This window comes from Proteus sp. LHD240705, from assembly GCF_047921555.1.
GTDB lineage: Bacteria > Pseudomonadota > Gammaproteobacteria > Enterobacterales > Enterobacteriaceae > Proteus.
In genome coordinates this window covers 57,672-115,342 of the sequence record NZ_JBLRMI010000008.1, presented here as the reverse complement: position 1 = coordinate 115,342, position 57,671 = coordinate 57,672, and the positions used below count along the sequence as shown (strand labels likewise).

The 57,671-nt window shown below is 36.8% G+C and carries 57 protein-coding genes (1 of these 57 only partly in view); 23 read left to right on the top strand and 34 right to left on the bottom strand.

What is annotated here, in order from left to right; genetic code table 11:
• Positions 1–698, top strand: partial view of a DNA topoisomerase (ATP-hydrolyzing) subunit B gene (gyrB, locus tag ACNART_RS14850; RefSeq protein ID WP_416303625.1) — the final stretch only. It extends 1,717 nt beyond the left edge of the window; only the last 698 of its 2,415 coding nucleotides appear in the window; its start codon lies beyond the left edge, outside the window; it ends in the stop codon at positions 696–698.
• Positions 699–772: 74 nt separating this feature from the next.
• On the opposite strand, the gene pepT is transcribed toward gyrB, so the two are convergent.
• From pepT to asd, 3 genes are all read right to left on the bottom strand, one after another.
• Positions 773–2,008, bottom strand: coding sequence for a peptidase T (gene pepT / locus ACNART_RS14845; RefSeq protein WP_232797631.1), 1,236 nt, complete (start codon positions 2,006–2,008; stop codon positions 773–775).
• A gap of 40 nt (positions 2,009–2,048) precedes the next feature.
• Positions 2,049–3,593: an AbgT family transporter gene (locus ACNART_RS14840; protein ID WP_198620297.1), complete on the bottom strand. Its 1,545-nt coding sequence runs from the start codon at positions 3,591–3,593 to the stop codon at positions 2,049–2,051.
• Between the two features lie 461 nt (positions 3,594–4,054).
• The gene (gene asd, locus ACNART_RS14835; protein WP_100157779.1) at positions 4,055–5,161 is read right to left on the bottom strand and encodes an aspartate-semialdehyde dehydrogenase; all 1,107 of its coding nucleotides are present in this window, start codon (positions 5,159–5,161) and stop codon (positions 4,055–4,057) included.
• Between the two features lie 471 nt (positions 5,162–5,632).
• On the opposite strand from asd, the gene ACNART_RS14830 reads away from it, so the two are divergent.
• On the top strand, positions 5,633–6,196 hold the full coding sequence (locus tag ACNART_RS14830) for a class I SAM-dependent methyltransferase (protein WP_198630101.1): 564 nt from the start codon (positions 5,633–5,635) through the stop codon (positions 6,194–6,196).
• A gap of 50 nt (positions 6,197–6,246) precedes the next feature.
• Here the strand turns inward: ACNART_RS14830 and ACNART_RS14825 are convergent, their stop codons facing one another.
• Complete coding sequence (locus ACNART_RS14825; RefSeq protein WP_368927767.1) at positions 6,247–7,734, bottom strand: PLP-dependent aminotransferase family protein; 1,488 nt, start codon at positions 7,732–7,734, stop codon at positions 6,247–6,249.
• 131 nt (positions 7,735–7,865) lie between these two features.
• Here ACNART_RS14825 and ACNART_RS14820 point away from each other — a divergent pair, with 131 nt between their 5' ends.
• Positions 7,866–8,324: a GNAT family N-acetyltransferase gene (locus tag ACNART_RS14820; RefSeq protein ID WP_109373364.1), complete on the top strand. Its 459-nt coding sequence runs from the start codon at positions 7,866–7,868 to the stop codon at positions 8,322–8,324.
• Between the two features lie 94 nt (positions 8,325–8,418).
• On the opposite strand, the gene ACNART_RS14815 is transcribed toward ACNART_RS14820, so the two are convergent.
• Positions 8,419–9,156, bottom strand: a complete 738-nt coding sequence (locus tag ACNART_RS14815; RefSeq protein WP_349443258.1) for a tetratricopeptide repeat protein — start codon at positions 9,154–9,156, stop codon at positions 8,419–8,421.
• A 108-nt stretch (positions 9,157–9,264) separates the two neighbouring features.
• Here ACNART_RS14815 and murQ point away from each other — a divergent pair, with 108 nt between their 5' ends.
• Entirely contained in the window at positions 9,265–10,164 is a 900-nt protein-coding gene (gene murQ, locus ACNART_RS14810; protein WP_416303624.1) for an N-acetylmuramic acid 6-phosphate etherase, read from the top strand.
• A gap of 102 nt (positions 10,165–10,266) precedes the next feature.
• On the opposite strand, the gene ACNART_RS14805 is transcribed toward murQ, so the two are convergent.
• Positions 10,267–11,130 carry a YicC/YloC family endoribonuclease gene (locus ACNART_RS14805; RefSeq protein WP_196533674.1) on the bottom strand — a complete coding sequence of 288 codons (864 nt, stop codon included), beginning with the start codon at positions 11,128–11,130 and terminating at the stop codon, positions 10,267–10,269.
• Between the two features lie 126 nt (positions 11,131–11,256).
• Between ACNART_RS14805 and rph the strand changes: the two genes are divergently transcribed.
• Positions 11,257–11,973 (top strand): ribonuclease PH, encoded by a 717-nt coding sequence (gene rph / locus ACNART_RS14800; protein ID WP_072064701.1) that lies wholly within the window; start codon positions 11,257–11,259, stop codon positions 11,971–11,973.
• Positions 11,974–12,054: 81 nt separating this feature from the next.
• Positions 12,055–12,699, top strand: coding sequence for an orotate phosphoribosyltransferase (pyrE, locus tag ACNART_RS14795; RefSeq protein WP_099073912.1), 645 nt, complete (start codon positions 12,055–12,057; stop codon positions 12,697–12,699).
• A gap of 308 nt (positions 12,700–13,007) precedes the next feature.
• Here the strand turns inward: pyrE and slmA are convergent, their stop codons facing one another.
• From slmA to coaBC, 3 genes are all read right to left on the bottom strand, one after another.
• Positions 13,008–13,610, bottom strand: a complete 603-nt coding sequence (gene slmA, locus ACNART_RS14790) for a nucleoid occlusion factor SlmA (protein ID WP_109373373.1) — start codon at positions 13,608–13,610, stop codon at positions 13,008–13,010.
• A gap of 112 nt (positions 13,611–13,722) precedes the next feature.
• The gene (dut, locus tag ACNART_RS14785) at positions 13,723–14,181 is read right to left on the bottom strand and encodes a dUTP diphosphatase (RefSeq protein WP_006534255.1); all 459 of its coding nucleotides are present in this window, start codon (positions 14,179–14,181) and stop codon (positions 13,723–13,725) included.
• Positions 14,165–15,376, bottom strand: a complete 1,212-nt coding sequence (coaBC, locus tag ACNART_RS14780) for a bifunctional phosphopantothenoylcysteine decarboxylase/phosphopantothenate--cysteine ligase CoaBC (protein WP_198630105.1) — start codon at positions 15,374–15,376, stop codon at positions 14,165–14,167. The genes dut and coaBC overlap by 17 nt, the downstream gene beginning before the upstream one ends.
• A 302-nt stretch (positions 15,377–15,678) precedes the next feature.
• Here coaBC and radC point away from each other — a divergent pair, with 302 nt between their 5' ends.
• The 7 genes from radC to ACNART_RS14745 all read left to right on the top strand — a co-directional run bounded on the left by radC (position 15,679) and on the right by ACNART_RS14745 (position 21,706).
• Positions 15,679–16,350 (top strand): RadC family protein, encoded by a 672-nt coding sequence (radC, locus tag ACNART_RS14775; RefSeq protein ID WP_198620306.1) that lies wholly within the window; start codon positions 15,679–15,681, stop codon positions 16,348–16,350.
• Between the two features lie 247 nt (positions 16,351–16,597).
• Positions 16,598–16,834 carry a 50S ribosomal protein L28 gene (rpmB, locus tag ACNART_RS14770; RefSeq protein WP_036914542.1) on the top strand — a complete coding sequence of 79 codons (237 nt, stop codon included), beginning with the start codon at positions 16,598–16,600 and terminating at the stop codon, positions 16,832–16,834.
• An 11-nt stretch (positions 16,835–16,845) separates the two neighbouring features.
• Positions 16,846–17,013 (top strand): 50S ribosomal protein L33, encoded by a 168-nt coding sequence (gene rpmG / locus ACNART_RS14765; protein WP_006534250.1) that lies wholly within the window; start codon positions 16,846–16,848, stop codon positions 17,011–17,013.
• A gap of 149 nt (positions 17,014–17,162) precedes the next feature.
• Positions 17,163–18,290 carry a glycosyltransferase family 4 protein gene (locus tag ACNART_RS14760; protein WP_198620307.1) on the top strand — a complete coding sequence of 376 codons (1,128 nt, stop codon included), beginning with the start codon at positions 17,163–17,165 and terminating at the stop codon, positions 18,288–18,290.
• A 138-nt stretch (positions 18,291–18,428) separates the two neighbouring features.
• Positions 18,429–19,430 carry a glycosyltransferase family 9 protein gene (locus tag ACNART_RS14755; protein ID WP_198620308.1) on the top strand — a complete coding sequence of 334 codons (1,002 nt, stop codon included), beginning with the start codon at positions 18,429–18,431 and terminating at the stop codon, positions 19,428–19,430.
• Positions 19,431–19,433: 3 nt separating this feature from the next.
• Positions 19,434–20,537: a glycosyltransferase family 4 protein gene (locus ACNART_RS14750; RefSeq protein WP_198620309.1), complete on the top strand. Its 1,104-nt coding sequence runs from the start codon at positions 19,434–19,436 to the stop codon at positions 20,535–20,537.
• A complete protein-coding gene (locus ACNART_RS14745) occupies positions 20,537–21,706 on the top strand; it encodes a glycosyltransferase family 4 protein (protein ID WP_198626439.1) in 1,170 nt (389 codons plus the stop codon). Before ACNART_RS14750 ends, ACNART_RS14745 begins: the two co-directional genes overlap by 1 nt.
• A 1-nt stretch (position 21,707) precedes the next feature.
• Here ACNART_RS14745 and rfaL read toward each other — a convergent pair whose 3' ends face one another.
• A complete protein-coding gene (rfaL, locus tag ACNART_RS14740; RefSeq protein ID WP_368927765.1) occupies positions 21,708–22,970 on the bottom strand; it encodes an O-antigen ligase RfaL in 1,263 nt (420 codons plus the stop codon).
• A gap of 101 nt (positions 22,971–23,071) precedes the next feature.
• Here rfaL and mutM point away from each other — a divergent pair, with 101 nt between their 5' ends.
• The gene (gene mutM / locus ACNART_RS14735) at positions 23,072–23,896 is read left to right on the top strand and encodes a bifunctional DNA-formamidopyrimidine glycosylase/DNA-(apurinic or apyrimidinic site) lyase (protein WP_368927764.1); all 825 of its coding nucleotides are present in this window, start codon (positions 23,072–23,074) and stop codon (positions 23,894–23,896) included.
• On the opposite strand, the gene coaD is transcribed toward mutM, so the two are convergent.
• The 6 genes from coaD to rfaQ form a co-directional block, all read right to left on the bottom strand.
• Complete coding sequence (coaD, locus tag ACNART_RS14730; protein WP_109419621.1) at positions 23,893–24,378, bottom strand: pantetheine-phosphate adenylyltransferase; 486 nt, start codon at positions 24,376–24,378, stop codon at positions 23,893–23,895. The two genes, mutM and coaD, sit on opposite strands and share 4 nt — an antisense overlap.
• Positions 24,368–25,147 carry a glycosyltransferase family 2 protein gene (locus ACNART_RS14725; protein ID WP_349443262.1) on the bottom strand — a complete coding sequence of 260 codons (780 nt, stop codon included), beginning with the start codon at positions 25,145–25,147 and terminating at the stop codon, positions 24,368–24,370. Before ACNART_RS14725 ends, coaD begins: the two co-directional genes overlap by 11 nt.
• On the bottom strand, positions 25,147–26,424 hold the full coding sequence (gene waaA / locus ACNART_RS14720) for a lipid IV(A) 3-deoxy-D-manno-octulosonic acid transferase (protein ID WP_198620314.1): 1,278 nt from the start codon (positions 26,422–26,424) through the stop codon (positions 25,147–25,149). Before waaA ends, ACNART_RS14725 begins: the two co-directional genes overlap by 1 nt.
• 81 nt (positions 26,425–26,505) lie before the next feature.
• On the bottom strand, positions 26,506–27,609 hold the full coding sequence (locus ACNART_RS14715; RefSeq protein ID WP_196533687.1) for a glycosyltransferase: 1,104 nt from the start codon (positions 27,607–27,609) through the stop codon (positions 26,506–26,508).
• Entirely contained in the window at positions 27,606–28,739 is a 1,134-nt protein-coding gene (locus ACNART_RS14710) for a glycosyltransferase family 4 protein (RefSeq protein WP_349443264.1), read from the bottom strand. The genes ACNART_RS14715 and ACNART_RS14710 overlap by 4 nt, the downstream gene beginning before the upstream one ends.
• Positions 28,739–29,806 carry a putative lipopolysaccharide heptosyltransferase III gene (gene rfaQ / locus ACNART_RS14705; RefSeq protein ID WP_198626409.1) on the bottom strand — a complete coding sequence of 356 codons (1,068 nt, stop codon included), beginning with the start codon at positions 29,804–29,806 and terminating at the stop codon, positions 28,739–28,741. Before rfaQ ends, ACNART_RS14710 begins: the two co-directional genes overlap by 1 nt.
• A gap of 159 nt (positions 29,807–29,965) precedes the next feature.
• Between rfaQ and ACNART_RS14700 the strand changes: the two genes are divergently transcribed.
• Together ACNART_RS14700 and ACNART_RS14695 are read left to right on the top strand one after the other, a co-directional pair.
• On the top strand, positions 29,966–30,928 hold the full coding sequence (locus ACNART_RS14700; RefSeq protein ID WP_198630110.1) for a polysaccharide deacetylase family protein: 963 nt from the start codon (positions 29,966–29,968) through the stop codon (positions 30,926–30,928).
• 1 nt (position 30,929) lies between these two features.
• The gene (locus tag ACNART_RS14695) at positions 30,930–32,003 is read left to right on the top strand and encodes a glycosyltransferase family 9 protein (protein ID WP_368927763.1); all 1,074 of its coding nucleotides are present in this window, start codon (positions 30,930–30,932) and stop codon (positions 32,001–32,003) included.
• A gap of 21 nt (positions 32,004–32,024) precedes the next feature.
• Here the strand turns inward: ACNART_RS14695 and rfaC are convergent, their stop codons facing one another.
• From rfaC to rfaD, 3 genes are read right to left on the bottom strand one after another with little or no spacing between them, the layout of a single operon-like run.
• Positions 32,025–32,984 carry a lipopolysaccharide heptosyltransferase RfaC gene (gene rfaC, locus ACNART_RS14690; RefSeq protein WP_198630112.1) on the bottom strand — a complete coding sequence of 320 codons (960 nt, stop codon included), beginning with the start codon at positions 32,982–32,984 and terminating at the stop codon, positions 32,025–32,027.
• On the bottom strand, positions 32,981–34,033 hold the full coding sequence (rfaF, locus tag ACNART_RS14685) for an ADP-heptose--LPS heptosyltransferase RfaF (RefSeq protein WP_198626412.1): 1,053 nt from the start codon (positions 34,031–34,033) through the stop codon (positions 32,981–32,983). Before rfaF ends, rfaC begins: the two co-directional genes overlap by 4 nt.
• Before the next feature lie 9 nt (positions 34,034–34,042).
• A complete protein-coding gene (gene rfaD, locus ACNART_RS14680; protein ID WP_198620321.1) occupies positions 34,043–34,981 on the bottom strand; it encodes an ADP-glyceromanno-heptose 6-epimerase in 939 nt (312 codons plus the stop codon).
• Between the two features lie 270 nt (positions 34,982–35,251).
• Here rfaD and ACNART_RS14675 point away from each other — a divergent pair, with 270 nt between their 5' ends.
• Positions 35,252–36,451, top strand: coding sequence for a glycine C-acetyltransferase (locus ACNART_RS14675; protein WP_368927762.1), 1,200 nt, complete (start codon positions 35,252–35,254; stop codon positions 36,449–36,451).
• A gap of 9 nt (positions 36,452–36,460) precedes the next feature.
• A complete protein-coding gene (gene tdh, locus ACNART_RS14670) occupies positions 36,461–37,486 on the top strand; it encodes an L-threonine 3-dehydrogenase (protein WP_023583402.1) in 1,026 nt (341 codons plus the stop codon).
• Positions 37,487–37,537: 51 nt separating this feature from the next.
• Here the strand turns inward: tdh and ACNART_RS14665 are convergent, their stop codons facing one another.
• From ACNART_RS14665 to rimO, 3 genes are all read right to left on the bottom strand, one after another.
• The gene (locus ACNART_RS14665) at positions 37,538–38,503 is read right to left on the bottom strand and encodes a divergent polysaccharide deacetylase family protein (RefSeq protein ID WP_416303623.1); all 966 of its coding nucleotides are present in this window, start codon (positions 38,501–38,503) and stop codon (positions 37,538–37,540) included.
• Between the two features lie 2 nt (positions 38,504–38,505).
• A complete protein-coding gene (gene envC, locus ACNART_RS14660) occupies positions 38,506–39,798 on the bottom strand; it encodes a murein hydrolase activator EnvC (protein WP_198620325.1) in 1,293 nt (430 codons plus the stop codon).
• A gap of 215 nt (positions 39,799–40,013) precedes the next feature.
• On the bottom strand, positions 40,014–41,342 hold the full coding sequence (gene rimO / locus ACNART_RS14655) for a 30S ribosomal protein S12 methylthiotransferase RimO (RefSeq protein ID WP_099073937.1): 1,329 nt from the start codon (positions 41,340–41,342) through the stop codon (positions 40,014–40,016).
• 359 nt (positions 41,343–41,701) lie between these two features.
• Between rimO and ACNART_RS14650 the strand changes: the two genes are divergently transcribed.
• From ACNART_RS14650 to ACNART_RS14630, 5 genes are all read left to right on the top strand, one after another.
• Positions 41,702–42,139 carry a rhodanese-like domain-containing protein gene (locus ACNART_RS14650; protein ID WP_109373443.1) on the top strand — a complete coding sequence of 146 codons (438 nt, stop codon included), beginning with the start codon at positions 41,702–41,704 and terminating at the stop codon, positions 42,137–42,139.
• Positions 42,140–42,208: 69 nt separating this feature from the next.
• On the top strand, positions 42,209–42,679 hold the full coding sequence (secB, locus tag ACNART_RS14645) for a protein-export chaperone SecB (protein WP_109373394.1): 471 nt from the start codon (positions 42,209–42,211) through the stop codon (positions 42,677–42,679).
• Positions 42,679–43,695, top strand: a complete 1,017-nt coding sequence (gpsA, locus tag ACNART_RS14640) for an NAD(P)H-dependent glycerol-3-phosphate dehydrogenase (protein WP_198620326.1) — start codon at positions 42,679–42,681, stop codon at positions 43,693–43,695. The genes secB and gpsA overlap by 1 nt, the downstream gene beginning before the upstream one ends.
• 93 nt (positions 43,696–43,788) lie before the next feature.
• A complete protein-coding gene (cysE, locus tag ACNART_RS14635; RefSeq protein WP_416303622.1) occupies positions 43,789–44,610 on the top strand; it encodes a serine O-acetyltransferase in 822 nt (273 codons plus the stop codon).
• Positions 44,610–45,170, top strand: a complete 561-nt coding sequence (locus tag ACNART_RS14630; RefSeq protein WP_368927761.1) for a serine acetyltransferase — start codon at positions 44,610–44,612, stop codon at positions 45,168–45,170. The genes cysE and ACNART_RS14630 overlap by 1 nt, the downstream gene beginning before the upstream one ends.
• Before the next feature lie 73 nt (positions 45,171–45,243).
• Here the strand turns inward: ACNART_RS14630 and trmL are convergent, their stop codons facing one another.
• Genes trmL through ACNART_RS14570 form a run of 12 tightly spaced genes read right to left on the bottom strand, consistent with a single transcriptional unit; the run spans position 45,244 to position 57,361 of the window.
• Entirely contained in the window at positions 45,244–45,747 is a 504-nt protein-coding gene (gene trmL / locus ACNART_RS14625) for a tRNA (uridine(34)/cytosine(34)/5-carboxymethylaminomethyluridine(34)-2'-O)-methyltransferase TrmL (protein WP_036933349.1), read from the bottom strand.
• Between the two features lie 11 nt (positions 45,748–45,758).
• Positions 45,759–46,925, bottom strand: coding sequence for a nucleotide sugar dehydrogenase (locus ACNART_RS14620; protein ID WP_368927760.1), 1,167 nt, complete (start codon positions 46,923–46,925; stop codon positions 45,759–45,761).
• A 60-nt stretch (positions 46,926–46,985) separates the two neighbouring features.
• A complete protein-coding gene (locus ACNART_RS14615; RefSeq protein ID WP_196576249.1) occupies positions 46,986–47,387 on the bottom strand; it encodes a WbuC family cupin fold metalloprotein in 402 nt (133 codons plus the stop codon).
• The gene (locus tag ACNART_RS14610; protein ID WP_368927759.1) at positions 47,384–48,610 is read right to left on the bottom strand and encodes a glycosyltransferase family 4 protein; all 1,227 of its coding nucleotides are present in this window, start codon (positions 48,608–48,610) and stop codon (positions 47,384–47,386) included. The genes ACNART_RS14615 and ACNART_RS14610 overlap by 4 nt, the downstream gene beginning before the upstream one ends.
• Entirely contained in the window at positions 48,598–49,725 is a 1,128-nt protein-coding gene (gene wecB / locus ACNART_RS14605; protein ID WP_368927758.1) for a non-hydrolyzing UDP-N-acetylglucosamine 2-epimerase, read from the bottom strand. Before wecB ends, ACNART_RS14610 begins: the two co-directional genes overlap by 13 nt.
• Positions 49,722–50,597, bottom strand: a complete 876-nt coding sequence (locus ACNART_RS14600) for a dTDP-4-dehydrorhamnose reductase family protein (RefSeq protein WP_368927757.1) — start codon at positions 50,595–50,597, stop codon at positions 49,722–49,724. The genes wecB and ACNART_RS14600 overlap by 4 nt, the downstream gene beginning before the upstream one ends.
• Positions 50,598–51,635: a polysaccharide biosynthesis protein gene (locus ACNART_RS14595; RefSeq protein WP_368927756.1), complete on the bottom strand. Its 1,038-nt coding sequence runs from the start codon at positions 51,633–51,635 to the stop codon at positions 50,598–50,600. It lies immediately after the preceding gene.
• A gap of 24 nt (positions 51,636–51,659) precedes the next feature.
• Entirely contained in the window at positions 51,660–52,673 is a 1,014-nt protein-coding gene (locus ACNART_RS14590; protein WP_368927755.1) for a stealth family protein, read from the bottom strand.
• The gene (locus ACNART_RS14585; protein WP_368927754.1) at positions 52,663–53,706 is read right to left on the bottom strand and encodes a glycosyltransferase; all 1,044 of its coding nucleotides are present in this window, start codon (positions 53,704–53,706) and stop codon (positions 52,663–52,665) included. The genes ACNART_RS14590 and ACNART_RS14585 overlap by 11 nt, the downstream gene beginning before the upstream one ends.
• Positions 53,707–54,840: a hypothetical protein gene (locus ACNART_RS14580; RefSeq protein WP_368927753.1), complete on the bottom strand. Its 1,134-nt coding sequence runs from the start codon at positions 54,838–54,840 to the stop codon at positions 53,707–53,709.
• On the bottom strand, positions 54,837–56,102 hold the full coding sequence (locus ACNART_RS14575) for an O-antigen translocase (protein ID WP_368927751.1): 1,266 nt from the start codon (positions 56,100–56,102) through the stop codon (positions 54,837–54,839). Before ACNART_RS14575 ends, ACNART_RS14580 begins: the two co-directional genes overlap by 4 nt.
• A gap of 14 nt (positions 56,103–56,116) precedes the next feature.
• Positions 56,117–57,361 (bottom strand): hypothetical protein, encoded by a 1,245-nt coding sequence (locus ACNART_RS14570; protein ID WP_368927749.1) that lies wholly within the window; start codon positions 57,359–57,361, stop codon positions 56,117–56,119.
• Between the last annotated feature and the right edge of the window lie 310 nt (positions 57,362–57,671).

Sequence of the window (57,671 nt, the reverse complement as noted above, 5' to 3'; positions counted from 1 at the left end):
CCGCAATGCACGGTGAGCAACTTGAAAAATTGGTTGTTGATTACCATGCAGCGCACAAGATTATTCGTCGTATGGAGCGTATCTATCCACTTAGCATGTTAAGCAGCTTGGTGTATCACTCAACGCTGACAGAAGATGCGTTATCTGATAAAGCCAAAGTTGAAGAGTGGATGAGTGGCTTGGTTAACCGCTTAAACGAAGCCGAAGATCAAGGCAGTACTTATAGCTACACCATCGCTCAAAATGATGAAAATCGTCTGTTCGAACCTGTATTACGTATTCGTACTTATGGTGTGGATACAGACTACAAATTGGATTATGACTTTATCCACAGTAGCGAATATCAACGCATTACGCATTTAGGTGACATTATCGGTAACCTAATTGAAGAGGGTGCGTTTATTGAGCGTGGTGAGCGTCGTCAGCCAATTTCAAGCTTTGAAGAAGCACTTGAGTGGTTAACAAAAGAATCACGTCGTGGTCTTGCTGTACAGCGTTATAAAGGTCTTGGTGAAATGAACCCAGAGCAATTATGGGAAACCACCATGAATCCAGATACACGCCGTATGATGCAAGTTACCGTGAAAGATGCGATCGCAACTGATGAATTATTTACCACCTTAATGGGTGATGCAGTTGAACCTCGTCGTGCCTTTATCGAAGAGAATGCGCTGAAAGCGGCAAATATTGATATCTAGTTTTATTCTAAATTAGATAAAAAAAGCGGAGCTGTGAAAACGGCTCCGCTTTTTTGTTGGCTACAACAATCACACTATCCGCGTTGTCCAGCCAAACGGCACAGCATTTCTGTCACTAAATAGCTCTTTTCAAATGAGCTAACAGGTAAAAATTCAAAACGAGAGTGGAAATTCAGTGCACCAGTGAAATAGTTTGGTGTGAGTAATCCTCTTGCTGAAAGCGCAGAGCCATCTGTACCTCCTCGCATTGGGATCACATTAGGTTGAATATTTAATTGTTTTAATGCTTCAAAAATAAGTTCGATAGCAGTGCGATCTTCTCCAATCGAATCACTGATATTGCTATACACATCGACAATCTCATAGTTGATTTGTGCACGAGGATGGCGAGCTTGGATCAAAGCAACAGACTGTTTAATAAACTGTTTACGAGCTTCATAACTTTGTTTATCAAAGTCACGAATAGCCATTTTAATCACTGCATTATCAGGATTGGCTATTAAATCGGTGACATAGAAATAACCTTCTCGATGCTCGGTATGCTCTGGTGTATCAAAGCGGTCAAAACAGCCAATAAAATCATGAGCAACACGAATTGGGTTTAACAATACATTTTTCGCGGACATTGGGTGCGCAGTAACACCTTTTACAGACACTTTAATTGACGCGGCATTGAAGGTTTCATACACCACTTCACCTAATGCACAACAATCAATAGTGTAAGCAAAATCAACGTCAAAGCGAGATAAATCCATCAGTTTAGAACCGCGTAATCCAATTTCTTCATCGGGTACAAACGCGACATAGATATCGCCACAATCAAAATCAGCTTGTTGCAGTTTATCCATTAATTCCATCACAACGGTGATCGCCGCTTTATTATCAGCCCCTAATACACTTGTGCCATCACTGAAAATAATCTCTTCACCGATATAAGGCACAGCTTCAGGGTGTTCTTGAGCTTTAAACCAGATGTCTTTCTCTTGGTTCAAGCAGAGATCTATACCTTCATAACGCAGTGTTTGAGGGTGAATATTGGGTGATATTCCCACATCAACCGTATCAAGATGAGCAACAAAACCCACTTTAGGCGCATTGGGATTATTACCTGGTCTCATCGCATATAAAATGGCATGAGAGTTGATATAAATATCTTTTAATCCATAAGTTTCTAGCTCTTTAGCCAGTAACTTTGCTAGCTCAAGTTGCCCTTGTGTGCTGGGTACCACAGAAGCAGATGCATCACTTTGGCTTTCAACTGCCAGATAACGGAAGAAACGCTGTTCTAACTTTTGACCTAGGGTGTTCATTATAATGTTGTTCCTAATACTGTTATTTTATAAGAATGATTTATGCAGGTTGCCATGTATATCCACTGTCAAAACCAAGAGGGATATCTAATCCCCAAAAGATAAACAGTGTGGTGGTTAATACAATAAGCAAGCCAATAGTAAAGGGGATCATCATTGAGCATAGTGTACCGATACCTGCACCTTTATAGTATTTTTGGCAATACATCAAAATCAGTGGATAGAATGGGAACATTGGTGTGCTCACATTCATTGCAGAATCACTAACACGGAACGCGGCTTGCGTTAATTCAGGTGAAATTCCGACAGCCATTAACATTGGCACTAATACTGGTGCAATCACTGCCCATTTCGATGTTGCTGAGGTGATCATGATATTTAAGATTGCAGTCAGCAATATCACACCCAACACAGTCATACCTGAAGGCATATTAAGCGTGCGCAGTAATTCCGCACCTGATAATGCTAATAGTGTACCTAAATTTGAGTGCTGAAAAGAGTAAAGAAATTGAGCCGCAAAAAAGGCGAAAACGATAAATGGGATCAGTGATTTGGTGATATTTTCCATTGCTTTGACAATATCTTTTGTAGACGCAAAAGACTTTGTCATATAGCCATAAATTAAACCGGGTACAGAAAAGAAGATAAACAGTAAAGGCACCACAATTTGCATAATTGGGGCTTTAGGGCTGGTTAAACTGCCTTCTGGTGAACGTAATGGTGAGGTTTCTGGTAATAACAGTGCAAATAAACCAATTCCCATTAGCACCACTGCCCAACCCGCAAAACGGAATGCCCGTTTTTCTATTGGTGTGATTTCACCTAACTCTGCATCTTTAGTATCAATACTAGAAGAGAAAGGGCAGTTTTTATTTAACCAAGGCTCTACAATTTTTTCAGTGATATACCAACAAGTTAAAATAACGCCAAATGTTCCACCTACGCTAAAAAAGTAGTTACATAAAACGTTAACACTATATCCCGGAGCCATAATTTGTGCTGCTTCTTGAGTAAAGCTTTGCATTATTGGGTCAATAATTGACGGTGTATAACTTGCTGTAAATCCACCCGCCAAACCTGCAAATGAGGCTGCGATACCAGCTAAAGGATGACGACCACTGGCATAGAACATCATCGCAGAGACTGGCATAAGAATAACGTAAGCAGAGTCGGAAGCTAAGTGTGCAACAATACCAACAAAAACAACCGTTGGTGTCAGCATTTTAGGAGAAATAAACGAAAGCATTTTTTTTAGAGCCGTTTTAATAAAACCGCTGCTTTCTGCAATACCAATTCCTAATGTTGCAACAATCGTTATTCCAAGTGGAGGAAAGCTAATGAAATTTTTCACCGCACTTGTCACAAATAATATGATCTCTTCATATTGAAACATATTAATAACGGCGATTTTCTCTTTAGTCACTGGGTGGAAATAATCAAAATGTACAAATGAGAGGAAGAATGAAAATATCCAGCAGATCACTAAGGCGTAAACGAACAACATCGTAACATCAGGCATGATATTACCAATGCGTTCGACTCGGTTTAAAAAACCTTTTTTATTGGGTTGTGTTTGTGTTGTCATATTTATAATGCATCTTTTTATAAAAGTAATAAAAATCACCTTAAATAAATGACAATAAAAAGTAAATTTATTTTTAAATAATAAGTAGTTACCGAGGTTCATATAAAAGAAAGAGAAAAGGAATAATATATTAGAAATTATTATATTTAGATTTTTGTCGTCATTATTTTTCAGTTGTTAAAAAATGCTTTATTTATTTTTACACTCTATTTTGAATAAAAATAGGTGGATTATGCTGAATAATCATCCTGAATTCTTTAGAGTTGTTTTTGAAATTATTGTAGAAAACTTGTTTTATAAAGATCTATAAAATTAAAAATAAATAAAATAAGAAAAATTAAAAAATAGTTTTATGAGAAAAAGATGTGAGGAAAATAAGAAATGAAGCTAATAACTATTGAAAATAAGAATATCAACCATTTCTATTTTCTTAAAATGGCCGATATTCTAAAGAATGAATTTTAACGCAGAATATTCAACATACGACGTAAAGGCTCTGCGGCACCCCATAACAGCTGGTCACCCACTGTAAAGGCTGAAATAAATTCAGGGCCCATATTTAGTTTACGAATACGGCCTACTGGTGTGCTCAATGTACCTGTGACTGCTGCTGGTGTTAATTCACGCATAGTTAATTCACGATCATTAGGAATGACTTTTACCCAATCATTATGGCTTGCGAGTAACTGTTCAATCTCTGCAACAGGTAAGTCTTTTTTCAGTTTTAAGGTGAATGCTTGGCTATGGCAACGTAATGCACCAATACGAACACAAAGACCATCCACAGGAATGATATTAGAACCTGTATTTAAGATCTTGTTAGTTTCAGCTTGCCCTTTCCACTCTTCGCGGCTTTGACCGTTTTCTAGTTGTTTATCAATCCAAGGGATCAAACTACCTGCAAGAGGAACACCAAATTGTTCGGTAGGCATTGTACCGCTGCGCGTAAAGTTAGTGACTTTACGTTCAATATCTAAGATTGCAGAGGCTGGGTTTTCTAGCTCTTTAACCACTTGATTATGTAAAGAACCCATCTGTGACAGTAGCTCTCTCATATGACGAGCACCAGCCCCAGACGCCGCTTGATAAGTAGATACGCTTGCCCATTCCACTAGATTGTTAGCAAACAGACCACCTAATGACATTAGCATTAAACTGACGGTGCAGTTACCACCGACAAAGGCTTTAATGCCTTTATTTAAGCTGTCTTGAATATGTTGTCCATTAACAGGATCGAGAATAATCACTGCATCATCATTCATACGCAGTGCTGATGCGGCATCAATCCAGTAACCTTGCCAACCGGCTTGGCGTAGTTTGGGATAGATTTCATTGGTGTAGTCACCACCTTGGCAACTAATAATAATATCGAGTGATGCTAAGGTATCAATGTCATAAGCATCTTGCAGAGTACTACGGTGATTACCATAAGCAGGTGCTGCTTCACCTAATTGAGATGTGGTGAAGAAAACAGGGTTTATCCCATCAAAATCACGTTCTTCAACCATTCTTTGCATTAAAACGGAGCCGACCATACCACGCCAGCCCACAAAACCAACATTTTTCATTGTAATTACCCTGTCTTTGTCTGTAGGAATAGTGAGAGACCTCACACTAACCTGACAAAATATAGAGATAGGTGCAAGTGAATTTATTGATTATTTGCCAAAGAATTAGAAGCGTTTCTTATAGTCTGCATAGAGTTAACAAAAGGAAACCACAGAACGAACAAATATCAATAATTTGTTAAAAGCAAAATGGATGAGTCATTAAAGTGTAAGAATATTCTGTTATTTCTTATTTCGTTTTTTTAATAAATAAAAATATATTCTTGTTTAAGAAAATAGAGTAAAAATAGAAAAATGTAAAATAGTGTAATATATAAGAAAAACGTATTTACTTAGATATGGCTCCAAGCTTTATACTGAAAAACGTTATCCAAGAGATGACATAAATTCATAAATAAAAAATAACGATGAATATTCTTCATTTTATCTGATTTTTATTTTACCTTGATAAAAAGGTTTTAGGAGGCGCAAATGGATATATCTACATTCATTCCATTATCTACGTATTACTCATATTTAAAGCGGTTTGTGATTTCACCAACCACAATGGGTACTATCGCACCTTCATCTCGTTGGTTATGTTATGAAATGCTGGATAAACTCAACTGGCATCAAGATGTTCAAATTGCAGAATTAGGTGCGGGTACTGGCGTTATTACGCATCAAATTCTAAAAAGAATGTCTGCACATTCATCGTTGGATGTCTTTGAAATAGAACCGAGTTTCGCCACTGAACTGCGTAAAATTGATGATAAACGCTTAAAGATTTATACCACATCAGCAGAGAAATTAGATAGTCATTATAATATGATTATTTCAGGGCTTCCTTTTCTATCTATTAATCGAAAATTAGGATTAAAAATCTTAAAACGGGTTCATAGTGAGTTATTAAAAACACAGGGTTGCTTTGTTCTTTTTCAATATACAACGCGATATGAAAAGACATTATCTCGTTATTTTCATTTGGAAAAAAGACGTGTAATACGAAATGTTCCTCCTGCTTGGGTTTATTATTGCACACCAAAAATAAAATAGGGTGAATATAAAGCTTATTCGATTTTTATATTGTAAATAATCAATATTATTTATTCAGATAAAACTTGAGCAAGCCGCATAATACTGTTTTCAATTTCGGTAGGATTATGAGCCGCATATCCTAATAATACGCCTTGTTTAGGATAAGCTTGTATACAGTAACGTGATAAAGGCTGTATAGCTAAGCCAATTTCTTGCCCTTTTTTAACAATATATTCTTCTGTGTAGCCAGCTAGTAGCCAGCAGACAATATGGATCCCAGAGTCTGTCGGTTCAACACAGAAAACATGAGATAAATGTGTTTTTATGGCATTAGTTAATACTTGATAACGTTCATAGCAGGCTTTTCGTATTCGCCGAACATGGCGTGCATAATGACCTTGAGAAATAAACAGCGCTAATGTTGCTTGCTCTAAAAAGCCTGAGTGAGAGTCGGTGTAGTATTTAGCGACTTTAAAAGCGTCAACTAAAGTTTGAGGCACGACTAAAAAGCCTAAACGAAATCCGGGATACATCATTTTTGAAAATGTACCGGCATAAATAACGCGCTGGTATTTATCTAAACCTTGTAGAGATTGAATGGGTTTAGAGTGATAGCGAAATTCGCTATTGTAGTCATCTTCAAAGATCCACACATCATGGGATGATGCCCACTCTAATAACGCAATACGGCGTGAAAGTGAGAGGGTATTACCTAAAGGGAATTGATGTGAAGGTGTTGTAAAAACAAGTTTTGCTTCAGGACACTGCTCTATTCCTTGAAAAATATCCATTCCATCAATATCTGAATTTATTGGGTGTGATTTTATACCATAAGATGTGAAGATCCCTCGTGCGCTGTCATAACCAGGATCATCTAACCAAACGGCATCGCCTTCTTTTAATAATACTCTGGTGGTGAGGTTAATCGCTTGCTGTGTTCCATTTACAATAATGATTTGTTCAGGTTGGCAATAAAGACCACGAGTTGATTGCATATATTGGCATATCATCTCTTTTAATGGGGTATAGCCTGTTGGCGAATTAAATGTTGCGAGTGCTTTTTTTGATTGCCGCCAAACACGCCCTAATAATCTTCCCCAAAGTTCATGTGGAAAAAGATCAACACATCCGACTCCGACGTGAAAAATAGGGTTACTGTTTATATTGGGTTGCGATTGTTGCCAAAAATCCTGTGCTTTTTGCATATTCGGATTTAGCATTTCTAACGGATTTTCTATTAACAAAGAAGAGGCTGGATTGGTTGTTTTAACCCACTTATCAGAAATAATGGCATCAGGGATTGTACTTGCGACAAAAGTACCTGCACCGCGTCGAGTAAATAAATAACCTTCATCAATTAAACGTTCAAATCCTGCAATAACAGAATTACGGGAAATCGACATCATTTCAGCTAAGGTACGGCTTGATGGTAAGCGACTACCAGAAGATAAACGCCCATCTAAAATAGCTTTTCTAATCGCGTGATAAATCTGAGAACCAATAGGTCCTTCCTCTAAAACAAGGTTAGGAAAATAAGCTGTTTTTTTCTGTTTCATAAAGTGGATCCTATAAAAACACAAAAAGTGTACCTTATTGAGAACCAAAATTAAACGTACCATGGCAACGATTAAAGGCAGGGTGATACCTTTTGTTTATACCGTTTATGAAAGTAGAAGGAAGCGAAGAGATGAGCACAACACCAATAACTGTTTCAATTCAGTTTGTTGAACAAGCGCATTATGCTCAATGGTTGCCACATTGGTTAAGTTATCAAGCATTTTATAAAGTTGAGTTATCAGAAGAAATTACATTAAAAACATGGGCACGTTTTTTTGATGAAAAAGAGCCTGTTTATTGTGCCGTAGCGATGGAAGGTGAAAAGGTATTGGGTTTTGTTCATTACCTTTTTCATCGTTCAACATGGGCTGAAAGTGATTTTTGTTATTTAGAAGATTTATTTGTTTCACCAGATATACGCGGCCGCCACGTAGGTAAGCAACTTATTGAATTTGTTAATCAACAAGCAAAACAGCGTGATTGTGCTCGTTTATATTGGCATACACAGGAAACCAACTTACGCGGTCAACGTTTATATAACTGGGTGGCAGAAAAACCAGGTGTGATTGAATACCGTATGGCGCTGTAAAAGAACGTTAGGTAGGGCAGATAGGGTATAAAAGAGATGGCAATATTTACCATCTCTTTTCTGAGTTAGGGTTATTTATTAGATTAAATTTCGGTTAATTAAATGCTTGTTGGCAATAGAATTCATTGCCAACTTTTTTGGCTTCTTCACAAGCCTGTTTCATTAATTCGTCAGCTTTTTGCTTATTTTGTTCGATAATATGATATTGACCAGAGAACATAAAAGAGGCCATTGCTTGAGCAAATCCTTCAAAAGTTATTTCGTTGGCTTTTGCAAACCACATATTCGCTTTTTTAGTATCTACAGGGACATTACCTACTCCGCTATAAAGAACACCTAACCAAATCGGCGCATAAACCAGTTCAGGTTGATGCGTTGCTGCGGCTTCTTCTAATAACGCAATTGCTTTTTTATAATCGGTTTCACCAGATAAAGGTGCTATCAGCGCTGTTGCTAGACTTATTTTTCCTCTTATGCTTCCTTTATTCGCTGCGATTGTTGCTAATTTTCTTGCATCAACATAATGATTTTTAAAATAAGGGTCAGTATTAAATAAATAGAGATCAGCAAGTAGTGCGTAGGCATCGGCATAATCATTTTTTATGGCTTCATTAGCCCACAGTTGTGCATTGAAGAGATTTTTTTCTACACCCGTTCCCATTAAATACATTTCAGCCAATTGATATTGAGCTTGTGCATTATGGTTTAGTGCTTCTGTGCGGGTTTGTTCAAACACTCTTTTTTCTTGTTCTTCAAAATTAGCATGCAAAGAAAAAGAGAAGAAAAGGGTCATTAAACTGATAAAGGTCGAAATAGATTTAATAAATGTCATGTAGAGTACCGTTTGTAATGATTTTGAAAATCTTACCAATAATAATGGTATAAAAGCAGTTTATTTCTTCGACTTAATCAAACAAATAACAATATTGGGAGAGCGATAATGGCGATTGACCTTAGCAATCTTGTCACTGAAAGTAGAAATCATAACAGTGAAAATATAGACACACTTTCAACATTCGATATGCTAAAAGTCATCAATAATGAAGATAAAAAAGTGCCATTAGCAGTCGAGAAAGCGTTACCTGAAATTGCTCAATTAGTTGATAAAGTTGCAATTGCTTTTTCTCAAGGTGGTCGCCTTATTTATTGCGGAGCAGGTACATCGGGACGATTAGGGATTTTAGATGCCAGTGAATGCCCTCCAACTTATGGTACACCTCATGATATGGTGATTGGTTTAATTGCTGGTGGACACAAGGCTATTTTACAAGCTGTCGAGAATGCAGAAGATAATATTCAATTAGGTGAACAAGATTTACGCCAACTTAATTTTAATGAAAAAGATGTATTAGTGGGTATTGCTGCGAGTGGCAGAACCCCTTATGTCATTGGTGCTTTAAATTATGCAAAATCATTAGGGGCGACAATAGGTGCCATCAGCTGTAATCCTGAAAGCCCTATTGCACAAATTGCAGATATCGCTATTACACCGATTGTGGGAGCCGAGGTAGTCACAGGATCATCACGAATGAAAGCGGGCACGGCACAAAAACTTATTCTTAATATGATAACAACGGCTGCGATGATAAAAATCGGCAAAGTGTTTGGTAATTTGATGGTGGATGTTGAAGCCACCAATGCCAAGCTTGTTGAGCGCCAAGTTCGTATTGTGATGCAAGCAACAGAGTGTGAAAGAGCTATTGCTGAACAAGCGTTATCACAATGTCAGCATCACTGTAAAACGGCAATTTTGATGATCTTAGCAAACGTAGATGCACTTCAAGCCACGCAGATGCTTAACCAAAATAAAGGATTTATTAGAAAGGCGTTGGGTGAGTGATTTTCATTTATTAAAGAGAATGTTAAATTTTATTCTTGATAAAAGCCAGCTAATACAAGGTATTGGCTGGCTTAATGATGGGCTGTAAACAGCTAAGAAATCTTACTCAATATTTTGGATCTGCTCGCGCATTTGTTCAATTAAAACTTTTAATTCAATGGCTGAATTGGTGACTTCAGTATTAATTGATTTTGAGGCTAATGTGTTGGATTCACGGTTAAATTCTTGCATCATAAAGTCAAGACGACGACCTACCGCTTCTTTTTTAACAAGAATTTTGCGCGTTTCTTTAACGTGAGCTTCTAATCTATCCAATTCTTCTGCGACATCTAAGCGTTGCGCTAACATCACTAACTCTTGTTCTAAACGATTATTATCAATTTGAACCTGTGCTTCTTCTAATTTGCTGGTTAAGCGCTCGCGTTGCCATTGTAAAATTTCTGGCATTTGAGCTCTTACTTTAACGACTTCTGCGCTAACCGCATCTAAACGTTGCTCGATAAGTTCTTTGAGTGATTGTCCTTCGGCTTCACGACTAGCAATAAAAGCATCGATTGCTAGATCTAATTCGGCTAAAAGTTCAGTACCAATCGCATCTAAGTCTTGCTCTTGTGCTGAAATCACACCCGGCCAACGTAAAATATCAAAAGGGCTGATAGTGCCTTCATGGCTATGGCTTTTTACCCAATTTGCAGAAACAATCAGTTGTTTTGCGAGATTTTCATCAAGATTTAATTCACCTTGAAAGCGAGCATTAAGATCAAAACGTAAGTTACATTCAATTTTACCGCGCGTTAAGCGATTACGTAGACGTTCACGAATAACAGGCTCTAAACTACGTAATTGCTCAGGTAAACGAATATAAGTTTCAAGGTAGCGCTGGTTTACGGAACGCAGTTCCCAAGCGGCAGTGCCCCAGTCTTTTTTGATGTCTCGGCGAGCAAAAGCGGTCATGCTACGGATCATAATAGGGTCTCAATAATGTAAAAGATGATATGATTATAACCCTATGCATCAATACAAGGATAGGCATAAGCCATTTTAGGTCGTATAATGCGCCCCCAATATGTCAGAGAAAGCGGAGATAACACCATGCGTCCAGCAGACAGACAAGCAAACCAAGTACGCCCTATTACCATTACTCGCCACTATACAAAACATGCTGAAGGTTCTGTATTAGTCGAATTTGGTGATACTAAAGTCTTGTGTAATGCCACTGTAGAAGACGGTGTACCTCGTTTTCTGAAAGGACAAGGGCAAGGATGGGTGACCGCAGAATACGGCATGCTTCCTCGCGCAACAAATAGTCGTAATGCTCGTGAAGCGGCTCGCGGTAAACAAACGGGTCGTACTATGGAGATCCAGCGTTTAATCGCTCGCTCATTACGTGCCGCGGTTGATTTAAAAGCACTAGGTGAATTTACCATCACTGTAGATTGTGATGTTATCCAAGCGGATGGTGGTACACGTACTGCATCTATCTCTGGTGCTTGTGTCGCATTAGTTGATGCTTTAAATAAAATGGTTGAAGAAGGCAAACTGAAAAAAAGCCCTCTGAAATCAATGGTAGCTGCAGTCTCTGTGGGTATTGTTGATGGTGAACCATTATGCGATCTTGAATATGTTGAAGATTCAGCAGCAGAAACAGACATGAATGTGGTGATGATCGATGATGGTCGTATGATTGAAGTTCAAGGTACGGCAGAAGGCGCACCATTTAGCCATGAAGAATTACTTGCTTTACTCGCCCTTGCGAAGGGGGGATTAGAGAAAATATTTGAAGCGCAAAAAGAGGCGCTTAAGCAATAAATTCTATTTTTAAAGGCGACTGAGAAGTCGCTTTTTTTATGCCTAAAATTTGTCATCAAGTAACGTAGAGAGGAGAAAGAAATGAAAGCCTACCAACGCCGCTTTATCGAACTAGCATTAGCAAAAAATGTCCTGAAATTTGGTGAGTTCACGCTGAAATCAGGAAGGGTGAGTCCTTACTTTTTTAATGCCGGTTTATTTAATACAGGGCGTGATTTGGCTTTATTGGGGCAGTTCTATGCGCAAACATTATTAGATAATAATGTGTCTTGTGATGTGTTGTTTGGACCTGCTTATAAAGGGATCCCTATTGCAACTACAACGGCAGTCGCATTGGTTGAACATCATGATATCGATATCCCTTACTGTTTTAATCGCAAAGAGGCTAAAGATCATGGTGAAGGAGGAACATTAGTAGGAAGCCCATTGAAAGGTAATGTAGTGATTGTTGATGATGTCATTACAGCAGGTACTGCAATTCGTGAGTCAATGGAAATCATCAAACAGCATGATGCAACGCTTTCTGCGGTGTTATTAAGTTTGGATAGACAAGAGAAAGGGCGAGAAGAACTTTCTGCAATACAAGAGTTAAAACGTGACTATCAATGCCAAGTGTATTCGATTATTACTTTGGATGATTTAATTAGCTACCTAAGTGAGAGTGAGACTCTGTCTGAGCATTTACCTGCGGTTAAAGCTTATCGTGAACGCTACGGTGTGAATTAATAAAGTTAATACGCGATAAACGAGTTGGCCGATTATAGATAAAAAAAAGCCCTCGCCCAATTATGGGCGGGGTGAGTAGTACAATGAATCTTCTGCGACAATTATCACAGATATTGAAATATAAAAAGGACTTTTACAGCAGGGGCAAAGCGAGTCGCTAATGCCACAATGTAGGAACTGCACGAGTGCCATTCCTGATAAATACATTTAGGTAACTATGTACCAGAGGACGCATGTTAACACAAATAAGAAAAAAACGGCATATCTGTAAATTTCAAATTGTTGAGTTAAATCACGAGTCCATCATTTCATTGTAACTGTGCCAAAATTAATGGCCAGCGGGCTTCAAATTCTTGAGTGGGTTGATAGCGAAATTCTGTGCGTACAAAGCGCGCTAGCATGCCTTCACAAAAAGCGAGTAATTGTGAAGCAAGTAATGCTTCATCATGTAAAAAGGCACTCCCTTCACGAATTTTACGTTCTTTGATAACTTGTCGAAGCTGGACTTCAATGCGTTCATAAAGCTGGTTTATTCGCCCTTGTAATCTGTCTTGTTCAAACATCAAAGCATGACCCGTTAAAATACGAGATAACCCTGGATTTTTTTCAGCAAAACCAAGGATCAAGACAAGAATTAAGCGAATTCTTGCCACAGCGTCTTTTTCGTCTTTTAAAATCAAATTAATACGAGAGACTAAGCTATCTTCGATAAACTCAATTAAGCTATCAAACATTTTGGTTTTACTTGGAAAATGTCGATAGAGCGCAGCTTCAGATACACCAACAGTAGCGGCAAGCTTCGCCGTTGTAATGCGCTGACTACCGTCACTTGATTCCAACATTTGGGCAAGTGACTGTAAGATTTCATCCCGTCTATTTCTTTTCTTTTTGGTTTCTTTTTCTTCTGCCATGACTGATAAGGCCCCTGCTAAAAGCAAAACAAATCAGTAAACCTTTGCACTAAGGTTTTTAGTGCAAAGGGAGTGATATCGTCATTGATATAATTAATGCAAGACGTCTTTATTATTGGCGGCCAGAGTGACCAAAGCCACCGCTACCACGTTCCGTTGCAGTAAAATCTTCAACAATATTAAATTCAGCTTGAACTACGGGCACGATGATCATTTGAGCAATACGTTCACCCGGTTCGATGGTGAATGCTGTTTGACCGCGATTCCAAACTGATACCATAAGTTGACCTTGGTAGTCAGAATCAATCAGTCCAACTAAGTTACCCAATACAACACCGTGTTTATGGCCTAAACCTGAACGAGGAAGCACCATTGCTGCTAATCCTTCATCGGCAATATGTACAGCAAGACCTGTAGGTAATAATTCGGTTTGCCCTGGTTCAAGAACCAATGGTGCATCAAGGCAAGCGCGTAAATCTAAACCAGCAGAGCCTGTTGTGGCATAAGCAGGAAGTGGATATTCTTGACCAATACGTGCATCAAGGATTTTAACATCAATTTTTTTCATCATAATGTTTGGCTATCTCGTCAAGTAGGCGATGGCTAAGTTGTGCTTTACTACTGTGTGGTAAGCGCGTTTCTCCATTAGCCCAAATAAGGTGTAATGCATTATTGTCACTGTTAAAGCCTTGATTTTCTGCTGAAACATCATTGGCACAGATCAAGTCGAGCTGCTTTTGTTCTCGTTTTTTGCGGGCATATTCTTCCACATTCTGGGTTTCAGCTGCAAATCCAACAACAAAAGGACGGTGTTCAAGCATTTTTCCAACACTCGCGACAATGTCGGGGTTTTTTACCATAGTGATGGTGACTTCATCACCTTGTTTTTTTATTTTTTCAGTCGCGATAAGTTTAGCGCGGTAATCGGCAACAGCTGCACAACCAATAAAAATATCTTGTGAAGGTGCGATTAACATCACTTGTTCGTACATTTCTTGTGCGCTTTCAACGTCAATACGTTTAACACAAGTCGGTGTCGGTAATGTGACAGGTCCTGCGATAAGTGTGACATCAGCCCCACGTAATGCGGCTGCATGTGCAATTGCAAACCCCATTTTTCCTGAGCTATGATTGCTGATAAAACGCACTGGATCTAAGGCTTCACGAGTAGGCCCTGCGGTTATCGTTATTTTTTTACCGGCAAAATCTTGTGGCGGTAAAGCAAGTTGTTTTTCAGCTAATGAGACGAGAGTTAGAGGATCTAACATTCGTCCTGGGCCTACATCACCACAAGCTTGACTACCAGAGTCAGGCCCCCAAATTAAACAGCCACGTTGTTCTAAAGCAGATAAATTTTCTTGTGTAATTGTGGCTCTGTACATTTGCTGATTCATTGCAGGCGCAATAGCGATAGGCGCGCTACTCGCTAAACAGAGTGTGGTAAGTAAATCATTTGCCATACCCACTCGTAAGCGTGCAATAAGATCGGCAGTCGCGGGTGCAAGTAGAATTAAATCAGCCCATTTACCTAATTCAATATGTCCCATAGCGGCCTCTGCTGCTGGATCAAGTAAATCATCAGCAACAGGAAAACCAGAAACCGCTTGTAGTGACAAAGGCGTCACAAATGCATGAGCAGCGGGTGTCATTACAACTCGTACAATTGCGCCTTTATCACGTAAACGGCGTACAAGTTCTGGTGCTTTATAGGCCGCGATACCACCACTGATACCAAGAATAATCTTTTTGTCGTGAAGTGTAGTCATGATGAAATGCCTAAGTACATAAATAATTGCCCGTAATTTTACCACAAGGTAATCGTGAATTCGGAATTCTATGTAACTTCATGTTTTATAGGTTAAATTTTTGCGATTCATCTCGCATAAATTTGATATGTGTCTTTTTTATACAAGATTAGCAGTTTATAGTAAATTAACTGTATAAAACAACAGTTGTTTTGCGATTAGCATTTAATGATGAGTAATGTTTCCCCTAAATCCTATTGCTTATGTGAATAAATAAAATAGATCATTAATGCCACTACCTTTACTTATTAAGGAGTCCACGGATGGAAAATCAATCGATTAGTGAACTTTTACCTAGAGAAAAACTATTACTTTATGGCGTGGAATCACTCACTGATATTGAGTTATTGGCGCTCTTTTTACGCACCGGCACTTATGAAAAATCTGTATTAGAGCTTGCTGCTTTTTTACTTAAAGAATGTGGCTCTCTTTATCACGTTATTAATGCTGATTATGAAACATTAGGGCGTTTTAAAGGTGTTGGCGTGGGAAAGTTTACCCAGTTGCAAGCTATCAATGAAATGGCTCAGCGTTTTTCTACAACACAATTTATGTATAAAAATGTACTTTCTTCTTCCGAAGACACAAAATATTACTTGCAAAAATTACTTCATTGGCGAGACCGAGAGGTGTTTGTGGTGTTGTTTCTTGATAATCAAAACCAATTGATTGCATTTGAAGAAATGTTTAAAGGAACAATTAACCGAGTAGAGGTTCATCCGAGAGAAATTGTCCGTCAATCGATAAAAAAGAATGCAACATCTATCATTCTTGCTCATAATCATCCCTCTGGTCATTCAGAACCAAGCCTTGCAGATAAACAATTGACTGAAAAAATTTTTACTGCTTGTCAGTTGGTTGGCATAAATGTACTCGATCACCTTGTGATAGGGCATGATAACTGTGTTTCTTTTGCAGAACGTGGTTGGTTATAGCAAATATTTTTGTAATTATTGTCAATCTTTATTTGTACGGGTCTTGAGCGTTGAGGCCATTGGGCGTATACTACGCCACCTTTGAGGATCTTGGGTTTGGCGAGAAGAGCCTATCTCAGCAAGTTTTTTCTGAGGTGTTTACACAGTTTTTCAATCGTTAAAAGTTGCTGAGATGGGCTCCAAAGCCTGACGAGGCGGTCAAACCTGATATTAAAGCTCGAGCTGATTAGATTTTTGGAGAATAGACATGTCCCGAGTCTGCCAAGTTACCGGCAAGCGTCCTGTGAGTGGAAACAACCGCTCTCACGCATTAAACGCGACTAAACGCCGTTTTCTGCCAAACCTGCACTCTCACCGTTTCTGGGTTGAGTCTGAGAAACGTTTCGTAACTCTGCGTGTATCTGCTAAAGGTATGCGTGTGATTGATAAGAAAGGCATCGAATCTGTATTAGCAGATTTACGTGCCCGTGGTGAGAAGTTCTAAGGAGCTGAAAAATGGCTAAAGGTATTCGCGAGAAAATTAAACTCGTTTCTTCTGCTGGTACAGGTCACTTCTATACCACTACGAAGAACAAACGCACTATGCCAGAAAAACTGGAAATGAAAAAATTCGATCCAGTTGTTCGTCAACATGTGCTTTATAAAGAAGCTAAAATTAAATAATTTTAGTTTTCTTAAAAAACCCGACCTTAGTGTCGGGTTTTTTGTTATCTGGAGCCCGCTAAGTATAACAAAGTAAAGCTATTGTGATCTTCGCTTACTCTTTAGTTATACTATGGCTCTTTTAAAATCATCGGGTGAATGGATTGCGGATGAGCAAGTCAGTATTATCAATATTACACACAGAGTCATCTTGTGGCTGGGGTGGTCAGGAAATTCGAATACTGACGGAATCTCAAGGCATGATCCGCAGAGGGCACCGAGTTGCATTAGTATGTTGCCCTACATCTAAAGTTGCTAAGGCTGCACCGGATTATGGTATTGAGGTTTTCACTCTACCGATTGAAAAAAAACGCGGTTCAGCATTAAAAGCACTTCGCCAATGGTTAAAGTTACATCGTCATCAATTTGATGTTATCAATACCCATAGTTCAACTGATGCATGGTTAGTTGCCGCTTCTTGTGCCACATTACGTCATTCACCCGTTATTGTTCGAACTCGTCATGTTTCTACGGATGTTTCACGTTTATTACCAACACGATGGCTTTATCTTTCATCCAGTGCCCATATTGTGACAACGGGTGAGAAATTACGCCAGACACTCCATCAGCATAATAAATTTCCATTAGAAAAAATGACATCAGTTCCTACAGGAATTGATTTGCAACGTTTCTTTCCACAAGATAAACAAAAAGCTAGAGAGAAAATTGGAATACCAAATAAACCGACATTAGGTATTGTTGCGACTATGCGAGTATGGAAGGGACATAAATATTTAATAGAAGCATGGAAATTGTTACATCAGCAGTTTCCAGACTGGCAATTAATTTTTGTAGGTGATGGACCTCAGCGTAAAAACCTAGAGCCAATGGTGAAAGAGGCTGGTTTAGAACAGAGTATCTTTTTCCTTGGTAATCGTAATGATGTGCCTGATTGTTTAAATGCAATGGATCTCTTTGCGTTACCCTCTTTTGGTAATGAAGGTGTGCCACAAGGTATTATGCAGGCGATGGCATGTGGTTTACCTGTCGTGTCAACTACGGTTGGCGCGATTAGCGAAGCAGTTATTGATGGTAAAACAGGATTTACATTAGTACCGCAAGTACAAGAATTATTAACCCGTCATTTAGCTAAATTAATGAGCTCAGATGAATTGCGTGAACAAATGGGAAAAGCAGCGCTTGAACATGCCGTTTCACGATTTAGTTTAGATAATATGTTAGATAAGATGGAAAGGATCTTTATTCAGGCAATCAACAATAAAAATAAATCAGTATGATTCATGTTGATAATAAAGCCGTGAAACGATTATCTCTATTATCAACTTGGTGTATTCATCTTATTGATGAATATTTGTAATACTTTTTAGTGTATAGTCTGAGAAGTAAATGTATCATTTAAGCCAAATAAAAAGCATATGGATCCGAAAAATATATTGGTTATAGCGGTAGCGCGTTTTGGTGATACATTACTTATCACTCCCGTTATTCATGCCTTAAAACAGCGCTGGCCCAATGCTCATATTCATGTATTTGCACATAAGCGTAGCGCATGCATTCTTGAGCATAACCCTGATATTGATAGCATTAGGCATTTTTCTAAAAAAAGGGCGGTTTGGGCTGGTTGGTTACCTCATAAGCCTTATGATTTGGCTTTGGTATACGGTAATGATCGTGATTTGGTGAATTATGCTCGTCGCCAATCTCATCATACCGTTGCTTTTGCTGATATTTCTCAGCAACAAGGCAATGTGACTTGGGTTGCTCGTCCCAAGTCGCCGATAGTTGCACAAAAAGAACGTGCCTTATTAATTAATGCATTAGGGATTTATCCGAGTTGTTGGCAATTGCGTTACTTTATCAATGAGGAAGAAGCGACTTTTGCACAACAGTTTTTAAAAGATAATTCATTAATTAATAAGAATATTATTGGTTTTCAACTGCAAAGTTTTCCAGCTAAAGCCTATCGAGATTGGCCTGTGGAAAATTTTCTACAATTAGCAAAACAGATTATTACCCATGACGCGAGTGCGTACTTTTTGCTATTAGGTAGTAAGGAAAGTGAACAATTATCCATTGATTTAGCTAAACAAATGGGTGAACAACATTGTTTAGCCTTAGCGGGTCGAGTTTCAATGCGGCAAAATGCGGCAATTATGGCGAATTTATCGCTTTATGTTGGGGTAGATACAGGTCCCACACATTTAGCTGGGGCTTTAGATATCCCAATGGTGGCGTTATATCATAGTTATCACCCAGGGTGTTATTTAGCGCCATTACAGCATTCTTGTTGTCAGGTTATCCAGCATCCAACGTCGTTGGACAATGCCCGCCGTGAAGATAATATGGCTGATATATCAGTCGAAGAAGTGTGGGGTGCAGTGCGTAATATCATTGATGGAATGAAGGTGAAAAAGTAATCCATGAAGATCGGTATAATTGATGTCACAATCACCATGTCTTATGGCGGGATCCAAACAGCGGTTTGGGAACTGGCTAAGCAATTGCATGATGCGGGGCATGAAGTTCATCTTTATGGTGGTAATGGCGATATTCGACACAATCTGGCTGGACGCCAAATACAGGTACACACTTATCCTTATACACCGCGAGATAAAGTTATCGATCTTGGTGGTCGTTTTCGTCGTATTGTTGAGCGCTACACTTTTGCACGACACGCTAAAAAAGATGTTATCAATCAAAAATTCGATTGGGTTATTTTAACGAAACCTTTTGATTTTTTTTGGCCTTCTATGATGCCTAAATCATCCTCAACGCGTTTTTGCTATATGAGTGGAGGAACCAGCTTTTTTAAAGGTGATCGCAGATTAGGTAAAAAGATTTCAGCATGGGTAGCATGTAGCCATTTTAATGCTTGGCAAATCCAACATCATTTTAAGCAATTCCCTAGTGTGATTTATAATGGTGTGGATATTGAAAAATTTAAACCTATGACTACCTCGTTACGTGAGCAATTAGGAATAGGTGAGTCTACTTTTTTACTCTCATTTGCTGGACGATTAGTTGGTTGGAAAGGCTTGAGTGTCGCAATAGATGCCATTGAAAAGCTAAAAGGTGAAGATGTTAAGCTCTTGATTATCGGTACGGGTGATGATCTAGAACGATTGAAGAGTAAATCGGTAGCGAAAGGCGTTGCTGAACAAGTTATTTTTCATCAGCCCGTTGAGCATAACCAATTACCTGAATTTTATGCAGCCAGTGATGCTGGTATTTTCCCAAGTACTGGGGATGAAGCATTTGGTATTACGATTGCAGAGGCAATGGCGTGCGCCAAACCGGTTATTGCGAGCCATATCGGGGGTATTCCTGAAGTGGTGGGTAATGAGGGCACTGCAGGGTTATTGGTCGCACCAGGCAATGCAGATGAAATTGTGATGGCAGTTAATCATCTTCGCCAATTACCCGACAGAGGTAAAACAATGGGCGAGAATGCACGTTCACGTATAGAAACACGTTATACTTGGCAACATTCTGCACAACGTTTATTACAGACATTGGCGTCATAATAATGAAGATTGCCTATCTTGATCCTTACCCAGTTCCTGACTTACGAGTTGCTTCATTGCAAATTTTGCAAAATGTTGATGCTTTTGCCAGAGCGGGGGCACATGTCACTTTAGTTACACCAAAAGGACAATATCGAGATAGCGATATATTAGGTCGTTCAATCCATGCTAATGCAAGTTTAGTTTCCTTAAGAGATATTCGTCGTAAATGGTATTTTCCATTTAATTCACAAAAACTTTTCTCATTACAGATAGCGCGTTGGGTTAAGCAAAATAATGTTGATGCGTTGTTTACCCGTAATTTAAAACTGGCTTGTTATCTTTGTGAAAGCTATCCAGAAATTCCTCTTTTTTTTGAAAGCCATGAAATATTTGCGCAATCTTTTGCCGAGTCTCATTCATTTGAGAAAAAAAAGAATCGTGCTAAATATCATAAGTTATTAAAAATGGAAAAATTGGTTTACAGCCAAGCGACAGGTATTTTTGTTCTTACTTCATTACTCAGAGATGATATTGTTTCGCAATATCAAGTTACTACACCAATAACGGTTGTCCCTGATGGTGTTGATTTACATGCCGCGACGGATTATCAGATTACTCCTTCTTTATTAGATAAAACTATAACTGAAGTGCTGTATTTAGGTAGCCTGCATAAATGGAAGGGTATTCCTACCATGATGCGAGCAATGAAATATCTTGATAACGCACGGTTGAATATCGCAGGGGGAACGCCAGAGCAGATCGGAGGATTAACCTTATTAGCGCAAGAAATGGATGTAAAAGATAAGGTCAATTTTTTGGGGTTTATTGATCCGAAAAAACGCTTTGAAGCGATTGCTCAGCACGATATCTGTGTACTCCCACTGACGTTAACCAGTATTGGAAGCCGTTATACTTCACCACTTAAGTTATTTGAGTATATGGCGATGGAAAAACCTGTGGTGATTTCAGATTTTCCTTCAATCCGTGATGTTGTAGATGAAAAATCGGTAAGTTTTGCAGATAGTGGCGATGCACAAAGTTTTGCAAAACAGATAATACAGTTAAGAGATAATCCACAACGAGCAAGTGAAAAAACCGCCCATGCCCGCTCATTAGTTGAAAACTATTACAACTGGGATAAACGGGCTGAGGTTATTCTAAAGACAATAGAGACGTTAATTCAGTGATCTATTGCTGTTTATCTAACAGTGTTGCTGATTGATTATTGAGTAAAGCGTGTCGCAACGCCAACATTAATCCCACCAAAATACCCACCTGATTGATATAGGCATTTTCAAATAATCCACGCAGTACATAAACACCTAAAAATGACATCAATAACACTAAAGCAGCTTGGCGAATAATACCTTGGTTTTTTCTTATTAGCTGAATACCTTGGGCAATAATGGAAGAGCAAAAATAGAGAATACCAATCAACCCTAAAATACCACCTGCAAACCAGAAAGCTAAAAAGACATTGTGAGGTCCAATGGATTTTTTGAATTTCCATTCTGGATGCTCTTTAACGCGTTCATTATAGACGTTATGGTAAAGTTGATTGCCATAACCATAGCCTTTTATCGGGTGTTCTAAAATAAGATCTAAAGCTGAACCTTGGGTACCGTTACTAAATCTTAGTCCACTGTCTGATTGATTTAATTTATATTGTAGAGTTTTAGTCGCTCTATCTCCAAAAGGAGTATTTACTATAGATATAAATAATAACAGAGATACTGCAGAACCTATAATTAATAATAACCATTGGCGATTTATTTGCACTATAAATATTATAATTATTGCTAGTGCAATCCATGCGCCTCTTGCCAAAGTCCCCAATATAGTAAATATAAATAAAAAACTAATTATACAGAGAAGAATTAAGTTAATTACTTTATTTTTTTTTGCTAAAAACCAAGCGCATAAAATACATGGAAAGAAGAAAAGTAAACTATAAGAAAAATCTCTATGAGATGGTAGGCTACGCCAAGTAAATGGCCAAATATCCTTTTTTTTATATTCAAAGTAATATAGTAGTAAATCTTTTACCATAATCACTAATAGCCCAATTGCAAAAGCTATCATCACCATTTTAGCAATATCGGTAGGTTTTTCTTTATACAATATAATCGGAAAGGTAATAGAAAATAGCAGTAAGCCATTTAAAATAGGCTTATTTACTTCTTTAATACTAATACTGGGCTCGACAGAAATTAGGATGGAATAACCAATAGTCAGTAATAAAAACAGCAGTGAGAATGACAGGTTATTTTTAAATATTTTGCAGATAGTCTTAAAATCACGTACCAGATACCACAGTGCTGTTGCACCAATCAACCCCATCACAATATTTTTATAGCGAGTGATATCTGGTAAGTAGATCAATATAATGTAAAGCCCAATAATGGATAAATTCCACAGGGATTTTTTACTATAGTCTTTAAACACCATCATAATAATCTGCCATCATCCTTTATACTTTTGATAGAGTGGCGATCATACAATAAAAATGTGTTTATCGCTGTATCTCTTATCTGATAATCATGGAGCAACCTGTGCCTGAATTACCGGAAGTCGAAACTAGTCGCCGAGGTATTGAGCCTCATCTTGTGGGCAATGTGTTGCACTATGCCATTGTACGTAATAGCAAATTACGTTGGCCTGTTTCAGAAAAAATAAAAACGTTACTAGATGAACCTATTTTAAGTGTAAAGCGACGTGCTAAATATTTGCTAATCGAACTTAATACTGGGTGGATCATTATTCATTTAGGAATGTCAGGGAGTGTTCGTATTCTATTAGAGGAACAACCTGAAGAGAAACATGATCATATCGATTTGATTTTTCGTGATGGTAAAGTGCTCCGCTATACCGATCCACGACGCTTTGGTGCTTGGCTATGGTGTGAAGACTTAGCCACAAGCGCTGTATTAGCGCATTTAGGGCCAGAGCCACTTTCAGATGAATTTAATGCCGAATATCTCTATCAACAATCCAAAAATAAAAAAACGGCTATAAAACCGTGGTTAATGGATAATAAATTAGTGGTTGGTGTAGGCAATATTTATGCTAATGAGGCACTATTTTCATCAGGTATTATGCCAGATAGAAAAGCCAATAGTTTAACGCAAGAAGAATGTGCGGTTCTTGTCACGGCGATTAAGCGCGTATTAACCCGTTCTATTGAACAAGGTGGCACAACGCTAAAAGATTTTCTGCAGTCAGACGGTAAGCCGGGTTATTTTGCGCAAGAGTTATTTGTTTATGGGCGTAAAGACAAGCCTTGTTTAATTTGTGGTCAACCGATAGAAAGTATTAAACAAGGGCAACGTAGCACATTTTTCTGCCGACATTGCCAACATAGTGAAAATGAGAGCTAAATTTTACCGAGTTTTTTTAGCATGGCGGTGGTGACAACTTCAGGTAAAAACGTAGAGACATCACCGTCATGGCGCGCCACATCTTTAATTAACGATGAAGAGACAAATGAAAGATTTTGAGAGGGCAGTAAAAATACACTATCAAGATCAGGCGCAAAGTGACGGTTCATATTCGCAAGCTGCCATTCATATTCAAAATCAGAAACAGAGCGGACACCGCGAATTAAAATGGTGGCTTGTTGTTGCTTAGCAAAGTTAGCCATCAGTTCACTAAATCCCACCACTTCAACATTAGGTAAATGGCTTGTCACTTCTCTGGCTAAATTAACCCGCTCTTCTAAGGTGAACATAGGATTTTTACGGGCGCTATCAGCAATCGCTAATAAAACCGTATCAAACATACCTGCCGCACGCGTTAAAATATCAATATGACCATAAGTGATAGGATCAAAAGTTCCGGGATAGATAGCTTTATTTTTCATGATTTACAGTCTTCTGGCTGAGTTCCCATAAAGAGGCGTATTTATTAAAGGTATACTGTGCGTTAACAAATGCCAGTATTAATCCCTGTTTCCCATCTAAAAAACCCATTCTTAACAGCCATGTCTTAAAAAAAGCACCAGCAGTATGGCTTAAGATAGAACTATAACTTGTTGTTCTACCTTGTTGATGGCGTTCTTTTGCCCATTCGGAGGCATATTTTAGCTGTTTTTGCTGAAATTCCATTAAATCACGGCAGGTAAGATGCAGTAGATCACCCTGCAAGGTTTTTACTGTTGCATCTTTTGTTTCTAATGATTCATGCACTAAATTATCGTTATATTGATAATGCTCACGGGCATATAAACGTGTCACTTTATCGGGATACCAACCGCTGTGTTTCATAAATCGCCCCATAAATAAGTTACGGCGAGCACAGTTATAAACGACATTTTCTTCAGGTTGTTGCAATACTGCGAGGATACTGCTTTTGAGTTCAGGAGTGACGCGTTCATCACTATCAATCATAAAAATATAATCACCAGAGGCATATTGCTGCGCTAATTGGCGTTGTTTACCAAACCCAGGCCATTCACTGTTGATAAAGACTTTAGCCCCTTTCTCTGTCGCAATACGGCAGGTGTCATCTTGGCTACCAGAATCTAATACAATGATTTCATCAGCCCATTGTACTGAGTCTAAGCATTCACCAATGATATCAGCTGCATTTTTGCTGATCATCACCACAGAAAGGCGCTTACTTTGGCTCATTAGTGACTCCGTGGAGGAAGATAAGGTGAAAGTAAGGTAAGTAAACGCAGTAATGCCCCTTGATTTTCATGAAGCACTTCAACTGCATGACGACCATAATAACGGCGATAATCTTCATCATTAAGCAATGAAGCAATAGCAGTCGCCATCGATTCACTGTCTGTAACCGTAATTAATCCTTCAGCTTGGTCAAGCTTGGCACAGATATTTTTAAAATTAAAAGTATAAGGTCCCATGATAACAGGGATAGCGTGAGCGGCGGCTTCTAAAGGATTATGACCACCACGCTCAACCAAACTCCCTCCAACAAAGGCTAAATCTGCAATACCATAGAGCAACATAAGCTCGCCCATTGTATCGCCAATAACCACTTGCGTTTGTGCATCTGGCACAGCATCGGTACTTCGTAAGGTATATTTTAACCCTGCTTCGCGCGTTAATTGTTCGGCTTTAGGAAAACGCTCTGGGTGGCGAGGTACTAAAATTAACAAAAGCTGAGGAAATTGTGCCAGTAGCTTTTTATGTGTCTCTAAAATAATGGTTTCTTCACCCTCATGGGTACTTGTTGCTATCCAAACCGGGCGGTGAGCAGCCCATTGACGGCGCAAAGCAACCGCTCTTGCAGCTAACTCTGGGGTGACAGAAATATCAAATTTTAGGCTACCTGTAACATGTAAATGTGAACGTTTTAAACCAAGCTCGATAAATCGTTCACCATCTTCCTGATTTTGAGCGGCAATCAAAGTGATTTTTTGGAGCATCGTTTTGACAAAGCTGCCCAATTTTTGGTAACCCGCAGCAGAGCGCTCTGATAAACGTGCATTAGCAATAATCAACGGGATTTTTCGTTGATGAAGTTTTGAAATTAGGTTAGGCCATAACTCCGTTTCCATAATGATCACCAATTTGGGGTCAACCGTTTTAAGAAAACGATTAACTGAACCGGGTAAATCATAAGGAAGATAGACATGGTAAACATCATCACCAAATGCAGAACGCACACGTTCTGAGCCAGTTGGCGTCATAGTAGTGACGGTAATGGGTAAATCAGGATAGTGATGACGAAGGGCACGAACAAGCGGCACTGCGGCGAGTGTTTCACCGACAGAAACGGAATGCAATAATATACCCTGAGGGACGACTTTGCCTTTGCAAAAGCCATAGCGCTCTCCCCACCGTTTACGGTAGGCGGGTGCTTTACGGCTACGTAATAAAAGACGCAACCAAATCAGAGGTTGAATAAGGTAAAGAAGTACCTGATATAAACGCAACAACATGCTATCAAATTCACTTATCTGGACGAACGCTTATAGTATCACACTGTGTGAGAGAAAGTGTGTAAAACAAGTAAGCGCGGATTAAGGAATTAAAGCGATATACTGCTTTAAAATATGGTTTAGTTCAAATTTTGCATAGGATGATGGCAATATTTGAGGCTGTGAATAATACGCAAGGCGAAGTTTTTCTGCGAGAGAGTCACTATCCATTGTAGAGAGGTAATCAGAAAGCTCGTCTGTCATAATTTCGCTGACCCCACCAGGGCATCGAGTACTGACGATAGGCACACCACATATTAATGCTTCAATTAATACCGTAGGAAGCCCTTCACTATCAGAGCTTAATGCAACCACTTTAGCGCCTTTGATTGCAGGGAGAGGGTTTGGGATAAAACCCGCAAGTGTGACTTTCTCCACTAAGTTAAGTTGTTTAATTTGAGCTTCTAATTGCTGTTTAACGGTGGGAGTACCTTCACCTAATATAATGAGTTGGCAAGGTAAATCGGCTTTAGCAAAAGCCTCAATTAATCTGTCTTGTCTTTTTACTTCATGTAATCGACCCACATGCAAGATATAATCTTGTTCGGCAAATGGATTAGAAAGGGTAGCTTTTTGCTGTATTTCTTCAATATTAAATGGGTTATAAATAGTTTTTAGTTGTTCAGCATGAATACCAATGGCATTGATTAGATCATCTTTTACCGCATTAGAAACACAAACGAGATTTTTATCTCGATAAACTCGTTGGATTTTTATTTTTTTCAACCAATATGAAAATCCTGATTTATTACCAAGATAAGATTGAGAGTAAATGCCGTGAATACAGTACCAAACATTGCAGCTTTTTAGTTGTTTAGAGCGACAAACAATACGGTCTGTTTTATGTAAATTAGAAAGAACAAGCGCAGGGCGCCCTTTTTTAGCAAAAAGTTGAGTGAGTACATTATCAAGCGATTTTGCTCTACGCGATATTTCAGTTAATTTTCTAAAAATTCCACGATAGTTATCATGATCAACAATATAATCAATAAAATCAGGTAGTTCATACGCTAATTTATTATGTAAGGATAATAATGTGACTTGGTATCCTGCTTGATGAAAACCATTAGCTAGCCTGAGCGTGACATTTTCAGCGCCACCACCCGGTAATCCATCAATAATAAAAAGTATATGTTGTTGACTCACAAGGCTAATATCCGTTTATAAAGTGAAATAAGCTCGCCTGATAATCGTTGTGGTGTATAAGGGAGAATGGTCTCTCTCGCCACTTGTGACATCTCAGTCCACGCTGTTTCTTTTGGGATCTGTGTAATCGCATCAGTTAATGCTGAAATATCTAATGCATCACAAACAAATCCATTTTTACCATGTTGAATAAACTCTGCACCACCACAAGTCGTTGAGGTGATCACCGGTAAACCACACGATAATGCCTCAAGAATAACATTAGGAAAAGGGTCATAAAGAGTAGGAAGTAGTAATGCATCCGCGATTTGATAAAAATCGAGTGTTTTTTTCTGCATACCTAAAAAGAAAATGCGTTGCTCACAACCTAATTGTGTTGCGAGTTGTTCATATTTACGCTGATTTTTATCACTTCCAACTACTAACAATATAGCTGATGTCTTTGCTATTGCTGAGATAGCAGCTGCTAAGCCTTTACGTTCGAAGCCTGATCCCACATAAATAAAGCAAGGTACATCGTGTGGAATATTATATTGTGTTTTTAAGGTCTCTTTTTGAGAACTTGTTGCAGGTACGAAAGCATTATGGTCAATTGCATTATAAATGACAGTTATTTTATCGGCAGAAACACCAAAATCCTCAATAATTTCATTTTTAACCATCTGTGAATTACAGATAACTTGTTTTAATGCGGGATCGGCATACATCTGTTTTTCTGCATTCATTACATAGCGGTGGTATCTATCATAAAATAGCCAACGCCCTTTCCAATTAGGCAATATTCTTTGGCGTTGTAATAGCCATCGGCGATGTACACCATCACCAGCACGAAAAATATCACAACCTGCGATACGTTCATGGCTTTGAACAATATCAAAATGATTTTCCTGCCAACATGCTCTAGCTGCCTTAGCGAAACCCAATTCTCGGCTAATCCTGCCCAATTTTCGTGGATTGCATAAGTGAATATGCCAATCTGAATTAGTATCACCTTGCCATTCTCGCGTGATCACATTGAGTTCAAGGTCATCGTTGGATAATGCATCTAATGCGCGCGCAATAAAGCGTTCTGCTCCCCCATCTGGGCGATATTTTTGTCTGACAATGGCGAGTCGTAACGGGTGATTCATTAAGATAAATGCCTTATAGCTGTGTTGTAAACCACATCAACCGGAATAGCGGAAAGATAACGTTGTTGGGTGTCTGTCTTTATATGGTCTGGGTGTGGAATATCGTCATAATTGCCTGCCCATATTGTTTCACCTACTGCTTGCCAAGGGTGCCAATGTTCAAGTTTAGAAGGACCAAAAAGAGCAACTAAAGGCGTTTTTAATGCAGCAGCCATATGCATTGCGACAGAATCAACACCAATAAAAAGTCCTGCATTATCAATTAATACAGCAAGTTGAGATAAAGATGTTTGCCCAGCTAAAACCGTTATCACATCTTTGTTTGGGCAGCGTGCCAAAATAGTTTGTATCATCTCTAATTCTTTTGCTTCTGGGCCCGAAGTTAACACTACGGAATAATGATTTTGCTGAAGCTTTGTAATTAAAGTCGCCATTTTATCTTCATCCCAGCATTTGAAAAACCAGCGAGAGGTTGGTTGTATAACGATATAGTTTTTAGGGAGATGATATTTTTCAATAGTCTCAGTTAACCACTGTTTATCTGCTTCGCTATAAGCCATCATAACATCTGAAATAATAGGAATATTAAGTGGAGCAAGGATACTCAGATTTTGTTCAACAGTGTGTAGCTGTCCATGATCTGCCGTAGAGACAATAATATTGTGGCATTTTTGCCAAAACTGACTGTTTTTGCGCTTTTCAAATTCAAAACCTAAGCGCACTTGTGCTTTAGTGACTAAAGCAAAAATGGCAGCTTTCCACTGATCAGCTAAATTAACAACTAAATCATATTGTTGTTTTTGTAATATTCGACCAAGCTCCCACTCTTTTTTTAATCGAGTGAATTTACCTTGATGTTTCCAATTACGATCAAGATAAAAAATATTATTGATGAATGGGTTGTGCTCAAGCATAGGTAATGTTTCTTTGTATAATAAAACATCAATCGTTGCATTAGGATAAGCTGATTTTAATGAGCATATAACGGGCGTCGTTAATAACATATCTCCATGATGTTGGAGTTTAATAACCAGTATTCTATTAAATGATTGATTTATATTAGTCATAATTACTTTAGCTTTAGTGAGATACTCTAATTGTAAACAAAACAGCCAAAAGCATCCATAAAACCTAATTTATATTGATTGAATTGATGTTTTACACTGCATGCCATAGTATTAAATATAAATTTATTAGCCTATTATCCATTAATTGGCAGGGTATGCATGAAAAAACCAGCATTTATTATCACATTAGATACCGAAGGCGATAATCTTTGGGAAAACGAACGTGATATCACCACAAAAAATACGCATTTTTTACCCCGTTTTCAGCAACTTTGCGAGCATTTTCATTTTAAACCCGTTTGGCTAACAAATTACGAAATGGTAATGGATGATGCCTATATTGAGTTTGCTCGTGATGTTATTGCACGTAATACGGGTGAAATTGGTATGCACTTACATGCATGGAATAGCCCACCACTTGTACCTTTAACCAATGATGATTTACATCATCAGCCTTACTTAGTTGAATATCCTAAAGATCAAATGCGAGAAAAAATCGCGTTAATGACTGACTTACTTGAAAATAAACTACAAACCAAAATGTTAAGTCATCGAGCGGGTCGTTGGGCATTTAATGAAATTTATGCACAGCTTTTAGTTGAATTTGGTTATCAAGTTGATTGCTCTGTAACACCTAAAGTGGATTGGCGTTTTACCAAAGGTGATCCCGCACAATCGGGTGGAACAAATTACACTGATTTTCCAAGTCATGCTTATTTTATGGATCTAGAGGATATCACTAAAGCAGGAAATTCAACGTTGCTAGAAGTGCCGATGAGTATTCAATATAAGCACTCACCTTTAATGAATAAATTTAAGCAAGGTTACGATAAATTAAGAGGTAAACAGCGGGCACCTTCTGTAAATTGGCTACGCCCTAAAGGCGGAAATGTACACCAGATGATTGAAGTAGCAGAAAAATCTTTAGCACAAGGTCATGATCATATTGAGTTTATGTTGCACTCGTCTGAATTTATGCCAGGTGGTAGCCCCACATTCCGTACAGAAAAAGATATCGAAGGGCTATATAACGATTTAGAAACGCTATTTAGTTTCTTAAAAGATAAAGTGCAGGGCATGACGCTGGCTGAGTATTATCAAAGTAAAGTACAGGCAAAATAAAATGAAGTTGAAAAAACTGAAATGGGTACATAACTTCTTAAATATCTATAACCCACTTTTTGGCAAGATGAAAAAAACGGATACATTTTCATCAGATATTCAATTTAACAGCATTCTTATTTTTTCAACGACTGCGCTTGGGGATTTTATGTTTAATACCCCAGCGATAAGAGCCATTCGTGCGCATTATCCAGATGCTCATATCACATTAGTTTCGAGTGAGAAAAATAGGTTATTAGTTGAAAGCTATGACCAAATAGACAGTGTGATTTATTGGGATAATAAAATAAAAAACTTACTTCCTATTGCCTTACAGGCAAAAAAATATAAGCCTGAATTAGCTGTAATTTTACATTCTCACCTCCCTTATGATGTGCTATTCGCAGTAATGGCAGGTTGCCAATATATTTTACGTAATACTTTTCATGTTATTCCAGAGTGGTTTCAGAAATGGATTATTGCTGAGCATCAGCCTCCTAATTGTCATGTTATCCAAAGTAAACTTAATCTTATTCGTTATTTGGGAATAGATAGAACGGATACAAGAATGGAACTTCCGTGTGAAATAGAACAATTAGATAAAGGCGAATATCATATTGTTGGATTCCAGATGGGGGCATCAACGCAAGAGCGTAGGTGGCCTATTAAATACTTTGTAGAGCTAGCTCAAAAACTTATTGATAGTGACCCATCTTTACGGATTAAGCTAATTGGTTCACCAAGAGAGTTAGAATTACCAGAAGCGTTTTTTATATTGTTGCCAGAGCAATATCATAACAATATTGAAAATCTAGTAGGTAAAACTTCATTACCTGAGTTGCTAAGTCAGATAAAAATAATGGATGTATTAGTCACTGGAGATACTGGACCTCTGCATTTAGCGATTACATTACAGTGTCCAACAGTGAGTTTATTTGCAACAGCAGATCCTAAATGGACAGGGCCTTATCAAGATCTTCATTTACATACTATTATCAATAAGAAGCTTAGCTTAAATGAAGGAATACAGGCATCAATGGATCTTATAACGGTTGATGAAGTCTTTAATGCAGTCAATAAAACCCTAAAAGGCTAGTGATCTTTAGGGTTTATAAGACTAAATATCAAGAAGGTCGAATATTTGCTGTGGCTTTATCTCACCAATATCTCCACCTTCTGCTTTCACAGACATTTGTGCCTTACCGTAACCGCCGATTAAACCAGGATCGGTAGGGCCAAATAGAGTGATATTCGGTTTATCTAATGCCGCGGTTAAGTGGCTTAACCCCGTATCCACAGAAACTACACTTTTTGCACCAGCAATCACTTGAGCAACATCCGCGAGGGACATTTTTGGCAATACATCAACATAGTCAAAATCTTTAGCTAGGCGGATAGCGCGTTGATGTTCATGCTCTGCGCCCCAAGGTAACTTAATGCGCAATCCTGAATCAGCGAGTAGGGCGATTAATTCTCGCCAATGAGATTCTGGCCAGTGTTTTTCATCACGGGTTGTTGCGTGCAAGAATACCAAATAAGGGCGTTCATCAAAGGATGGAAGTGAGAGAAAATGCTGTGCAATCCCATAATCACCTTGAGATTGTGGAATGGGATAATTTAAGCTCAGCGCAAAGAGTTGGCGAATACGTTCAACCGCATGCATTTTTTTGCTGACATCATGGCGAACATTGTAGAAAAAACTAGCTAAAGGCTCGCGGGCGCATTGACGAGAATAGCCGTGTTTAGTGCCTTTGGCGTAGCGTGTCACTAAAAATGCACTTTTTAGTAAACCTTGTGCATCAATCACAGCATCATAATGATGAGCTTGAATCGCTTGACGAAATTGTGAGCGCTCAGCACGAATAGGCGCACTAAACCAATTTTTACGCCAACGGCGTATTGCTACTGGAATAACAGTATCAACAGCTTGGTGCCAGCTTGGAATTTGTGCAAAGCCTTCTTCAACAGCCCAGTCAAAACGGATATCAGGATACGCATTTATTGCATCAGTCAATGCGGGCAATGTATGTAAAACATCTCCCATAGAGGAGGTTTTAACGATTAATACCCGCTTCACGCTGATGGCTCCGTTGACAACAAGTGTTCAAGTTCCGCAAAGACTTGCTCTGGCTGAATATCAATTAAGCTTTGGTGATAGCCTTGTTCAGCATCCCCTTTACGGATTTTGTGATAACCCGTAATTAAACGGATCACACGCGCTTTATGGGATAACGGAGGTGTAAAATCAGGGCTACTTGGGCCGTAAAGTGCGACTAATGGGCGTTCTAATGCAGCTGCTACATGCATTAAACCAGAATCATTACTGACGACGGCTTTGCAAGACGCAATCAAATTAACCGCTTGTTCAAGGCTGGTTTCACCTGCCAGATTAAAACAGGCTTCACGTGCTTCTGGTGTTAGGGCTTGTTTTATCTCTTCACCCGCTTCTTTATCTTTTTGAGAGCCAAAAAGGAAAATCTGATAACCCTGCTCAGCAATTAATTTTTGTGCTAAAGCTGCATAATGATAATGAGGCCAACGTTTTGCAGGACCAAATTCAGCACCGGGGCAAAAACCAATTGCAGGGCGCTGTGTAGATAATGAAAATTGAGTCAATGTGGTAGATATATCACGCTCTGTAACCGATAACTTAGGCCAAAGCAGAGGTTGAGGTAAATCTGTCGCTTTTTGGACTTTTTGCTTGTCATAAGCTAGAGCCACATAGCGTTCAACCATCAGCGGGAAGGCATCTTTATCTAAAGGGCGTAAATCATTTAATAGGCCATAACGCATTTCTCCACGCCAGCCTGTGCGCTTAGGAATATCTGCAAAGAAAGGGACTAATGCAGATTTAAACGAGTTAGGTAATACATAAGCGTGCGTGTAACCATTTTCTCTTAATTGCTTTCCTAAACGACGACGCTCACCAATCGCTAATGCACCATGGCCTAACGGCATTGGGATGGCATTATCAACTTCTGGCATTTTTTCGAGTAATGGACGGCACCACGCTGGTGCCATCACATCAATCGTTGCCGCAGGATGTAATGCTTTCAATGTACGATAAAGACTTTGAGACATCATCATGTCCCCGACCCATGAAGGCCCTACCACAAAGATTTTCATAAACAGCGATTACTTACCTTGATTTAACCATTGCATATAAAGCTCAACGCCTTCGGCAACCGTTTTAAATGGTGCGGTATAACCTGCTTTACGTAAGTTTGTGAGATCTGCTTGTGTAAAGGCTTGATAACGACCTTTCAATTTTTCTGGAAATTCAATATGTTCGATAGAGAGATCTTTATCTTTATGGTGCGCAATAACTGCGTTTGCAACCGCTTGGAATGATTCAGCGCGGCCTGTACCACAGTTAAAAATTCCCGATACATTATTGCGCCAGAACCATAAATTAACCGCAGCCACATCACCTACATAAATAAAGTCGCGTTGGAAGGTTTCGCTACCTTCAAATAACTTAGGATTTTGTCCAGCATTTACTTGGTTATTTAAGTGGAATGCAACACTTGCCATACCGCCTTTATGTCCTTCACGAGGGCCATAAACATTAAAATAACGGAAGCCACAAATCATCGATTCTGCTTCAGGTAAAATTTGGCGTACATATTCATCGAATAGGAATTTTGAATAACCGTAGACATTTAAAGGTGCTTCGTATTTTCTATCTTCGATAAAGTTATCTGTACGACCGCCATAAGTGGCAGCCGAAGAGGCATATAAGAAAGGAATTTGGCGTTCAAGACAAAAATGAAGTAGCTCTTTAGAATATTGATAGTTGTTATCCATCATATATTTGCCATCCCACTCAGTGGTCGATGAGCAAGCACCTTCATGGAAAACCGCATCGATATCGCCGAAATCATCACCTGCAACAACGCTCGCAATAAAATCTTCTTTATCCATGTAATCGGTAATATTCAGATCGACCAAATTCACGAACTTGGTGCCATCTTTAAGGTTATCAACAACCAATATATCGGTATAACCTTCATCATTTAATGCTTTAACAATATTGCTGCCGATAAAACCTGCACCGCCCGTGACGATAATCATGTGGCTACCCCTTCATATAAAAATCTAAAAATTAGCTCTAGGTCTATAATAACACTGAACAGCATTAACGGTAGTATTCATCACGGAACAACAGGCTGAAATTCTCGAAAAACACAGTGTGTATTAGTGATCTTAATTACACAAATAACATTATTTATTTACATTTGTCGTTTTTAATAGAACGAAGGCATAGAATAAGAAACAATAACGACTACATTATAATCAAAAATGTATGTTACCTCTTTTCGCCCTGTAGTCTTAGGAGAAAGTATGTCTACCCACTCTTTCTATCAACAAATTAATCAACAACTCGAACAAACTCGTCAAGATGGCCTCTTTAAAAATGAGCGTATCATCACTTCTTCACAAAACGCAGATATCGCCGTTGCTGACGGAAGCCATGTTATTAACTTTTGTGCTAATAACTATTTAGGTTTGGCTAATCATCCCAAACTGATTGAAGCAGCAAAAGCAGGTATGGATAGTCACGGTTTTGGTATGGCATCTGTACGTTTTATTTGTGGTACTCAAGATTCACATAAAACATTAGAAAATAAAATTGCTGAATTTTTAGGTATGGAAGATGCCATTTTGTATTCCTCTTGCTTTGATGCCAATGGTGGATTATTTGAAACATTAATGGGGCCCGAAGATGCAATTATCTCTGATGCCTTAAACCATGCTTCTATTATTGATGGTGTGCGTTTATGTAAAGCGAAGCGTTATCGCTACGCCAATAACAATATGGCAGAACTGCGCGCACAACTTGAAAAAGCCAAAGCAGAGAATGCTCGCCACATTATGATCGCGACAGACGGCGTATTTTCTATGGATGGTGTGATTGCAGATCTTAAAAGTATCTGTGATTTAGCGGATGAATTTGGTGCCTTAGTGATGGTCGATGATTCGCATGCCGTGGGTTTTGTGGGTGAACAAGGCCGCGGAACTCATGAGTATTGTGATGTGATGGACAGAGTCGACATTATCACGGGCACTTTAGGTAAAGCCTTAGGCGGTGCATCGGGTGGTTACACCGCAGCACGCAAAGAAGTGGTTGAGTGGTTACGTCAGCGTTCTCGCCCTTATTTATTTTCCAACTCGTTAGCACCTGCAATTGTTTCTGCCTCTATTGCTGTTTTAGATATGCTGAAAACAGGCGATGAAATACGTGCTCGTTTATGGCGTAACGCTTCGCTTTTCCGTGAAAAAATGAGTACGGCAGGCTTTACATTGGCGGGTGCTGATCACGCGATTATTCCAGTGATGCTAGGCGACGCTAAATTAGCACAAGAGTTTGCAACCCGCTTACTTGATGAAGGGATTTATGTCACAGGATTCTTCTATCCTGTTGTACCACAAGGCCAAGCTCGTATTCGTACACAAATGTCGGCAGCACATACTACTGAACAAATTGAGCGTGCAGTGGCGGCATTTATCAAAATCGGCAAACAACTTAATGTGATTGCATAAGGTTCCCATATGAAAGCATTGTCAAAATTAAAAGCGCAAGAAGGTATCTGGATGACCGATGTTCCAGTACCTGAACTTGGTCATAACGATGTGATGATCAAAATTCGTAAAACAGCAATTTGTGGCACTGATGTTCATATTTATAACTGGGACGAGTGGTCACAAAAAACAATTCCTGTTCCTATGGTTGTGGGGCATGAGTATATCGGCGAAATTGTTGCGATAGGACAGGAAGTGAAAGGTTTTAATATTGGTGATCGCGTCTCTGGTGAAGGGCATATCACTTGTGGTCATTGCCGTAATTGCCGTGGTGGTCGTACGCATTTATGCCGTAATACCATTGGGGTGGGTGTAAATCGCCCGGGCTGTTTTGCTGAATATCTGGTTATCCCTGCCTTTAATGCATTTAAAATTCCAGACAATATTCCTGATGAATTAGCAGCTATTTTTGACCCATTTGGTAATGCCGTTCATACCGCGTTATCTTTTGATTTAGTGGGAGAAGATGTGCTGGTTTCTGGTGCTGGCCCAATTGGTATTATGGCTGCTGCAATTTGTAAACATGTGGGTGCACGTCATGTGGTGATCACGGATGTTAATGAATATCGCCTTGATCTTGCGAAAAAAATGGGTGTTACCCGAGCAGTTAATGTCAGCAAAGAAAACTTAATCGATGTGATGAAAGAGCTAGGCATGACAGAAGGTTTTGATGTGGGATTAGAAATGTCAGGTGCACCACCTGCGTTTCGTACCATGCTGAATACTATGAATCATGGCGGTCGTATTGCCCTTTTAGGTATTCCGCCTTCTGATATGGCGATTGATTGGGGACAAGTTATCTTTAAGGGATTGTTTATTAAAGGTATCTATGGCCGTGAGATGTTCGAAACATGGTATAAAATGGCGGCACTTATTCAGTCTGGCCTTGATCTCTCGCCTATTATTACTCATCAATTCCCAATTGATGAATTTCAAAAAGGCTTTGATATCATGCGTTCAGGTCAATCGGGTAAAGTGATTTTAGATTGGCAGTGATATGTGATAGCTAAGCAAAAAAAGAGCCTTTTAAGGCTCTTTTTTGTTGCATTATTTTTCAACTTCACCGATTTCGTTCGGAGTAGGCGTAGGCGGTATTTTCTTTTTTTCTGAGGAGCTAAACCCGCTTGATAAGGTATTAATCAGCGTACTTTTTTTCATCGAAATAATGGCTTCTTGTGCGGGTTTTAACCAAGACGCAGGTTTTGGCTCTTGTGGTTGTTCTGTTGGCGGTACAACTTTGGGTGGTTCTGGTTGTATTGGTTTTTCTGCCTGTGGTTTTAATAGAGTACTCGGTGCAACCAGTTGAATATCAGCAGGTAATAAAGGCAACTGCTGCTGTAATGCTCGGACGGTTGAAGGGTGAGGGTGTCCAATCGCAATTGCAGAGCCATTCTTTCGTGCTAAAGCAATAGCGCGAGCGAGTTGTTGTCTTGTTTCAGCTTCGGTTTGTACGTTATCGAGAAAAACATGACGGCGTAAAGAGGGAACACCTGCGGCTTTTGCAGCAATGGCCGCTTGTGTATTACCAATGGTCACGCTATCTAAAAAATAGAGGTTTGAGTGATTAAGGGCTTTAATGACTCTATCCATCGCTTGTCTATCGGAGGTCATCGCACTACCCATATGGTTATTCATACCGACAGCGAAAGGAACATTACTAATAGCATGCTGAATAATGCGGTTAATTTCATCCTGACCCATAGAAGGTTTTAGGGTATCGCGCTCTAGAGGTTGTTTGCTAATAGGAGCCATTGGCATGTGGATCAGGATTTCTCGCCCTTGAGTATGAGCTTTAGTTGCCATTTCTTTACCATGAGGGGAATCAGGTAAAATAGCGATAGACACTGCTGTAGGAAGTTGTAAAACTTGGTTATCTTCTTTTTTACGATAACCAAAATCATCAATCACAATGGCTAATTTGGCTGCGAATGAGGGAGTACTCACAACCAGACTTAGCAACATTAAACTAAGTAAAAAAGAATGCTTGCGTTGTAATGTGCCAAGTAATTTCAAACCTACCTCCCAAGCCAAGGAACTGGATTTACCGCTTTCCCTTGACGTCTAATTTCAAAATAGAGTGCTGAACGCTCTTGCCCACCACTGTTACCGACTAAAGCAATAGCTTGTCCAGCTTTAACTTGCTGACCTACATTCACTAAAGCACTTTGGTTATAACCGTAAAGACTCATATCGCCTTTACCGTGTTCAACCACGACGACTAAACCATAGCCTTGAAGCCAATCGGCTAACAACACGCGACCATCAGCAATAGCTTTTACTTCGGTACCTTGCGCCGCGGGTATAACAATACCTTTCCAACGTAATTCTCCAGAGCCAGAAATAGACTCGCCAAAACGGTGTAATAAAGAGCCTCTGATAGGCCAAATGGCTTGTCCAGCAGGTCTACCCAAACCGCCTGTACGAGACATCAATGATTGCTCTTCGGCTGTTGGTTTATAGGTTGAACCTCGTTGTTGTGCTTCACGCTGTTTTGCTGCAATGCGAGCGGCTTCTCGGGCCTCTCGCTCAGCACGGGCTTTGGCTTCACGCTCTGCTTGTGCAATTTTATTTCTTAACTGTGCTTCGTTAGCCCGCATAGTGGCTAAATTTTTCTGATCCGCTTTTAATGTTGATTCAAGTTGAGTTAGCGTTTTTTGGCGAGCGGCTAATGCGTTATCAAGCTTTTGCTTCTCTTGTTGTTGCTTTGTGAGAACTTGTTTTTGTTCATTTTGTTTTGCTTGTTGAGCGTTTTTTTCCGCTTCAAGTTCTTTTGATGTTTGAGCAAGCTCTGCCATTGTTTCTTTACGCGCATCATTAATATAGCTGTAATACGCTAAGATACGCTCTTCACGCTGGCCTTCTTCACCACGAAATAGAAGCTCTATACCTTGATGTTTACCTTGACGATAAGCCGCATCCATTTGGCGAGCTAATAATTCTTGTTGAGACTGATACTGTTTTTGTAAGCGTGCAATATTTGCGGTAATGGTTTTGATCTCTTTGCCTAACGTTTGTAAGCGGTTTTGTGTTTCATGCACAGAGCGACCAGCGCTAGAAATTTGGGTTTCCTGTGTTTTTAATTGATTAAGAAGGGCTGTACGTTGTTTTTGTTGTTCTTGAACCTGTTTTTCTTTTTCAGCAATCGTGGTTTGTAAATCTTTTAGCTGATTACGATTATCCGTTAATGTGTTCGCAAAAACAGGGGATGCAGAAAAGAGAGAGGTGCTAATAAGCAACGTGATTAACGGTAAAGAAAATACACGATAAGACGGATGTGTTTTTTTTTGAAGATCCATTTTCTCTGCCATCTGACCAACGTACCTTTCATAACAGTTTGTAAGATTATTTCATGTCACAAAACAACTGACCAGCTAACACGAAATAAAGCCGAAATTTCAGATAATACCTAACAGGTAATCTATTCAATTAATAAGAGATTATAAAGCAATAATAATAGGAGAGCGGAAAAAAGAGGCAATCTGTGTGACAGCGCAATAGAATATCACGCTGTCCACGAGAGAGATTATTCGACGATAGTACCCCAAAGGTCATATTCGTCAGCATGTTCAATAAGAACACGCACGATTTGCCCTGGCTCTACATCAAATTGCTCATTGAGGTAAACAGCACCATCAATTTCAGGAGCATCAGCCATGCTACGACCAATCGCGCCTTCTTCATCGACTTCATCAATCATAACCAGCAATACTTTGCCGATTTTTTCTTGTAGGCGTTCAGTCGAAATTTGTTGTTGCAACTGCATAAAGCGATGATAACGTTCTTCTTTCACTTCTTCAGGCACTTGATCCGCCAGTTCATTTGCTTTTGCACCATCAACAGGGCTGTATTTAAAGCAACCTACGCGATCTAAACGTGCTTCGGTGAGGAAATCCAACAACATTTGGAAATCTTCTTCTGTTTCCCCCGGAAAACCAACAATAAAGGTAGAACGTAAGGTTAATTCAGGGCAAATTTCACGCCAGCGTTTTACGCGCTCTAAGGTACGTTCAACGGCACCTGGGCGTTTCATCAGTTTTAAGATCTTAGGGCTAGCATGCTGAAGCGGAATATCTAAATAAGGCAAAATTTTGCCTTCAGCCATTAAAGGAATGACATCATCAACATGTGGGTATGGATAAACGTAGTGTAAACGAACCCAAATGCCTAATTTTGCCAGTTGTTCACATAAACTGACCATACTGGTTTTGACAGGCATTCCATCCCAAAAACCTGTTTGATGTTTAGTATCAACACCGTAAGCAGAAGTATCTTGAGAGATAACAAGTAACTCTTTTACGCCTGCATTAACTAATCTTTTAGCTTCACCTAATACTTCACCAATTGGACGACTGTCTAAATCGCCTCGCATTGATGGAATAATGCAGAAAGTACAACGGTGATTACAGCCTTCAGATATTTTTAAATAGGCGTAATGACGAGGCGTTAATTTTACACCTTGTTCAGGAACAAGGCTGAGAAAAGGATTGTGATCAGGTTTTGGTACATAGTGGTGAATATGAGATAAAACTTGCTCATAACTATGAGGCCCTGTGATTTCGAGTACTTTTGGGTGCACTTCACGAATTTGGTTCTCTTTTGCACCTAAACAGCCAGTAACAATCACTTTACCGTTTTCATCGAGTGCTTCACCAATCGCTTCTAGCGATTCTTGTACTGCGCTGTCAATAAACCCACAGGTGTTGACGATGACTAAATCAGCATCATTATAGGTAGGAACAACTTGATAACCTTCTGTACGCAGTTCGGTTAGGATACGTTCAGAGTCCACTAAATTTTTAGGACAACCTAATGAAACGAATCCAATTTTAGGCACTTGATTTGTTTGCGACATGCTCGTGTTCTCAATACTTTTAAATAAATAACAGATAGTTGTTGTATCTCAGACAGGTATAAATCTTACGTAAAATGGGCGATTTTATACGTAAGTAGCCATTATAAGGGATGCTGATTTATTAATAGCTTGCCTGAAGAGGGATCCTGTAGAGTAAAAAGGCAATACCTTTTCAATTCATCATTTTTCACGGAACCGGCGCTAATGGTACATAAATCCGTCAATAAAAAAAATGATTGTTGAGAAACTTTCCGCAAAAATAGAAAGAGAAACGCAGGAATAGGCTGTAATTGCGCCATGACAAAGGTATACTTTGGCTCTTTGATACTATTTTTAACTAACGAGAGTGATTGCATCCTATGCTGCAAGAAGTAATGCAATTTTTCAACCGGCACACCCTGTTAAGTTTTGTTTGGGTCGCATTGCTGGTGGCGGTCATTGTATTGACCTTTAAAGGGCTTTTTTCTAAGACGAAAAATATTTCCCGTACAGAAGCGATTTCTTTGATAAACAAAGAGAATGCGGTGTGTGTTGATATCCGTAGCCGTGATGAGTTCCGTAAAGGACACATCATTGATTCTATCAATTTAACGCCTTCTGAAATCAAAAGTAATAATATTGCTGAGCTGGAGAAATATAAATCACAGCCAGTTATTGTTGTGTCACCATCAGGCATTGAAGGTGCAAAACCTGCTGAGAGCCTAATTAAACTCGGTTTTGAAAAAGTCTTTATCTTAAAAGATGGTCTTTCAGGCTGGAGTGGTGAGAATTTACCACTGGCTAAAGGTAAAAAGTAACGAGCGGGCAGATTGAGTTCTATACTTACTGCTATTCAATTAATAAGGATATAAAAAGGTAAGATTATTATGTCAGAACAGCAAAACCAAGAGATGACTTTTCAAATTCAACGTATCTATACAAAAGATATCTCTTTTGAAGCGCCTAATGCCCCACAAGTTTTCCAAAAAGAGTGGCAACCAGAAGTTAAATTAGATCTGGATACTTCTTCTAATACTTTAGCTGAAAACGTCTATGAAGTTATTCTGCGCGTGACTGTAACCGCAACAATGGATAACGAAACTGCATTCCTGTGTGAAGTTCAACAAGCAGGTATCTTTACCGTTGAAGGTATCGAAGGCACTCAACTGGCACATTGCTTAGGTGCATATTGCCCTAACGTTCTGTTCCCTTATGCTCGTGAATGTATCACTAACTTAGTCAGCCGTGGTACTTTCCCACAACTGAATTTAGCACCAGTTAACTTTGATGCGTTGTTTATGAACTATTTACAACAGCAACAAACTGATGCCGCTAATGAAGGGGTTGAAGAAGCTTAATGAACGCTTCTATGACAGTTATCGGTGCCGGTTCATACGGCACCGCTTTAGCGATTACACTGGCACGCAATGGTCATGACGTTGTGCTTTGGGGTCATGATCCTGCGCATGTTGCTGCGTTAGAGCAAGCTCGCTGTAATCAGGCATTTCTGCCCGATGTTTCCTTTCCTGATAGTTTATACATGGAAGCTTCTTTGCAAAAAGCCATTGAAGCCAGCCGTAATATTCTGGTTGTGATCCCAAGCCATGTTTTTGGCGATGTATTGCAACAGATCAAACCCTTTTTACGTCAGGATGCGCGTGTTGTTTGGGCGACAAAAGGACTTGAGGCACATACTGGTCGCTTATTGCAAGATGTAGCGCGTGAAGTATTAGGTAATGAAATCCCGCTAGCAGTTTTATCAGGCCCTACCTTTGCGAAAGAGCTTGCGGCAGGTCTACCTACTGCGATTTCTGTGGCATCAACGGATAATACCTTCTCTGAAGAGCTTCAACAGCTTTTCCATTGTGGCAAAAGCTTCCGTGTTTATAAAAACCCTGACTTTATCGGTGTGCAACTGGGTGGTGCGGTAAAAAACGTGATTGCGATTGGTGCGGGTATGTCTGATGGTATGGGTTTTGGTGCCAATGCACGTACAGCGCTTATCACCCGTGGTCTTGCTGAAATGAGCCGTTTAGGGAAAGCCTTAGGTGCAGATGCAGCAACCTTTATGGGAATGGCAGGGTTAGGTGATTTAGTCTTAACCTGTACTGATAACCAATCTCGTAATCGTCGATTCGGTATGATGCTAGGTCAAGGTTTTGATGTTGATACTGCCCAAGAGAAAATCGGGCAGGTAGTTGAAGGTTATCGCAATACCAAAGAAGTTCGCGCATTAGCAGAACAAGTTGGTGTTGAAATGCCTATCACTGAGCAGATCTACCAGATTTTATATCAGCATAAAGATGCCAAAGAAGCGGCATTATCTTTATTAGGTCGCGCAACGAAAGATGAGATAGACAGCAATCTGTTCTAAGTCTATTTTAGATAGTCAGTTATTTATTTCTGTTTTAAACATAAGAAGCCTAAGTTTTTACTTAGGCTTCAATGTAAAAGAATGAGAGTGAGTATGTCGCTAGAAGAGCTAAAAAGAGTCTGGGATCATATTAAAAATGAAGCAAGATGTTTGGCAGATTGCGAGCCAATTTTGGCGAGTTTCTTCCATGCGACATTACTCAAGCATGAAAATTTAGGCAGCGCTTTAAGTTATATGCTGGCGAACAAGCTGGCAACTCAGACAATGCCTGCGATTGCTGTGCGTGAGATTGTTGAAGAAGCATATCGCAGCGATAATTCTATGATTGAATCTGCAGCTTATGATATTTCCGCCGTTCGTTTACGCGATCCTGCTGTTGATAAATACTCCACACCTCTGCTTTATCTAAAAGGTTTCCATGCCTTACAAGCTTATCGCATAGCCCATTGGTTATGGGGGCAAGATCGTAAAGCACTCGCCATTTACCTACAAAACCAGATTTCAGTTACTTTTGGTGTTGATATTCATCCTGCAGCCCACATTGGTCATGGCATAATGCTCGATCACGCGACAGGTATTGTGATTGGTGAAACGGCTATCGTAGAGAATGATGTCTCTATTTTACAATCTGTTACCTTAGGGGGAACAGGTAAAACTTGCGGTGATCGTCATCCTAAAGTGCGCGAAGGCGTGATGATTGGTGCAGGTGCTAAAATACTCGGCAATATCGAGATTGGTCGCGGTGCTAAAATTGGCGCTGGCTCTGTGGTATTACATGAAGTGCCAGCACATACTACGGTTGCAGGAGTTCCTGCTCGCATTGTGGGTAAACCGACCAGTGACAAGCCTTCGCTCGATATGGATCAACACTTTAATGGTGTAGTACCCGGTTTTGAATGTGGTGATGGTATTTAATGGCATTAACCGAAGTCACACTCTCTGAACTTAAGGCTTGTTTACACGCTGAATATATTGGTGATAACAAGCCTTTTAGTTGGATAAGGCTTTTGCACCGTGTTTTTTTCTGCCAACGCTCACGTTATCTATTTTGGTGGCGTGTCGCCCAATTCTTTTATTTCTCTAATCATCGCTTTCTTAAAAAATTAGGCACTCGCATTGGTGCTAACAATAATCGTAATTATTGCAACGATATCTCACTAAGAACACGTATAGGCAAAGGTCTTTCATTACCGCATCCCATCGGGATTGTACTCACTAATTACTGTCAGTTAGGTGAGAATGTGACCTTAATGCAAGGTGTGACTATTGGTGTAAAAGAGAAAGATGGTAAAGCGGATATTCGAGTTGGCAACCATGTTTATATTGGTTGTAACTCTTCGATTATTGGCGGAGAGATAGATATAGGTGATAATGCAGTGATTGGCGCCCACGCATTGGTGTTGAAAGATGTAGGGGAAGGGTGTCGGTATATTACGAAGGTTGTTGCTGAAATGAAACGACCAGAAATAGATTAAATGACGTTTTAATATCTTTGGATTAAATAAAAAAAGCGCTTGCTCATTATTAATGAACAGCGCTTTTTGCATTTCAGTCTCTTAATAACGCACCAGGATAACCTAGTTGACGCCATGCCTCGAAAACTACAACGGCAACAGTATTTGATAGGTTCATACTGCGACTATCTGCAAGCATTGGAACTCTGATTTTCTGCTGTGTTGGCATATTATCCAATACATAAGGTGGCAAGCCACGAGTTTCAGGTCCAAACAGGAGATAATCTCCATCTTGATAGCTCACATTACTGTGTGCAGGAGTCCCTTTTGTCGTTAAAGCAAATACACGCGCACCTGTCGGTGATTGTGCATTATCAGGATTTAAACCTTCACTTTCTAAAAAAGCATAGTAATCGTGATGCTGTTTAATATCTGCAAATTCACGATAATCAAGCCCAGCACGACGGAGACGTTTATCATCCCAAGTAAAACCCAAAGGTTGGATCAAATGGAGATGAAAGCCTGTGTTAGCACACAGGCGAATAATATTACCCGTATTCGGTGGAATTTCGGGTTCAAATAAGACGATATTGAGCATATGAAATCGATTTAATCGTTACCAAAGAGGTCACGAGTATAAACTTTTTCTTCAACATCGTTTAGCACTGATGACATTCTATTAGTAATAATGACATCAGACATAGCTTTAAACTCATTTAAATCACGGATCAATCTTGAATTAAAGAAAGTATCTTCTTTCATTTCTGGTTCATAAATCACCACTTCAATGCCTTTGGCTTTAATTCGTTTCATAATGCCTTGGATTGATGATGAGCGGAAATTATCAGAACCCGATTTCATAATTAAACGATAAACACCCACGATTTTTGGTGATTTAGCAATAATAGAATCTGCAATAAAGTCTTTACGAGTGCGATTAGCTTCAACGATTGCACTAATAATATTATTAGGGACAGAGTCGTAGTTTGCTAATAGTTGTTTAGTATCTTTTGGTAAGCAGTAACCACCGTAACCGAATGATGGGTTATTGTAGTGATTGCCAATACGCGGATCTAAACAGACACCTTCAATGATTTGTTTTGAGTTTAAACCGTAAGATTCCGCATAGCTATCAAGCTCATTAAAGTAAGCAACACGCAGTGCTAGATAAGTATTAGCAAATAATTTAATGGCTTCTGCTTCTGTTGAATCTGTAAAAAGAACATCAATATCTTTTTTCAGTGCGCCTTGTTGTAAAAGGTCTGCAAATTTTTGTGCTCTTTCTGATTGCTCGCCAATCACAATACGAGAAGGGTATAAGTTATCGTAAAGTGCACGACCTTCACGTAAGAATTCAGGAGAAAAGATAATATTATCTGTATTATATTTTTCTCTCATTTCTTTGGTAAAACCAACAGGAATTGTTGATTTAATGATCATTGTGGTATTTGGATTATATTCTAAAACATCACGAATAACAGACTCTACAGATGAGGTGTTAAAGTAGTTAGTTTTAGGATCATAATCGGTTGGTGTTGCAATGATAACAAAATCCGCATCTTTATAAGCGAACTCTTTATCTAAAGTTGCCGTAAAGTCGAGTTCTTTGGTTGCTAAAAACTCTTCAATTTCTTTATCAGAAATTGGAGAGATTTTTTTGTTAAGCAATTCAACTTTTTCTTTATTGATATCTAACGCAACAACTGTGTTGTTTTGGGAAAGAAGTATCCCGTTAGATAGACCGACATAGCCGGTACCGGAGATGGTGATTTTCATAAATAGACCTTTAAGATTAACCTAATTTTATAGGTATATTATAAATAGTAAGTGGATCTATTAAATTAAGAATTTTTTAGCATAATTTGGATCAAAAGGACCTTCTTTTATCTCTAACATTAGTGCTTTTTGGGAGATACACTTGATACTATGTATTTCATTTGGTTCTAAGTTAACAATAGAAATCGAGGTATTTTCACCGGCTAAAAAGCTTTCTTTAATTTCATTCGAATTGTTATATAGAGTAATTTCGATTTGCCCTTCTAAAATAACAAACATCTCCCATTGATGAGGTAATTCGTGATAATGTGGTTCAACATAGCTACCTTTCACTAAAGCAATCAGTAGGCGTTGTACTTTGTCTTCATGGGATTTATGTAATAATAAATGGGAACGTAGCCTTTCTGATTTCTTTGCTTCGTTATATAAGTTATCTAATGATACTTTATCTATATATTTCATTCTAATAACCTTAGCCTAGTTACAATTGTTTCTGCTATTGAGGTAACCGAAAATTCTTTACACAATAGAGAATAGGCATCATGACCACATTTTTTTCGTAGTTCTACATCAAAATAGAGTTTTTTAGCAGACACAAATAAATCATCATCTTCACCATTTATATGAATAAAGCCTGCATTTTCTTTATTCACTAGTTCTTGTAAATCGTTTCCTTCATTAACACTACCTAATATAGGAATATGATTAGCCATATATCCTAGTAGTTTTCCGGGGAAATTATGGGCTGAATGATGAGAAGCTAATGAGAATAAACCAATATCCATTTCTTTAAGAATTAATTTAAATTCTTCTTGGTCAACAGAAGGTAAATAACTAAAATTACTTAAATTCCATTTATTAGCTAAAGTATTAATTAATTCAACTTCATCGCCTTGCCCAATAAAAAGAAAATGAGCATCAGGATATATATTCATTTTCTTCACTAGTCGCATCAAGTTACCCATATCTTGGGCATGACCAATATTTCCACCATAAAAGAAAATAGTTTTATTTTGTAAGTTTAAAGATTCACGTATTGAAATATATTTATCATTCTCAATAGTTATTGGAGAAGTATTTGCCCAATTTCTTAATATTTCACATTTAAAATCTTTGTTTTCTGCATGATTATAAAAATAATCTAGATTTTTTTGAGACATTAGTCCGATTATTGATGCTTGTTTATAGGAGTAACGTTCAAAAAAACGAAAGTATTGTTCGATTAATGAACCTTTTTTTAAAATACCAGCATCAACAATCCATTGGGGAAATAAATCCCTTAATATTAAATAAGAAGGACACTGACATTTTTTCTTCAGTTTATTAACTAATTTCCCCCAAAATATGGAGGGAGAATAGTAAATTATTCCATCAAAGGAATCTTGATTAACTAAATGTTTAATTGCTTTCCAAGCATTATAAGAAAGTAGTGATTCATTAATAGCTCTAGGTATTTTTTTTATATCTTTAATTGGGCCATTTTTAAAACGCCAAACAGTAATACCATCTAAATTATCAACGACTAAATGAGTTGATTGATCTTTGTTTGGTGTAATAATTGTAATATGGTGCCCGAGGGATTGTAGCTCTAATGCTAATTCATGAAACATCTTTGCCCCAACTCGAGTACTGTGGGGCAAATAATCATCAATTATTAAAGCAAATTTTAATTTTACTTTTTCCATATTACTCGATTAATATAATCTGTATAACTAATGATGGTTCTTAATACCTTTTCCGATACATTAGGAGCAATATAATCATTAACTTTTTTGATTAGACGAGAGTTTCCTCTTGGCTGATTTTCAAGTATAGATATAGCCTGTAAGATTCTTTCTTCATTCATTCCTGTAAACATGACTGCACCTTCTTCAAATCCTTCTGGTCTTTCCTGTGCCTCTCTTATATTAACGGCTGGAAAATTCAGGATTGAAGATTCTTCAGTAATAGTTCCACTATCACTTAAGACAACTTTAGCTTTAGTTTGTAGATGTACATAATCAGAAAAACCCAGTGGTTTCATTAAATGAACCAATGGATTAAATGACAGTTTTAATTCTTCTATTTTTTTCCTTGTCCTTGGGTGTGTAGATATAATTATTGGGAATTGATATTTTTTTGCTAGAGAATCTAAAGTATTAACAAAATTTTTTATATTTTTTTCTGAGTCAACATTTTCCTCTCTATGCATACTCACTAAAAAATATTTTTCATCAGATAAATTTAGATTTCTTAATATATTAGATGATGCAATTTTATCTTTGTAGAATTCTAATACTTCATCCATAGGGCTACCTGTTTTTACTATTAAATCAGGGCTAATTCCTTCTCGAAGTAAATATTCTCTTGCTATATCGCTATAAGGGAGATTGACATCAGAGATATGGTCAACTATTTTTCTGTTAATTTCTTCAGGAACTCGAAGATCAAAACAACGATTACCTGCCTCCATATGAAAAATAGGAATTTTTTTTCTTTTTGCTGAAATAGCAGAAAGAGCACTATTTGTATCACCTAATATTAGTATTGCGTCGGGTTTAAGTTCAGCAAATACTCTATCAGATTTACTAATCACTTGAGCCATTGTTTCAGCAGCAGATGATCCAGCACATTCAAGGAAAATATTAGGAGGCCTGATTTCTAAATCATCAAAGAAAATTTGATTCAATTCATAATCATAATTCTGTCCAGTATGAACAAGAGTATGTTCACAATAGCTATCTAGTTTATTTATGATTCGTGATAGTCGAATTATTTCTGGGCGTGTTCCCACTATAGTTGCAATCTTTAATTTTTTCACTTTTTATACCTATTGTTATAATCTTCATACATGTATTTGATTAATTCATTCCATGATGGTGGAGTAAAATTAATCTCATTACGTAAAGGTGCTGAATTAAGTGAACGGTCTATAACAAGATCTTCTGATGGATTTATAATAATCTCTTTATGATAAATAGCCGCAATATCTGATAATAGTGTATATTTGTCAATTGCTTCACTTGATAAATGGTATAAACCATTCAAATTTTCATTCGGAATTATTTTTTCAGCTAACAACTTTGCTATATAACATGTGGGAAAACCAGAAAATATAGCTTTAGTATATCCATTTACTTGATCTTTCTGATTTAAAAACCAATCTACTAGGCTAACGTTTGAAGATAATTCGTGACCTATAATTGATGTTCGCAAAGTTAAATGTTTTCCATAAGTGACTTCACCTAAGTATTTGGTTCGACCATAAAGATCGGTCGCTGTCGGGATATCAGTTTGTTGATAATTACCTGATTTTCCGTCAAAAACACAGTCTGTAGAAAAGTGAATTAACTTTGCTTGATAATTGTCACAAATATGAGCTAATTCGTGAGGTAATAAAGCATTTACTTTTATCGCTTGAATATATTGTTTAGAAATACTATGTTGTTTTATTAATCCAATGCAGTTAATGACAATGTCTGGTTTATTTTTTTGAAATAAAATTTCAAGAGAAGATAAATCAGAGACATCAATATTTTCTATAATTTTGTTTTTAAATTCAGAAAAATAATTTTCTTTATTTTTTATATTTCTAACTGTACCAAAAACATTAAAACCTTTATATTCAGCCAAATTGGCGAAAATACTATAACCCAGCATACCACTGGCACCTAAAATATAAATATTTAACATTTAAACACCTTCAGGAATAATGATGTTTCCAGATTCAATTTCTCTAATAAAATCAAGTTTTCTAAGAAGCTCTTTCATGCCATTAACATCTAAACGTTGAGTATTATGTGAATTATAATCTTCAACAATAGCTAAATCCTTTTCGCCTTTTTCAAAGTATTTTGAATAATTTAAGTCTCGATTATCAGCTGGAATTCGATAATAGTTACCTTGTTCTTGAGCAACGAACATTTCTTCTCGGCTGCATAAAGCTTCAAATTGTTTTTCGCCGTGACGAGTACCAATAATATTAACTTGATGATCAGGCTTATTGGTTATTTCTAACAATGCGTTGACTAGAGTATTAATTGTTGCGGCAGGTGCTTTTTGCACGAAAATATCACCATTTTGACCATTCTTAAATGCATGTAACACGAGGTCTACTGCATCATCTAATGTCATCATAAAACGGGTCATTTCTGGATTAGTAATAGTAATTGGTTCATTATTGACAATTTGTCGAATAAATAATGGGATAACGGAGCCTCTAGATGCCATCACATTTCCATATCTAGTACAACAAATAGTGGTATTGGTGTGTTCCAAATTTCTACTTTTAGCAACAATGACTTTTTCCATCATTGCTTTTGATATACCCATTGCATTTATTGGATAAACGGCTTTATCTGTACTTAAACAAACAATACGTTTAACTCCAAATGTGATTGCAGCTTCTAATACATTCTCTGTTCCTAATACATTAGTCTTTACTGCTTCTAGTGGGTAGAATTCACAGGATGGTACTTGTTTTAATGCTGCTGCATGATACACGTAATCCACACCACGCATGGCATTGGCAACACTTTGATAATCTCTTACATCACCAATGTAGAATTTTAATTTATCTGATTTAAATGATTTTCGCATATCATCTTGTTTTTTTTCATCACGAGAAAATATGCGAATCTCTTTGATATCAGTATTTAAAAAACGACGTAATACAGCATTACCGAAAGAACCTGTGCCACCAGTTATGAGTAACGTTTTGGATGAAAACATAATTAAACCTTCTATTTTTCTATGTTATAATTCACTAAACTCAAAATCACTTTTATATGGTAATTTTTCATTGAGTCTACAAGTTAAATAATCTTTTAGAATATTAAATTCAGAATCTGAAAGAGATTCATCTTCACATATACATAATAATGAATAATTAAAAGGTACAATTCCTTTATTAATAAATTTATTTATGTCTTTTACATAAATAGATAGGTGATCCATATATTGTTGAGGATAAAACTCATTATTTAATAAGTTTATAAATCTAAATAAATATTGATTTATATCTGAAGGTGATCTGAACTTAGAATATATGGTTTCTTTAATTATTCCATTTTTGTTTTCTTTAATAAATTTATCCCATGTGGATTTTAGATGTGGTTGTGGGTGATGATAAATTTCTATCCAATAAACCTCTTTAAATATAGAAAAAATAAGATTATTAAGGTTGGTTTTCTTTAGATAATTTTTATTTAAAAGAGAGTTTTTATTAATTGAATTTATGGATTTATTCTTGATAAAATTATAAGCATTATTAATAAACCTAGTTGCTAAATAGTTTTGAGGTTTTATTTTTTTGTATAATAAGCCTTTTCTAGGATAAGATAGCTTTAAATAATCGACAGGTAGGTTTTTGATAAAAAAACGTTCTTCTGGTAAATAATTTAGTACTAACATATCATCATTGAATAAAATGAATCTTTCTGATAACCCTTTAATATTAGAAAAATTTATTTCAATAGCTGAAGAATTAAAAACAGGTAAGCTATCTTTAAATATAAAGATTTCTTCATGAGTATGAAATTTTATTTTAGGATGATTTATATTTAACCAACAAGGAAGCTGGCCATTAGTTATGAAATGTATGTATCTTACCCATGGAAGGTTATATTGAATACCCCTTAATACATACTTTAAGGTGCCTAAATCTCTAAATCTACCTGGATTAGTTCCATGATATTTTTTGTAGGATTCTCGCCACTTAGGATCTGCACCATCAACCCAATAAATGACTACGTCTATATTATTTTTCATTGGTTATTCCAATAATCAATGATTGCCACTGTTGTTTTATTTTTAGAGGAGAATGTTTATTGTATATTTCTTCAGATGATTCAGAATATTTATCATAGTCATGATAAATATCGTGAACAGCTTTACAAAATTCGTTCTCATTCCAATCTTTTTTTAATAATATTCCATTTTTATTAATAATTTCTGATGCAGAAGGAAAAGTATTTCTAATAATTAGAGGTAACTTCCTTGAGGCTGCTTCAATAAGGCTTACTGGATACCCTTCAAAATCACTACTTAAGATATAGATATGATTTTCATCTAATATTTTTAATTTTTCTGTAGTGGCCTTATATATTTTTACATTTGAATGTTTTTCAGCTAATAATCGTAATTCTTTTTCATCTTTACCACTTCCATATATGTTTAAGTTAAAATCTGGTAAATTTTTCATTGCATTAATAACTAAATCAATTCTTTTAATTTCATTTTGGAATCTGGTTAGCATTAATAAACTTTTACCTGGTTTTTTAGTTTTATTATAAAACTCAAGACCTGACGGTAAGCTTATAACATTAATTTTTTTTTCATCAATATTAAATTTATTTATTATCTGTTCTTTCTCTTTTTCAGAAAGAGAGATAATCTTATTTACTTTCTTTGCTAAAGAAAGTAGTTTGTTATTTTTATTAAATTTATATTTTGATAACCACCAATTATCTACAGTAGTATGTTGTATTAGTATTACTTTATTTAAATCGTCAATAATATCTAGGTATTTAGGAGTGTTTAATAATATATAATCAAAGTTTTCTGATTTTAAATAAGATCTCATTTTGTTCTTAGTGTGTAATCCATTTGATATTTTATTTAAAAATCGATTAAATATATTATATTTACATACCCCTATAAAATCATTTACTTCAAAAGGACCACTTTGATCATATTCATATAGAAAATATAGTTCAGGGAAAATATTTTCTTTTAAATTTCGTGAAAAAGACTCAATACCACCAATATTTCTTGGGTTATATCCAACTAATACTATTTTCATTTATTTATCCTGAAAAAATATTGTCTTAAAAATGTAAGAGATTTTATTATCTGAATATTGAGAATAATCCTTTGTTTTATAAGAATATTGTTTTGTTATTTTACCTAGTTCTTCATAAATTAGCTGAAATTTATTTTCAATAGTAATATTTTCTGTCTTAAGAAGAAATTTATATAGCTCAGTTCCTTTATCTGTAATTCCTATTATTTTTTTATCTAAATACATAGCATCAACGATTTTAGATGGAATATAAGGATTTTGGATATCTTTGAAAAATGAGTCAATTACTAAAATATAATCAGCTTGATGTATTTCTTTTAATACACTTTCATATGGAATAGCATCGTTAATAGTAATATTACTTGGTAAAAGTATATCTGATGGCAGATTATTTATTTTTCCAAAGTTTATAAAATCTATTTCATTTTCAAAATAGGATAAAGCTTTAAAAAATAAAGATGCATCCCTATTTCCGTAAATATTACCTGTGTGTATAATTTTAATTCTATTGTTCGAGTTAGAACTATTTATATGATTTTTTATTTCTGCTTTCCAACATTCATTATAATAAAAAGGAATAATTATAGATTTTTCTTTTGCAGTTTTATTTTTATCACAAATATATTGGCACATTAGATCCGAAACAAAAATAATCTTATTACATATAGTAAGTGTTATTTTTTGTTCTATAACTCTAATTAATTTTCCTATAGTTTTTAATTTTTTCTTTTCAAAAGGAGATTTTGCATATGGGTCAGTAAATGATGAAATCCATATGATATTTTTATGGAAAATAACTTTTAATACAATACCAAGCCAGTGGCTATACAGTGGGTTAGTATGTGTAACAATGTATATTTTTTCATTTTTTTTTATCTTATTTCTAATGTTTAATATTAATGAGAATAATAATATAAAAATATTATCTTTATTAATTACATTAAGGTGTTTGGGGATTATGGTTAATAACCAGTCCGGTAATATTTCTTTCTGTTTGCTTTTTTTATTTAAAATAGAATATAATTTAGTATTAATTCCTAGATTAGCGATAGATAGAGCGTAACGATAGATTACTAATCCTGCAGGATCCGAAGTTGGAGCTGAATCTTTAGTTATAATAATTACGTTATTCATATAGTATATTGATTAGTTGAATTTTTTGTTAAAAATACTTTGTATACAATTGTTGATACAATAATTAAATATACAAAATTTGATATGAAATAAGAATAAGATACGCCAATTAATCCAAAGTAATTAATTAACACAAGTGATGCTATACTGAAAAAGCTAAAGTTTAAAATTTCAGTTACAATAAATAATTTCGTTTTAGCTTTTGCTATTAAAACATATGAAAATAACCAAGATATAATCTTCAATATATCACCTGAAAGTTGCCATTTGAATAATATTTCCATTTGAATAAATTCTTTGGAAAAAAGTAACTCTATAATAAATTCTCGTAATATATATATAGTAGATGACATTATTATGAGTAGTGGGGTAACAAATATTAATCCAGTATATAATTCTTTTATTAATTCTTTTTGTTTTACTATTTCAGATAATCTTGGCATATAATAAATAGATAGAGTAGTTGTAATTACCATTAAATACATAGATGATATATACCACATTGATTGCCAATAACCTGATGCTTCAATAGATATTTTATGCGTAAGATAAGTTCTAATGGCTATTAGGGATGCCGGACCAACAATAGCTGAAGTTAATGCCATAGTAGAAAATAAAAATAATTTTTTCCCTTCACTATGGCTATATTTGAAACTTATATTAAATTTATTTCTTATTTTTATGATTATAATTATAAAGATAATAGCTTGGTTTGTAACGAGAGAAAATAAAGCTCCTTTTAATCCAAATAAATATATCAATATAATAGAATATATTAACATAAATATACTCTGTGTTATATTTATAAAAATATAAAACCTAATCTTTTTTAATCCATTGATAATTGAAAGAAAAAATGAATTTAATGTTATGAAAAATATTGATATGCCTAATAATGATATATATATAGCATAAGTTGTATCATTTAATATATATAAAGATAATTTTGTGGAAAGAGTAATTAAAGTAATACCTACAACTATTGATAATAATATTATTATTCTAAATGCAGAAGACCAAAGTAAGTTAAGATTTATATTATTTTTTGTTAAATTATATTCAGCAGTATATTTGGTGACACCTGGGAGTATACCTCCTTGGCTAATAGTGGTTGCTATCTGTATTACATTCTGAAGTTGACCAATAGTTGCTATACCGCTAGGACCAATAAATAGTGAAAGTGCTTTGTTAATAAATAATGCACTGAGTATCTTTATTGATGTAGAAATTAGACTTAGGAATGATGTTTTGATTAAATTCAAAATAATGTTACCAATTAAAAATTACATATATATGCAATAAATGAAATGATATTAGAATTAGCTATGACATCAGTATAATTAATTCCAGATAAATAGTTTAAATAAGTAGATATAAAACCCAGCGAAAATTGATGTAATGTTTTTATGTATAATAGTATCAATATTGTTGAACCTGAATTTAATTTTTTATAATCTATTTTATTTGTTGTAATAGTCATGAGTGTTATTATTGTTAATAGAGATTGATATCTAAAGTAAATAGTATCAAAATCAATCAATAAAAAACTAATAGATGTAAGAAGTATTAAATATTTTGATAAATCATTTAAATAATCTTTTTTTGAAAAAATTAAAATAATAGAAATTATTAGAGAAATTAATATTGTTATATATAGTTTTGATTTCTCTACAAAAAAGCCAGTTGAATTATATTTCTGAATGTCTAATCTATTTATTCCCCAAGCACCATCAGTATATGTCTCAGCTCCAATATATAAACCCGTAGTATTTTCAATATTAATAATTAAGATTGAAATTAAATCATTTATAAAAAATAAGCCGAGTAATAAAGTAAAAAAAAGTAAAAATATAGAAAATTTATTATCAATAAATAATTTAGATAATAATTTATATATTAAGATTGTTATAGGTATTATCATTAATGAAAAATGACTTAATATGGCTAAAAGCATATATATATATATGCTTGTTTTTTTATTTTTTACTAAAAAAAATTTATATAAAAATAAAATGGAAAAAGCTAAGCCAGTTGTAAATCTTAATCCGGAAATTTCAACTAGAGTATTACTAAATAGATATAAAAAACTTAATATTAAAATTAGTGTCTTATCTCTTATATCATTTTTTATTAATAATGAAATTAAAACACTGGTTATTATATAATAATATATGATTGTAGATGTAGCATATAAAAACTCTTTTTTTATATTTAAATATTCTCCAATGTTAAATAATGACAATAGATATAGATCTTTTAATTTGTGTAGTGGTTCACTATTTATTAAAAAATATTCAAAAGATTCATAATGTCTATATAGATCGAACTCTTCAGGTGGAGTAAAATAATATGATATTAATGCAAAGAAGAACGATGTAAATAAAGGTGTGCTTTTTTGTTTTGTTATTATTCCTTTTATTAATAAAGGAATAAATAGTAATGCATTTAATGATAGTGTTAGTACAGATATGAATATGTAAACACCAGAGCTAATGTCTTTTTTTGTATTATTTATTATCATTATGCCTCATTAAACGAGAGTTATAAGTATCTATTAATATTGATATGAATAGGTATACAAAGCTACCGCACTGGGTTTACGGCCCCCAGAGCGCCAAAATTTATCTCGAAAAGCTCCTATTTAATTGTAATATAAGAGCTTTATTATATAAGCATACTTTAACAATATGCAAAAACCGCAGTGAGAGTAGACTCTTCAAACCAGACGGTCAAGTAATAGCTGGCTATTTTAGCATTGATTGAGTATATATAAATATCGGAATAGAGGTCGATTCAGCCAGATCATTCTGAATTGCATCAACAAACGCTAA

Excerpts from the sequence above, each read along its gene's own strand:
- asd (WP_100157779.1), bottom strand. The coding sequence starts at position 5,161 with ATGAAAAATGTTGGTTTTGTGGGCTGGCGTGGTATGGTCGGCTCCGTT.
- ACNART_RS14820 (WP_109373364.1), top strand. The coding sequence starts at position 7,866 with ATGAGCACAACACCAATAACTGTTTCAATTCAGTTTGTTGAACAAGCG.
- ACNART_RS14700 (WP_198630110.1), top strand. The coding sequence starts at position 29,966 with ATGAAAAAACCAGCATTTATTATCACATTAGATACCGAAGGCGATAAT.
- ACNART_RS14675 (WP_368927762.1), top strand. The coding sequence starts at position 35,252 with ATGTCTACCCACTCTTTCTATCAACAAATTAATCAACAACTCGAACAA.
- coaBC (WP_198630105.1), bottom strand. The coding sequence starts at position 15,376 with ATGACTACACTTCACGACAAAAAGATTATTCTTGGTATCAGTGGTGGT.
- secB (WP_109373394.1), top strand. The coding sequence starts at position 42,209 with ATGTCAGAACAGCAAAACCAAGAGATGACTTTTCAAATTCAACGTATC.
- rpmG (WP_006534250.1), top strand. The coding sequence starts at position 16,846 with ATGGCTAAAGGTATTCGCGAGAAAATTAAACTCGTTTCTTCTGCTGGT.
- pyrE (WP_099073912.1), top strand. The coding sequence starts at position 12,055 with ATGAAAGCCTACCAACGCCGCTTTATCGAACTAGCATTAGCAAAAAAT.
- dut (WP_006534255.1), bottom strand. The coding sequence starts at position 14,181 with ATGATGAAAAAAATTGATGTTAAAATCCTTGATGCACGTATTGGTCAA.
- ACNART_RS14600 (WP_368927757.1), bottom strand. The coding sequence starts at position 50,597 with ATGTTAAATATTTATATTTTAGGTGCCAGTGGTATGCTGGGTTATAGT.
- cysE (WP_416303622.1), top strand. The coding sequence starts at position 43,789 with ATGTCGCTAGAAGAGCTAAAAAGAGTCTGGGATCATATTAAAAATGAA.
- rfaL (WP_368927765.1), bottom strand. The coding sequence starts at position 22,970 with ATGATGGTGTTTAAAGACTATAGTAAAAAATCCCTGTGGAATTTATCC.
- ACNART_RS14760 (WP_198620307.1), top strand. The coding sequence starts at position 17,163 with ATGAGCAAGTCAGTATTATCAATATTACACACAGAGTCATCTTGTGGC.
- ACNART_RS14570 (WP_368927749.1), bottom strand. The coding sequence starts at position 57,361 with ATGATAATAAATAATACAAAAAAAGACATTAGCTCTGGTGTTTACATA.
- rimO (WP_099073937.1), bottom strand. The coding sequence starts at position 41,342 with ATGTCGCAAACAAATCAAGTGCCTAAAATTGGATTCGTTTCATTAGGT.
- rfaQ (WP_198626409.1), bottom strand. The coding sequence starts at position 29,806 with ATGACTAATATAAATCAATCATTTAATAGAATACTGGTTATTAAACTC.
- ACNART_RS14815 (WP_349443258.1), bottom strand. The coding sequence starts at position 9,156 with ATGACATTTATTAAATCTATTTCGACCTTTATCAGTTTAATGACCCTT.
- ACNART_RS14695 (WP_368927763.1), top strand. The coding sequence starts at position 30,930 with ATGAAGTTGAAAAAACTGAAATGGGTACATAACTTCTTAAATATCTAT.
- trmL (WP_036933349.1), bottom strand. The coding sequence starts at position 45,747 with ATGCTCAATATCGTCTTATTTGAACCCGAAATTCCACCGAATACGGGT.
- gpsA (WP_198620326.1), top strand. The coding sequence starts at position 42,679 with ATGAACGCTTCTATGACAGTTATCGGTGCCGGTTCATACGGCACCGCT.
- ACNART_RS14725 (WP_349443262.1), bottom strand. The coding sequence starts at position 25,147 with ATGAGCCAAAGTAAGCGCCTTTCTGTGGTGATGATCAGCAAAAATGCA.
- ACNART_RS14630 (WP_368927761.1), top strand. The coding sequence starts at position 44,610 with ATGGCATTAACCGAAGTCACACTCTCTGAACTTAAGGCTTGTTTACAC.
- pepT (WP_232797631.1), bottom strand. The coding sequence starts at position 2,008 with ATGAACACCCTAGGTCAAAAGTTAGAACAGCGTTTCTTCCGTTATCTG.
- ACNART_RS14805 (WP_196533674.1), bottom strand. The coding sequence starts at position 11,130 with ATGATCCGTAGCATGACCGCTTTTGCTCGCCGAGACATCAAAAAAGAC.
- tdh (WP_023583402.1), top strand. The coding sequence starts at position 36,461 with ATGAAAGCATTGTCAAAATTAAAAGCGCAAGAAGGTATCTGGATGACC.
- ACNART_RS14755 (WP_198620308.1), top strand. The coding sequence starts at position 18,429 with ATGGATCCGAAAAATATATTGGTTATAGCGGTAGCGCGTTTTGGTGAT.
- radC (WP_198620306.1), top strand. The coding sequence starts at position 15,679 with ATGGAAAATCAATCGATTAGTGAACTTTTACCTAGAGAAAAACTATTA.
- rfaD (WP_198620321.1), bottom strand. The coding sequence starts at position 34,981 with ATGATTATCGTCACGGGCGGTGCAGGTTTTATCGGCAGCAATATTGTT.
- rfaF (WP_198626412.1), bottom strand. The coding sequence starts at position 34,033 with ATGAAAATCTTTGTGGTAGGGCCTTCATGGGTCGGGGACATGATGATG.
- ACNART_RS14595 (WP_368927756.1), bottom strand. The coding sequence starts at position 51,635 with ATGTTTTCATCCAAAACGTTACTCATAACTGGTGGCACAGGTTCTTTC.
- ACNART_RS14825 (WP_368927767.1), bottom strand. The coding sequence starts at position 7,734 with ATGAAACAGAAAAAAACAGCTTATTTTCCTAACCTTGTTTTAGAGGAA.
- ACNART_RS14585 (WP_368927754.1), bottom strand. The coding sequence starts at position 53,706 with ATGAAAATAGTATTAGTTGGATATAACCCAAGAAATATTGGTGGTATT.
- rpmB (WP_036914542.1), top strand. The coding sequence starts at position 16,598 with ATGTCCCGAGTCTGCCAAGTTACCGGCAAGCGTCCTGTGAGTGGAAAC.
- ACNART_RS14650 (WP_109373443.1), top strand. The coding sequence starts at position 41,702 with ATGCTGCAAGAAGTAATGCAATTTTTCAACCGGCACACCCTGTTAAGT.
- ACNART_RS14840 (WP_198620297.1), bottom strand. The coding sequence starts at position 3,593 with ATGACAACACAAACACAACCCAATAAAAAAGGTTTTTTAAACCGAGTC.
- ACNART_RS14580 (WP_368927753.1), bottom strand. The coding sequence starts at position 54,840 with ATGAATAACGTAATTATTATAACTAAAGATTCAGCTCCAACTTCGGAT.
- ACNART_RS14615 (WP_196576249.1), bottom strand. The coding sequence starts at position 47,387 with ATGAAATATATAGATAAAGTATCATTAGATAACTTATATAACGAAGCA.
- murQ (WP_416303624.1), top strand. The coding sequence starts at position 9,265 with ATGGCGATTGACCTTAGCAATCTTGTCACTGAAAGTAGAAATCATAAC.
- ACNART_RS14610 (WP_368927759.1), bottom strand. The coding sequence starts at position 48,610 with ATGGAAAAAGTAAAATTAAAATTTGCTTTAATAATTGATGATTATTTG.
- ACNART_RS14620 (WP_368927760.1), bottom strand. The coding sequence starts at position 46,925 with ATGAAAATCACCATCTCCGGTACCGGCTATGTCGGTCTATCTAACGGG.
- slmA (WP_109373373.1), bottom strand. The coding sequence starts at position 13,610 with ATGGCAGAAGAAAAAGAAACCAAAAAGAAAAGAAATAGACGGGATGAA.
- ACNART_RS14710 (WP_349443264.1), bottom strand. The coding sequence starts at position 28,739 with ATGAATCACCCGTTACGACTCGCCATTGTCAGACAAAAATATCGCCCA.
- ACNART_RS14590 (WP_368927755.1), bottom strand. The coding sequence starts at position 52,673 with ATGAAAAATAATATAGACGTAGTCATTTATTGGGTTGATGGTGCAGAT.
- ACNART_RS14750 (WP_198620309.1), top strand. The coding sequence starts at position 19,434 with ATGAAGATCGGTATAATTGATGTCACAATCACCATGTCTTATGGCGGG.
- envC (WP_198620325.1), bottom strand. The coding sequence starts at position 39,798 with ATGGCAGAGAAAATGGATCTTCAAAAAAAAACACATCCGTCTTATCGT.
- ACNART_RS14830 (WP_198630101.1), top strand. The coding sequence starts at position 5,633 with ATGGATATATCTACATTCATTCCATTATCTACGTATTACTCATATTTA.
- rph (WP_072064701.1), top strand. The coding sequence starts at position 11,257 with ATGCGTCCAGCAGACAGACAAGCAAACCAAGTACGCCCTATTACCATT.
- coaD (WP_109419621.1), bottom strand. The coding sequence starts at position 24,378 with ATGAAAAATAAAGCTATCTATCCCGGAACTTTTGATCCTATCACTTAT.
- waaA (WP_198620314.1), bottom strand. The coding sequence starts at position 26,424 with ATGTTGTTGCGTTTATATCAGGTACTTCTTTACCTTATTCAACCTCTG.